The 53,099-nt window shown below is 68.8% G+C and carries 41 protein-coding genes and 1 rRNA gene; 29 read left to right on the top strand and 13 right to left on the bottom strand.

From position 1 onward, the window contains the following. The first annotated feature begins 156 nt into the window (after nucleotides 1–156). From ACWGIC_RS31480 to ACWGIC_RS31440, 9 genes are all read left to right on the top strand, one after another. Nucleotides 157–1,014: an SCO6745 family protein gene (locus ACWGIC_RS31480; RefSeq protein ID WP_452079528.1), complete on the top strand. Its 858-nt coding sequence runs from the start codon at nucleotides 157–159 to the stop codon at nucleotides 1,012–1,014. A gap of 481 nt (nucleotides 1,015–1,495) precedes the next feature. Further along, on the top strand, nucleotides 1,496–1,762 hold the full coding sequence (locus ACWGIC_RS31475; protein WP_037815757.1) for a hypothetical protein: 267 nt from the start codon (nucleotides 1,496–1,498) through the stop codon (nucleotides 1,760–1,762). Between the two features lie 12 nt (nucleotides 1,763–1,774). Beyond that, nucleotides 1,775–2,263, top strand: coding sequence for a hypothetical protein (locus ACWGIC_RS31470; RefSeq protein ID WP_452079527.1), 489 nt, complete (start codon nucleotides 1,775–1,777; stop codon nucleotides 2,261–2,263). Between the two features lie 3 nt (nucleotides 2,264–2,266). Further along, nucleotides 2,267–5,224 (top strand): ATP-binding protein, encoded by a 2,958-nt coding sequence (locus ACWGIC_RS31465; RefSeq protein ID WP_452079526.1) that lies wholly within the window; start codon nucleotides 2,267–2,269, stop codon nucleotides 5,222–5,224. Nucleotides 5,225–5,270: 46 nt separating this feature from the next. Then, on the top strand, nucleotides 5,271–7,346 hold the full coding sequence (locus tag ACWGIC_RS31460; protein WP_452079525.1) for a magnesium transporter: 2,076 nt from the start codon (nucleotides 5,271–5,273) through the stop codon (nucleotides 7,344–7,346). Between the two features lie 3 nt (nucleotides 7,347–7,349). Next, on the top strand, nucleotides 7,350–7,949 hold the full coding sequence (locus ACWGIC_RS31455; protein ID WP_452079524.1) for a hypothetical protein: 600 nt from the start codon (nucleotides 7,350–7,352) through the stop codon (nucleotides 7,947–7,949). Nucleotides 7,950–7,951: 2 nt separating this feature from the next. After that, the gene (locus tag ACWGIC_RS31450) at nucleotides 7,952–8,950 is read left to right on the top strand and encodes a C40 family peptidase (protein WP_452079531.1); all 999 of its coding nucleotides are present in this window, start codon (nucleotides 7,952–7,954) and stop codon (nucleotides 8,948–8,950) included. A 2,251-nt stretch (nucleotides 8,951–11,201) separates the two neighbouring features. Then, a complete protein-coding gene (locus tag ACWGIC_RS31445; RefSeq protein WP_452079523.1) occupies nucleotides 11,202–11,384 on the top strand; it encodes a hypothetical protein in 183 nt (60 codons plus the stop codon). A 24-nt stretch (nucleotides 11,385–11,408) separates the two neighbouring features. Beyond that, on the top strand, nucleotides 11,409–11,606 hold the full coding sequence (locus ACWGIC_RS31440; protein ID WP_037815747.1) for a hypothetical protein: 198 nt from the start codon (nucleotides 11,409–11,411) through the stop codon (nucleotides 11,604–11,606). A gap of 316 nt (nucleotides 11,607–11,922) precedes the next feature. Here the strand turns inward: ACWGIC_RS31440 and ACWGIC_RS31435 are convergent, their stop codons facing one another. Continuing rightward, nucleotides 11,923–12,882: an ATP-binding protein gene (locus ACWGIC_RS31435; RefSeq protein ID WP_452079522.1), complete on the bottom strand. Its 960-nt coding sequence runs from the start codon at nucleotides 12,880–12,882 to the stop codon at nucleotides 11,923–11,925. Between the two features lie 113 nt (nucleotides 12,883–12,995). Here ACWGIC_RS31435 and ACWGIC_RS31430 point away from each other — a divergent pair, with 113 nt between their 5' ends. Together ACWGIC_RS31430 and ACWGIC_RS31425 are read left to right on the top strand one after the other, a co-directional pair. Beyond that, nucleotides 12,996–14,414: an RNB domain-containing ribonuclease gene (locus tag ACWGIC_RS31430; RefSeq protein WP_452079521.1), complete on the top strand. Its 1,419-nt coding sequence runs from the start codon at nucleotides 12,996–12,998 to the stop codon at nucleotides 14,412–14,414. Continuing rightward, nucleotides 14,411–15,175 (top strand): helical backbone metal receptor, encoded by a 765-nt coding sequence (locus tag ACWGIC_RS31425; protein WP_452079520.1) that lies wholly within the window; start codon nucleotides 14,411–14,413, stop codon nucleotides 15,173–15,175. The genes ACWGIC_RS31430 and ACWGIC_RS31425 overlap by 4 nt, the downstream gene beginning before the upstream one ends. Here ACWGIC_RS31425 and ACWGIC_RS31420 read toward each other — a convergent pair. Together ACWGIC_RS31420 and gabT are read right to left on the bottom strand one after the other, a co-directional pair. Continuing rightward, nucleotides 15,156–16,583 (bottom strand): aldehyde dehydrogenase family protein, encoded by a 1,428-nt coding sequence (locus ACWGIC_RS31420; RefSeq protein WP_452079519.1) that lies wholly within the window; start codon nucleotides 16,581–16,583, stop codon nucleotides 15,156–15,158. The two genes, ACWGIC_RS31425 and ACWGIC_RS31420, sit on opposite strands and share 20 nt — an antisense overlap. Then, a complete protein-coding gene (gene gabT, locus ACWGIC_RS31415; RefSeq protein WP_452079518.1) occupies nucleotides 16,580–17,935 on the bottom strand; it encodes a 4-aminobutyrate--2-oxoglutarate transaminase in 1,356 nt (451 codons plus the stop codon). The genes ACWGIC_RS31420 and gabT overlap by 4 nt, the downstream gene beginning before the upstream one ends. Nucleotides 17,936–18,079: 144 nt before the next feature. On the opposite strand from gabT, the gene ACWGIC_RS31410 reads away from it, so the two are divergent. Next, on the top strand, nucleotides 18,080–19,498 hold the full coding sequence (locus ACWGIC_RS31410) for a PucR family transcriptional regulator (RefSeq protein ID WP_452079517.1): 1,419 nt from the start codon (nucleotides 18,080–18,082) through the stop codon (nucleotides 19,496–19,498). Between the two features lie 4 nt (nucleotides 19,499–19,502). Here the strand turns inward: ACWGIC_RS31410 and ACWGIC_RS31405 are convergent, their stop codons facing one another. Together ACWGIC_RS31405 and ACWGIC_RS31400 are read right to left on the bottom strand one after the other, a co-directional pair. Further along, the gene (locus ACWGIC_RS31405) at nucleotides 19,503–20,243 is read right to left on the bottom strand and encodes a cache domain-containing protein (RefSeq protein ID WP_452079516.1); all 741 of its coding nucleotides are present in this window, start codon (nucleotides 20,241–20,243) and stop codon (nucleotides 19,503–19,505) included. A 32-nt stretch (nucleotides 20,244–20,275) separates the two neighbouring features. Continuing rightward, entirely contained in the window at nucleotides 20,276–21,019 is a 744-nt protein-coding gene (locus ACWGIC_RS31400) for a FadR/GntR family transcriptional regulator (RefSeq protein WP_037815737.1), read from the bottom strand. A gap of 113 nt (nucleotides 21,020–21,132) precedes the next feature. Here ACWGIC_RS31400 and ACWGIC_RS31395 point away from each other — a divergent pair, with 113 nt between their 5' ends. From ACWGIC_RS31395 to ACWGIC_RS31370, 6 genes are all read left to right on the top strand, one after another. Further along, entirely contained in the window at nucleotides 21,133–22,548 is a 1,416-nt protein-coding gene (locus tag ACWGIC_RS31395; RefSeq protein ID WP_452079515.1) for a gamma-aminobutyraldehyde dehydrogenase, read from the top strand. 32 nt (nucleotides 22,549–22,580) lie between these two features. After that, on the top strand, nucleotides 22,581–23,657 hold the full coding sequence (locus ACWGIC_RS31390) for an ABC transporter ATP-binding protein (RefSeq protein ID WP_452079514.1): 1,077 nt from the start codon (nucleotides 22,581–22,583) through the stop codon (nucleotides 23,655–23,657). 26 nt (nucleotides 23,658–23,683) lie between these two features. Then, the gene (locus ACWGIC_RS31385; RefSeq protein ID WP_452079513.1) at nucleotides 23,684–24,892 is read left to right on the top strand and encodes an extracellular solute-binding protein; all 1,209 of its coding nucleotides are present in this window, start codon (nucleotides 23,684–23,686) and stop codon (nucleotides 24,890–24,892) included. A gap of 125 nt (nucleotides 24,893–25,017) precedes the next feature. Further along, nucleotides 25,018–25,899: an ABC transporter permease gene (locus ACWGIC_RS31380; protein WP_409183090.1), complete on the top strand. Its 882-nt coding sequence runs from the start codon at nucleotides 25,018–25,020 to the stop codon at nucleotides 25,897–25,899. Between the two features lie 15 nt (nucleotides 25,900–25,914). Then, on the top strand, nucleotides 25,915–26,718 hold the full coding sequence (locus ACWGIC_RS31375; RefSeq protein ID WP_370940174.1) for an ABC transporter permease: 804 nt from the start codon (nucleotides 25,915–25,917) through the stop codon (nucleotides 26,716–26,718). Between the two features lie 105 nt (nucleotides 26,719–26,823). Beyond that, complete coding sequence (locus ACWGIC_RS31370) at nucleotides 26,824–27,492, top strand: alpha/beta fold hydrolase (RefSeq protein WP_452079530.1); 669 nt, start codon at nucleotides 26,824–26,826, stop codon at nucleotides 27,490–27,492. Here the strand turns inward: ACWGIC_RS31370 and pip are convergent. Together pip and ACWGIC_RS31360 are read right to left on the bottom strand one after the other, a co-directional pair. Further along, a complete protein-coding gene (gene pip / locus ACWGIC_RS31365) occupies nucleotides 27,473–28,411 on the bottom strand; it encodes a prolyl aminopeptidase (protein WP_452079512.1) in 939 nt (312 codons plus the stop codon). The genes ACWGIC_RS31370 and pip overlap by 20 nt on opposite strands. 95 nt (nucleotides 28,412–28,506) lie before the next feature. Further along, a complete protein-coding gene (locus ACWGIC_RS31360) occupies nucleotides 28,507–29,481 on the bottom strand; it encodes a hypothetical protein (RefSeq protein ID WP_452079511.1) in 975 nt (324 codons plus the stop codon). Nucleotides 29,482–29,714: 233 nt separating this feature from the next. On the opposite strand from ACWGIC_RS31360, the gene ACWGIC_RS31355 reads away from it, so the two are divergent. Next, nucleotides 29,715–30,662: an undecaprenyl-diphosphate phosphatase gene (locus ACWGIC_RS31355; RefSeq protein ID WP_452079510.1), complete on the top strand. Its 948-nt coding sequence runs from the start codon at nucleotides 29,715–29,717 to the stop codon at nucleotides 30,660–30,662. A gap of 16 nt (nucleotides 30,663–30,678) precedes the next feature. Further along, entirely contained in the window at nucleotides 30,679–31,617 is a 939-nt protein-coding gene (locus ACWGIC_RS31350; RefSeq protein ID WP_452079509.1) for a cytochrome c oxidase assembly protein, read from the top strand. Nucleotides 31,618–31,649: 32 nt separating this feature from the next. Here the strand turns inward: ACWGIC_RS31350 and panB are convergent, their stop codons facing one another. Further along, entirely contained in the window at nucleotides 31,650–32,537 is an 888-nt protein-coding gene (panB, locus tag ACWGIC_RS31345; protein ID WP_452079508.1) for a 3-methyl-2-oxobutanoate hydroxymethyltransferase, read from the bottom strand. Between the two features lie 244 nt (nucleotides 32,538–32,781). On the opposite strand from panB, the gene lysX reads away from it, so the two are divergent. Beyond that, on the top strand, nucleotides 32,782–36,105 hold the full coding sequence (gene lysX / locus ACWGIC_RS31340; RefSeq protein WP_452079507.1) for a bifunctional lysylphosphatidylglycerol synthetase/lysine--tRNA ligase LysX: 3,324 nt from the start codon (nucleotides 32,782–32,784) through the stop codon (nucleotides 36,103–36,105). Between the two features lie 208 nt (nucleotides 36,106–36,313). Here lysX and ACWGIC_RS31335 read toward each other — a convergent pair whose 3' ends face one another. Further along, nucleotides 36,314–36,478 carry a hypothetical protein gene (locus tag ACWGIC_RS31335; RefSeq protein ID WP_452079506.1) on the bottom strand — a complete coding sequence of 55 codons (165 nt, stop codon included), beginning with the start codon at nucleotides 36,476–36,478 and terminating at the stop codon, nucleotides 36,314–36,316. A gap of 292 nt (nucleotides 36,479–36,770) precedes the next feature. Here ACWGIC_RS31335 and ACWGIC_RS31330 point away from each other — a divergent pair, with 292 nt between their 5' ends. Both ACWGIC_RS31330 and ACWGIC_RS31325 read left to right on the top strand, forming a co-directional pair. After that, the gene (locus ACWGIC_RS31330) at nucleotides 36,771–37,364 is read left to right on the top strand and encodes a hypothetical protein (RefSeq protein ID WP_452079505.1); all 594 of its coding nucleotides are present in this window, start codon (nucleotides 36,771–36,773) and stop codon (nucleotides 37,362–37,364) included. A gap of 7 nt (nucleotides 37,365–37,371) precedes the next feature. Further along, entirely contained in the window at nucleotides 37,372–37,953 is a 582-nt protein-coding gene (locus tag ACWGIC_RS31325) for a DinB family protein (protein ID WP_452079504.1), read from the top strand. A gap of 917 nt (nucleotides 37,954–38,870) precedes the next feature. Here ACWGIC_RS31325 and ACWGIC_RS31320 read toward each other — a convergent pair. The 3 genes from ACWGIC_RS31320 to secA2 all read right to left on the bottom strand — a co-directional run bounded on the left by ACWGIC_RS31320 (nucleotide 38,871) and on the right by secA2 (nucleotide 43,871). After that, on the bottom strand, nucleotides 38,871–39,404 hold the full coding sequence (locus ACWGIC_RS31320) for a methylated-DNA--[protein]-cysteine S-methyltransferase (RefSeq protein ID WP_452079503.1): 534 nt from the start codon (nucleotides 39,402–39,404) through the stop codon (nucleotides 38,871–38,873). A gap of 302 nt (nucleotides 39,405–39,706) precedes the next feature. Then, nucleotides 39,707–41,428: an NAD+ synthase gene (locus ACWGIC_RS31315; RefSeq protein ID WP_452079502.1), complete on the bottom strand. Its 1,722-nt coding sequence runs from the start codon at nucleotides 41,426–41,428 to the stop codon at nucleotides 39,707–39,709. Nucleotides 41,429–41,531: 103 nt separating this feature from the next. Beyond that, a complete protein-coding gene (gene secA2 / locus ACWGIC_RS31310) occupies nucleotides 41,532–43,871 on the bottom strand; it encodes an accessory Sec system translocase SecA2 (RefSeq protein WP_452079501.1) in 2,340 nt (779 codons plus the stop codon). Nucleotides 43,872–44,009: 138 nt separating this feature from the next. Here secA2 and ACWGIC_RS31305 point away from each other — a divergent pair, with 138 nt between their 5' ends. Then, the gene (locus ACWGIC_RS31305; protein WP_452079529.1) at nucleotides 44,010–45,593 is read left to right on the top strand and encodes an alpha/beta hydrolase; all 1,584 of its coding nucleotides are present in this window, start codon (nucleotides 44,010–44,012) and stop codon (nucleotides 45,591–45,593) included. Between the two features lie 35 nt (nucleotides 45,594–45,628). Next, on the top strand, nucleotides 45,629–47,005 hold the full coding sequence (locus ACWGIC_RS31300; protein WP_452079500.1) for an alpha/beta hydrolase: 1,377 nt from the start codon (nucleotides 45,629–45,631) through the stop codon (nucleotides 47,003–47,005). On the opposite strand, the gene ACWGIC_RS31295 is transcribed toward ACWGIC_RS31300, so the two are convergent. Beyond that, nucleotides 47,002–47,637, bottom strand: a complete 636-nt coding sequence (locus ACWGIC_RS31295; protein ID WP_452079499.1) for an LppX_LprAFG lipoprotein — start codon at nucleotides 47,635–47,637, stop codon at nucleotides 47,002–47,004. The genes ACWGIC_RS31300 and ACWGIC_RS31295 overlap by 4 nt on opposite strands. A gap of 92 nt (nucleotides 47,638–47,729) precedes the next feature. On the opposite strand from ACWGIC_RS31295, the gene ACWGIC_RS31290 reads away from it, so the two are divergent. The 4 genes from ACWGIC_RS31290 to ACWGIC_RS31275 form a co-directional block, all read left to right on the top strand. Next, entirely contained in the window at nucleotides 47,730–49,019 is a 1,290-nt protein-coding gene (locus tag ACWGIC_RS31290) for an MFS transporter (RefSeq protein WP_452079498.1), read from the top strand. A 64-nt stretch (nucleotides 49,020–49,083) separates the two neighbouring features. Next, the gene (gene glnA / locus ACWGIC_RS31285) at nucleotides 49,084–50,427 is read left to right on the top strand and encodes a type I glutamate--ammonia ligase (RefSeq protein ID WP_344288388.1); all 1,344 of its coding nucleotides are present in this window, start codon (nucleotides 49,084–49,086) and stop codon (nucleotides 50,425–50,427) included. 43 nt (nucleotides 50,428–50,470) lie between these two features. Continuing rightward, nucleotides 50,471–52,057 carry an amidase gene (locus ACWGIC_RS31280; protein WP_452079497.1) on the top strand — a complete coding sequence of 529 codons (1,587 nt, stop codon included), beginning with the start codon at nucleotides 50,471–50,473 and terminating at the stop codon, nucleotides 52,055–52,057. Nucleotides 52,058–52,807: 750 nt separating this feature from the next. Then, nucleotides 52,808–53,099, top strand: a 16S ribosomal RNA gene (locus ACWGIC_RS31275); the annotation flags it as partial.

Genomic DNA, 53,099 nt, shown 5'->3' with positions numbered 1-53,099 from the left:
AGGGCGGCCCGTCCGATGCCTGCGGGTAGGCCGCTGGAGCCTGCCGGCGACGGCAGGCCGAGATGGATGACCGTCGCCCGGTCCGCCGCGAGGCGGCCCGGGAACAGGATCCGGCTTACATGCCAGCTCGTCCGCCCGATCGCTACGATCGGGCGCATGGGTCAAGCCGTCGCTGCCGCTGTCGCTTTCCGGACCACTTTCGACGCTCTGCACGCTCCCGTCTACTTCGCGCCCGAGACTCAGCAGCGGCTCGCCGCCGCCGGGCTCAAACCAGGGTCGATGACCTACTTCGCCAGCCGCGCCGCGGCGATGGGACAGGTCGGACCGGGCACGGTCACCGCCACCTTCTACAGCTTCAGCCCCGGGCTCGTCGGCCACTTCATCCCGCGCGCCTGGACGCTCGCCACCCCGGAGACCGTCCTGGAAGCCCGGCTCGCCGCCGTCGACGAGATCTACCGCCGGCTGTTCGGCGACGAGACGCTCGCGTCCGCGGAGGTCGCCGAGGCTGCCGCGCTCGCCAGGGAAGCCACCGAGGGCTGCCGTCCGGAAGGGCGTCCGCTCTACGCCGCGCACGCGGACCTGGACTGGCCCGAACAGCCACACCTCGCGCTCTGGCACGCGATCACCCTGCTTCGCGAGCACCGCGGAGACGGGCACGTCGCGGTGTTGACCACGAACGGCCTGTCCGGCCTCGAAGCACTGGTCTCGCACAGCGCGACCAGCAACGGAACCCCGCCGGACACCGCCAAGCGCACCCGTGGCTGGAGCGACGAGGAGTGGGACGCGGCCGCGGCGAGGCTGACCGTCGACGGAATCCTCGACGCGGACGGCGCGCTCACCGAGCGCGGGCTGGAACTGCGCGAGCGCATCGAGTCGGCGACGAACGAGGCAGCGGAAGGTCCGTGGCGGCACCTCGGCGAGGAGAAGACGGCTCGGCTGGAGCAGCTGTGCGCACCGCTCAGCCGCCGGGTGATCGAAGCGGGCGCGATCCCGAGCGCGGCGTTCCGGGCCTGATCCGGGAGACGGTCTGAAGCTGCCCGGGATCACGCTTTGTAGTGAACAAATGCGCACATCGGACGTGACGGTGACCGTAATCGCATCGGAGAGTGATCAATTCCGGATTGTTTTCCAATCCGGTTGTCACTCACCGGACTCGCGGCGGAACGCCAATCGGGGCATGCCACACTGGTGCCTGTCCGACACGCCGGTTCGGGGAGCACCCAGAGTGAGCGCCGCACGTTATGCGGAACCGTACCGCCGGAACACTGCGCAATCCGGGTGGCTTTGGTTATTCCGGAGCACCCTTGCCACGATGATGGAGGGCGAGGAATCCTGTCCACCGGACCGCAGTACCCGCCCCTTGACCACAAGTCGACAATCCATCGATACCTACGCAGCGCGCTTTGACCATTACCCCTTGTAACGCCATGATGGTGTTCGTAGCTTCGCCGAAGCCAGAACAGCGCGGCGCCAGCCGTGCACCGGGAGTATCGCGATGACCAGCATGACCGCCCTCGAGACGTTTGTGGCCGAAGGGCTCAGCACCGGCAACGTCCGGACCTGGCTGCTCGACAACATCATCCCGCTCGTGCTCCTCGCGGTGGCTCTGCTCCTGCTGTGGCTCGGCGGCGGCAAGGGCGACAACGCGGGGGTCATGCGGCGGCTCGCCGGCGTGGTCATCGCGCTCGCGATCATCGGACTCGCGGTCAGCGGCGCGGGCGTGAACGTGGGCCAGTGGATCGCCGGCCTGTTCACCGGCTGAGGCGGAGCAGGCGTGCGGATCAGGACCGATGACGAGGTGTACCGGGTCGATGCCGTCTGGCTCGGCCCGCCGAAAGCGACTTTTCCCTGGCGAGCCCGCTACGTGGCCTGGCTCGTCGGCATTCCGGTCTTCCTGGTCGTGCTCACCGTGGAACGGTGGGTCGGCTGGAGTTTCGGGTTTTTCTCCACGGCGTGGGCGTTCGTGGCCACGATCGTGATCACCAGGCTGATCACCGCCAAGATCAGCCACGAGCGCCCGCTGGGCGCGGTGATCGCGATGATGGGCCAGGAATTGCGCGCGCCGAGAGAGCAGACCTCGGGCACGGGCGGCGCGGTGAGCGCCAGCCGGGTCCGGGTGCGGGCGCAGCGCCCGCTGCCGAAGCACAAGAGAAGGCGGCAGTACCAGCACCGCGACCCGCGTCGCGGTGCTGGCACGAGTGCCGGGAAACAGGGAGCACCACGAGCGCGCCGGAGCCGCCCCGCGGCTCGGGCCGGGAGGTAGTCGTTGTTCGGTCGCGGCGGAAGCCGAGGGAAGCGGGAGCAAGACGTCCCTGCCGGCGCGTGGAACGCGCCTCCGCAGGGCCGTGCACCGTCCGGCGGCAAGAAAACCGGCGGCAAAGGCCGCCGGCTGCCCGGTGAGCAGGCGATACCGGCGTACACGCCGTCGATCGCCGCGCGCAGCATCGACGGGCACCTGCTGCGGACCGGGTACGAGGTGTACGCCTGGTACCGGCTCGCGCCGCAGCGCTGGTCGTTCCGTTCCGATTCGCAGCGCCGCGACCTGATCGCGGCCATCGCGGGCCAGTACGCCGAACTGCAGGGCCGCTGGCTGCACCTGCGCGTCACGAACCGGCCGTACCCGATCCGGATGTGGGCCGAGGCGCACGTGCACAACGCGGTCGGCAGGCCGAACGACGTGCCGGGCGCGCTGTCGTTCGACGACTACCTGATCGGCGAGCAGCAGCAGCTCATGGGCCGCTCGATGGCGGAGAAAGAGGTCTACCTGGGCGTCCAGGTGCAGACCCGGCGCATGGTGGACCGCGCGGTGGAACGCGCCGCGCCGGTGCTGCGCCGGATCCTGCCCGAGGCGGTCGACGCCGAACTGGCCGCGCTCGACTCCGAGATCGAGCACCTCGACCAGGTCATCGGCAGCGCCGGGCTGGAGGGCCGTCCGGTGCACGCCGAGGAGATGTCCTGGCTGATGCACCGCTCGTGCTCGCTGGGCCTGCCCGCGCCGCGGAACATGCCCGCGGTGCCCGGTGCGGCGTGGGAGCCCGAGGACCTCGCCAGCTTCACCGACGCGGCTGACTTCCACGCCGACCCGTACGCGCCCACGGTGACCGTGCGCGGCCGCACCGGGTCCAACGCCGGGGTGTCGCGGCATCTCGCGGTGCTCACCGTCGGCCAGATGCACGGCTTGCAGATCCCCGAGGTCGACGACCCGTGGATCCAGCACGCGGACCGGCTGCCCGCGGCGGTCGAGGTGTCCGCGCGGATCTACGTGCGGCGTCCGGAAGAGGTCTCCGGCGAACTGCAGCGGCAGATGAACAAGGTCCGCTCGCAGGTCAAGCACTACACCGACGAGCACGAGCTGGAACCGCCGCAGTCGCTGGCCCGGCAAGCCGGCCGGGTGCTGGAGATCGACGACGAGATGACGTCGGGCTTCACCGCGCTGGCCACGCGCGTGCGGTCGTGGTGGCGGCTCGCGGTGTCCGGCCCGACCGAGCGCGACGCGCTGCGGCTGGCCCAGCAGCTGCTGGACCTGTACAAGCCCAAGATCGCCATCGAGCACCCGGAAGCGCAGTACGCGATGGCCCGGGAGTTCATCCCGGGCGAGCCGCTGGCCTCGGGCGCGTACATGCGCCGCGGTTCGGTGGTGTGGACGGCTTCGGCGGTGCCCACCGCGACCGCGGAGGTCGGCGACCGGCGCGGCATCCTGCTCGGCGAAACGGTCACCGCGACCCGGCGGCCGGTGGCCTGGGACCCGTGGATGGCGCAGGAAATCCGCGACGGCTCGGGCCTCACCGCGATGGTCGCCGGCCTCGGCGGCGGCAAGTCGTTCCTCGGCGGCGGCATCGTCTACAAGACGCTGCGGGCTGGGGCGCACTGGACGATCCTCGACCCGTCCGGCCCGCTGTCGCGGCTGTGCGACCTGCCGGAGATCCGGCCGTACGCGCGGCCGATCAACCTGCTCAACGCCCAGCCGGGCATCCTCAACCCGTACCGCGTGGTCGCCGATCCGCTGATCGAGCACTTCATGGACGAGGAGGACCCGGAACGCTCGTGGCGGCGCGAGAAGGCGCTGGCCGGGGCGACCCGGCGGCGGCTCGTGCTCGACGTGCTCACCGGCGTGCTGCCGTACGAGGTGTCGCGGATGGCGCAGACCCGGATCGTGCTGCTGCGCGCGGTGCGCGCGGTCGGCGGCCGGTTCGACGCCGACCCCGGCCAGGTCATCGACGCGCTGCGGCGGGATTCGAGCGAACACCACGAGCACGCGGTCGTGGTCGCGGACTTCCTCGACGAGATGCGCGAGCGGATGGCGCTGCTGATCCCGGAATCCGACGCGGACCCCTACGCCGAGACCCGCGACGACCGGATGACCGTGCTGACCATGGCGGGCCTGACCCTGCCGAAGGACGGCGTGCCGCGCGAGTACTGGACCGACGCCGAATCGCTCGGCGTGGAAATGCTGAACCTCGCGGCCTGGCTGACCCAGCGGTCGGTGTACGAGAAGCCGAAGGAACTGCGCAAGGGCGTCTGGATCGACGAGGCGTTCTTCCTGTCCGAGGTGCCGACCGGGCGCGTGCTGATGAACCGGTTCGCGCGCGACTCGCGAAAGTGGAACGTCCGGGTGCTGCTGTCGTCGCAGATCCCGGCGGACTTCCTGAAAATCCAGGGTTTCGTGGCGCTGCTGGACTCGGTGTTCGTCGGCCGCCTCGACGACGACGACGCGCAGGCCGACGCGCTGCGGCTGCTGAAGGTGCCGGTCGGCGTCGGCTACGAGCAGGTCGTCGCCGCGCTCGGCCGCCGTCCCGGAGCCCAGCGCGGGCTGGAACGCGACATGGAGCCCCGGCAGTTCATCTTCGGCGACGGAGCAGGCGGCGTGGAACGCATCCGCGTCGACTTCTCCGGCCCGCATCTCGACTCGCTGCGCGCGGTCATGGACACCACCCCGGGTTCGCCCGACGCGCGCAGCAAGCCCGGCAGCGAACTCGTGGTACCCCGCGAGGACGAGGCCAAGCAGTACGTCCCCTCCCCGCCGGAAGACGACGAGCTGGAACACGACTTCGAACTCCAAGCGGAACTCGAGGTCGGTCTTGCCGACGAGCAGCTGCTGGGCTCGCCGGACCCGCTCGCGTCCGAAACCGGCGAGGTGGAGGGTGCAGTGCGCAACGGACGGCAGGAGGACCGGCACGCCCGAGCCGGCGGCAAGGGCGGCGGCACCGGCAGGGATGCCGCATGAACCCCGGTGATCCGGGCCGGCTCGCGCCGGCCGTGAGGAGGCCTGCGTGAACACCGTCTTCACGCTGGCGTTCGTCCTCGCGTTCGCCGCCTGCTGGCACGCGCTGCGCAAACGCGTCAAGGAAGGCCCGAAGCCGGGCGGCCGCCGTCCCAGCCGGCGCGCGGCGCTGCTGGCCGTGGTGGCGGTGATCGGGCTGCAGACGGTGCTGTTCGCGCCCGCGGCGAACGCGGCGGCGTGCGGGGAGTCGCCGAACCCGGAGCGGCCGGGCGCCGGGATGGTCGGCGCGCTCGACCCCGCCGAAGGCCACGGCGAGGCGGGCAGCCCGTACATCGATTACAGCTACGCCGGATTCGTGTGGAACACCTACCAGACGAACTGCACGGCGCTGTCGGCCATCGCCTCGCCCAGCTCCACGATCGACACCTGGGCGGGCAACCAGCTCTTCAACGTCGGCAAGAACATCGTCGGCGCCACCAACTCGCTGCACTACACGGTGCTCGAGGGCGGTCTGCTCAACCCGATTTACAACGCGGTGAAGTCGGGCGCGGAGAAGGTCTACAACAACATCTACGCGCAGCTGTTCGGGCTGGTCGCGCTGATTCTGTCGATCATGCTGTTCCGCAACATCTGGCGCGGAGATCTCGCCGGGGTCAGCAAACGGGCGCTCTACGCGATGGCCGGCGTCTGGCTGGCCGCCTCGTCGCTCGCGATGCTGCGGTATTTCGATCCGATCGACAAAGCGATCGTGCAGACCACCACGAACATCCAGGCCGGGTTCGTGGACGAGACCGAGAACCGGGTCGTGCGGCACATCCTGCCGACCGACCTGCACACCGAAGTGGTCTACAAGAACTGGATGCGCGGGGAGTTCGGGTCGCCGGACGCGCCGCAGGCAAGCCAGTACGGCAGGCCGTTGCTCGACGCCCAAGCCTTCACCTGGGATCAGCTGCGCAACGGGGACGACGCCAAGCAGAACGTCGTCGACGCCAAAAAGGCCTCCTTCAAAGACATTTCCACCAAACTCGGCCCCGCCACCGGCTACTTCACCGGCGAGGCCGGCGGCCGCACCGGCGCCGGGTTCCTCGCACTCGGCCAGAGCCTCGTCTACTCGCTCTTCCAGCTGCTGGCCAAGGCGTCCGTGCTGCTCGCGCAGGTGCTGATCCGCCTGTTCGCGCTCACCGCGCCGCTGATCGGCCTGATCGCGCTGCTGAACCCGGAGATCCTGCGCCGCGTGCTCAAGGTCGCCGGCGGCATCGCGTTCAACCTGGTCGTGCTTTCGGTGCTGGCGGGTGTGCACGCGCTGCTGCTGCAGGCGATTTTCGCCGCGGGCGACGGGCTCAACCTGCTCACCAAGATGGTCCTCGCCGGGCTCATCACGGTGCTGCTCTTCCTGGTCGGACGGCCGGTGCGGCGGCTGTGGCAGATGGTCGAGATGTCGGTCAGCATGGTCGGCGGCGCGGTCCCGTCGCCGGGCGGCGGGCTGTTCTCCCGGTTCCGCCGGAAGAACGAGCAGACGCCGCAGGACCAGTTCTGGCAGAACGTCCGCGACACCGACGACGTCGTCGACGGCGAACAGCGCGGCCCGATCGGCGCGACGGTCGGCGGCGGCCGGTACCGGCCCGAGGCGGCGGTTTTCGCCAGCTCGCAGCGGCTCGACAACGGCTCCCGCGCGGCCCGGCCCGCAGCGGCCTGGTCCGGTGCTCCGTGGCCGGGCGCGGTCGGTCCCGCGCAGTCCGCTGCGGGCGCGCTGCCCGCAGGCGGCGGAGGTTCGCCGGTGTTCGGCCAGTACCACCCGGTCGCCGGTGCGCCCGGCGACTACGTGATGGCAGGCGCGCGGTGGCCGGTCAAGGAAAGCCGCCAGGTCGATACCTCCCCGGTCGCGGACCGGCGGTGGAGCGACGAGCCGGAGCCGGTGGTCGTCCCGTCGCGGATGAGCGCACCCGAGCGCGGGTACTCGGAGCCCGCCCCGGACCAGCCCGGGTTCACCGTGCCGACCCAGGGCATCCGGGCCCAGCCGCGGCGGGTGGATCCCGAGGTCGTGGCCGGGAAACCGGTGTTCGTGCTGTACCGGCCGTCGCGCGGCATCGAGGTCCGCGACACCGACCAGGTCATGGGGCGGTGACCGATGCCGATCCGCACCAACCGCGGCCGGACCGCGGTCTACCGCCGCCTGTGGGGTTTCCCGCTCCGCTCGCCCCGGCATCTCGCGGGCACGCTGGTGTTCCTCGCGCTGGTGATCACCGCGCTGGGCATCGGCCTGCCTAAGGTGCTGGGCAAACCGGCGTCCGCGCACCCGGGAGCGGCTCCGCTGAGCTCGTCGGCAGGCCCGCGCACCGGCGTCGCGGCCCCGGTGCCGAGCACGGAAACCCTGCCGACCCGGCTGTCGCAGCCGCTGGTCACTCCGACGTCGGCGGCCCCGAACCCGGAGGCACTGAACATCGCGAAACAGTGGGCGACCGCGTGGGTGCGCCATCCGGCGGGCATCACGAACGCCGACTGGCTCAACGGGATGCGCGCGCTCACCACCGACGAGTACCTCCCCGTCATGTCCACTGTGGACCCCGCGAACATCCCGGCGACCAAGGTCACCGGCGAGCCGACGGTCGCGCAGTCCTACTCCAGCTCGGTCAAGGTCGTGGTCCCCACCGACGGTCCGAAACTCAGCATCACCGTGGTCAAAACCAGCGCGGGATGGCGAGTGTCGGACTACGACCAGGCGAGCTGACCGTGAAGCTGGCCATCCTCGTCTCGGTGCTGGTCGCCGCCGTATTCGCCACGGTGCTCACCACGAACGTCGTGACGAAGGTCGTGAACGACCAGCAGCAGGCGGCGGCCGGCGGGATCGCGCTGGCCTCGTGCGACGCCGCGATCGGCCCGACCCAGCCCGGGCAGCCGGAGCAGGGCGGGTCGGACGCCGCCGAACTCGACCAGGAGTCGCGCGGCACGGTTTCGCTCATCATCGCGATCGGCAAGCAGCGCAGCCTCGCGCCGCGCGCGTGGCAGGTCGCGATCCAGGCCGGGATGACCGAATCGCGGCTGCACAACGTGAATTACGGTGACCGCGACTCGCTGGGCATCTTCCAGATGCGCCCATCGATGAACTGGGGCACCCCGGAACAGGTCACCGACTCGAACTACGCGATCAACAAGTTCTTCGACGTCCTGCTCGGCGTCCCGGACTGGGAAAACCTGCGCCCCGGCGACGCCGCGCAGCGGGTCGAGCGGTCCGGCTTCCCGGACCGGTACCACCGGTGGGAGGCGATGGCGGCCTCGCTGGTGCAGAACATGGGCCAGATCGCGGACGTGGCAGGCTGCGGGCAGGGCATGGGAGCCGCGCTGCCGCCGAGCCAGGCCGCCGCACAGGCGATCAAGTTCGCGCTCGGCGAGCAGGGCAAGCCCTACATCTGGGGCGCGACCGGCCCGGACTCCTACGACTGTTCCGGCCTGATGCTGCGCGCCTACGAGTCCGCGGGCGTGATCCTGCCGCGCGTTTCGAAGGACCAGTACAAGGCGGGCGCGATGCTGCCGGTGCGGGACGCGCAGCCCGGCGACCTGATTTTCCTCGCCACCGATCCGGCCGACCCGACGACCATCCACCACGTCGCGATGTACCTGGGAGACGGCAAGATCGTCGAGGCCCAGCAGACCGGCGTCCCGGTGCACGTGCGCCCGTTCTCGTTCGACGAGCACGAAGTCGTGCCGCAGGCGGTGCGCCCCGGCGTCTAGCATGGGTGCGGGAGGCACCGGCTCTTGACCCGCGGGTGCCCAGTACCGCGGGTCCGGATTCACCCCGAAGTCGCGGCCTGTCCACGAGCACGTGGCCGCGCGCTGGCAGAGGATGGCACACGTGGCACGGAAATTCGGCAAGCGAGGCAAACCAGGCCAGAGCGAGCCCCAGGACCCGGCGGCGTTGTTCGGCGCACCGCAGCCGCCGCGCCAGTCCGCGCACCCCGCGTCCAGCACCCCGTTGGCGGACCTGCTGAACCAGGGAATGCCCGGCGTGGACGGCGGGTACGTCGTCCTGCCGCGTTCCCTGGCGGAGAGCATGTCGCTGCCGTGGCAGCAGCAGATGGCGGCTTTGCTGGCCCAGTTCCACGGCGAGCACGCACGGTTGTCGTGGCCGGTCTACCGGGTGGTTCCGTCGCGCTATGAGCGCCTGGTCGATCTCGACGAGGAGCAGCTCGCGGAGGCGGGCTACCTGGTGGAGATGGACGCCGAGGGCGAGATGGTCTACCGGGAACGGAGCGGCCGGAAGGTCCAGGACCCGGACCGGACGACTGTGCTGGTGTCCTGCTTGGACCCGATCCCACGTCCGGCCGCGGCTGGTCCCGCGCCGGTGGGGGAGGCGCCGATGGTCGGCCCGCTGGCCGCGCCGGTGCCGATGAACATCGGACCGGCTCCGGTTTGGCGGTCGGTGCCCAATGGGCCTGGCGATAGTGCGGCGGGGGAGGGGGGTGCTGCCTCCGGTGGCGCTGTTCCGCCTGCAGCGCCTGAGGATGGGGGGCGCTCCTCGGCCGGTGCCGCTGCTGCGTCTTTGCCGTCGGAAGAGCCAGTTCCGCGAGAGGTTTCGGAGGCGACTGGGCCGGACGTCGCTGCGGAGGAGGCGGTCCAGACCCAGCCGAGTCCGGAACTGGCTGGCACTGCTGGCCCGGTTGAGAATGCTGCTCAGCCTGCGGCGGAAGAGGTTGCGGAGGCAGGATCGGTCAGTCCCGGTCCTGCTGTGGCAGCGAGTCCCGCGGCCAGTGCGCCGCCTCCGGCTTCGGGACAGCCTGCTGCTCCCCAACAAGCGCCCGTGGGTGGTTCGGTTCCGGCTTCGCATGATGCTCCCGCGGCCAGTGTGCCGCCTTCGGCGTCGGGGCAGCCTGCTGCTCCCCAGCAGGTGCCCGTGAGTAGTTCGGCTCCGCATGACGCTCGGACGACCGATAGCGTGCCGCCTCCGGCGTCGGGGCAGCCTGCTGCTCCCCAACAAGCGCCCGTGGGTGGTTCGGTTCCGGCTTCGCATGATGCTCCCGCGGCCAGCGTGCCGCCTCCGGCTTCGGGGCAGCCTGCTGCTCCTCAGCAGGCGCCCGCGGTTGGTTCGGCCCCGGCTCCGCACGACGTTCCGGCGGTCGATCCGCAGTTGCGTGCGAGGCAGTCGTGGCAGCCGAAGCCGTACGTGCACGAGCCGCGTCAGCCCGCGCGTCCGGCGGAAGCGTTGCCGCCGCAGGGGAATCCGACTGGCGGGGTTCCGGCGAACGGTCGGCATGAGGCTGTCCAGCAGCCGGGTGCCGCGGCTGGGTGGCAGGGGCAGAACCCGGCGTTGGGGCAGACGGTTCAGCAGAGTCAGGTTCCTCAGCCGGGGGCGCAGCACTACGGCCAGGGTTCGCCTCCTGCTCCGCAGTACTCCCCGCCATCGGTGACGGAGTATCCGGCGGCCCCGCCAATGCCTGCCGCACCGCCGTCGGCGGCTCCTGCGCAGCAGACCTCGCCTGTGCCGCAACCTGCGCAACAACCCTTGGCTCAGCCCGGGGCGCAACAGCCGGTGGCTGGCGCGGAGTCGGCGAACCTGCCCGCATCTGGTGTGTCGCAACCGGTTCCGCCGGTGAACCCTCCGGCGCAGCATCAGGCTCCTGCTGTGCCTGGGGCGGAGGCGGCGAATCCGCCCGCGCCCAGTGCATCGCAACCGGTCCCTCCCGCGGCGCAGCACCAGGTTCCGCCCGCGGCCCCTCCCGCACCCAGCGCGCAACCAGCAAACCCCGCGGGCTCCGCGCAACCGCCAGTTCCTCCCGCGCCCAGCACGAATCCTCCCGCCTCAGGGACCCCGTTCCAGCTGCCGCAGCCGAGCGGTCGCCGGCGGACCACCGAGATCGGGCCGGACGGGCGACCGCTTCCGGTCTTCCCGGGGCAGGAGGCCGGTCCGTCCGCGCCACCGCCGCCGTCGCGGACGTACCGGGCCGAGCTTCCGGTCTTCCCTGGCAAGGAACCAGCCGTACCGCCGGTGCCGAACCCGGACTACAGCGCGAACTCCCCGGCGGACGACACGGCGACCCCGCCCCGCGGCATCCCGGTTTCGGACCCGCGCGGGTGGTTCGACGAGCACCCCGACCACGACGACGACGGTCCGGCCGACTTCGGGCCCACCGGGCAGCCCACGGAGGTCCCGTTCCGCTGGCGCAAGTGAGCGGGCAAGTGTCAGGCTGAACCCATGTCTGACGACCCGAACCCGGACCAGGGCTGGTACTACAACACCCGCACCCACGAAGTCGAACACTTGGAGCGCAGCCGAGGAGTCGACCTCCTCGGCCCGTACCCGGACGAGGCCACGGCTCGCCGGGCCCTCGACATCGCCCGCGAACGCACCCGTCAAGCCGACGCCGCCGACCGCTCCTGGGACGGCGACTGACCGCCAGCACTCAATGCAGCCTGGCCGCTGGGAGCGCCTGGCCTCCGAGAGTTGCTGGGGCTGCGGCGAGTTGCCGAGCTTGGCCGGGAGCCGTCGCGCCTGGACGCCCGAATCGGTCGAGCCGGGCTATCCCGGAACGGCCGAGCCGATCCGGGCTGCCGCACTGAGGCATCCGAACCGGCCGAACCAGAGGCGGCCCCGGTCAAGCCAGCACCCCAGCGACCCGAGTCCTCACCAGGCCCAGAAAACAGAAACCGCCGACCGGACAACCTCCGTCCGATCGGCGGCACCACCCCCACCAATCAACCCGCAGCAGTCACCCCGCCACCACGGCCGGATCCAGCACGAACTCCGGATCCACCTGCCCCTCCAGATCCGCCCCCACGCGCCCGTTCCCCCACGCCCGCGCGTTCCGCAGGTGGAACTCCACCCCCTGCCGCTGGTACCGCGCCCAATCCCGCGGTGTCGCGTCCACCTGGTCCTTCATCGCGGCGAGCGTCGCCAGGTTGCGCGGTTCCAGTTCGCCGATCGGGCGGGTCGTCCCGCGCTCGGCGGCGCGGACATGACCGGACGTCGTCATCCAGCCCAGCAGCGCGGAACCGAGCTGTTCGGTCAGGAAATCGACATCGTCGCCGTCGGTGACCTTGTTGCCGACAGCGACCAGGTGAACTCCGAAATCCCGGGCGTGATCCGCGTACTGACGGTAAACACCGACGCTGCGCAGGGTCGGTTCGCACACCAGGAACGTCACGTCGAAGCGCGTGAACAACCCCGAGGCGAACGCGTCGGCCCCGGCGGTCATGTCCATCACGACGTACTCGTCCTCGCCGTCCACCAGGTGGTTCAGCAGCAATTCAGCCGCGCCGACCTTCGAGTGGTAGCAGGCGACGCCCAGGTCTTCCTCGTCGAATAGGCCGGTGACGCCCAGCCGGACGTCGCCGAGCGGGCGGAAGCAGGTGTCGAAGATCGGGTTGTCCTCGAAGGGGCGCACGAGCCGCGAGCCCCGGCCGGGCGGGGTGGTTTTGATCATCGCCTCGGCCGAGGGGATCCGCGGGTTGTCGCCGCGCAGGTAGTCCTTGATCAGCGGCATGTGCTCGCCGAGGGTCGGCCACGCCAGTGCCTGCTCCTCGGTCGCGCCGAGGGCTACCGCCAGGTGCTGGTTGATGTCGGCGTCGATGGCCAGCACCGGATTGCCCGCGCTGGCCAGATACGAGACGAACAGCGACGAGAGCGTGGTTTTCCCGCTGCCGCCCTTGCCGACGAACGCGATCTTCACCGATCCGAACCCTTCTGAAAATGAAGACGGTTATCAATGCCAGGCAGGCTACACCCGACCGGCCCGCGCCCGAACGGGCGATCACCGGCGGTTCGGCGGGATAGTGTTGGAACGTGCCGCCACTCGTGCTGAGGACACCAGCGTCGGGAGGGGACTTCGGTCGTCTCCGGGCGGAGTTCGCGCTGCCGGAGTCGTTCGGGCCGGGGGTGCTCGCGGAGGCCGAGGCGGCGGTGGTCGATCCGCTCGCGTCGGCGGGCGGCCGCGAGGACGCCACCGACCTGCCGTTCGTCACGATCGATCCGCCCGGGTCCAAGGACCTCGACCAGGCGATGGTCATCGAGCGGCGCGACAGCGGGTTTCGGGTGCAGTACGCGATCGCGGACCTGGCGGCGTTCGTCCCGCCGGGCGGGGCGCTCGATCACGAGGCGCGGCGGCGCGGGCAGACGCTGTATCTCCCGGACGGCAACGTTCCGCTGCATCCGCCGGTGCTGTCCGAGGGGGCGGCCAGCCTGCTGCCGGGCGAGGTCCGGCCGGCGGTGCTGTGGACGATCGACGTCGACGAGGGCGGGGAAATCGTCGCCACTCGGGTGCGCAGGGCGCTGGTGCGCTCCACCGAGCAGCTGGACTACGAAGGGGTCCAGTCGTCGCTGGACGCCGGGCGGCCGCATCCGTCGGTGGCGGCGCTGCCGGAGCTCGGTCGGTTGCGGCGCGGTCTGGCGGTGCAGCGCGGGGCGGTCGAGTTGCAGTTGCCGGAGCAGGAAATCAGCGGCGACATCGACGGCGGCTGGATTCTCGCGCGCCGGCCGCGGACGGTCGTGGACGCGTGGAACGCCGAAATCTCGTTGCTGACCGGGATGGCCGCGGCGCGGATCATGCTCGAAGCCGGGATCGGGGTGTTGCGGACGCTTCCGTCCCCGGAGCCGGACGCGGTGGAGTGGCTGCGCCGGTCCGCGGCAGCGGTGGGGCTGGCTTGGCCGGTCGAGCAGACAGTGTCCGAGTTTCTGTCTACTTTGGACCCAGGACAGCCCGCGTCGATGGCGTTGTATGCCGATACCACGCGGCTGTTGCGGGGCGCGGGTTACACGGCGTTTGCTGGCGAATTGCCCGCGGTTACTACGCATGCGGGGATAGGCGGGGCGTACGCGCACGTCACGGCTCCGATTCGGCGGCTCGTTGACCGGTTCGGCACCGAGGTGTGTCTTGCGGTGACGGCTGGGCGCGAGGTGCCGGACTGGGTGCGGGAAGCGCTGTCCGAAGTGCCGGCACATATGTCCGCTTCGGACAGTCTGGCGGCGCGAGTGGAGCGCGCATGTATAGATCAGGTCGAAGCGTGGGTACTCGCTGAGCATGTGGGACACGAGTTCACCGCGGTGGTGTTGCGTGCGGAAGAGACGCGGGCGGAGATCCTGGTCGAGAATCCGCCGGTGATGGCGAAGTGCTCCGGCGAGAAGTTCCCGGAAGGGGAACGGATCGCGGTGCGACTGACCGAAGTGGACGTCGAGCAGCGGAAGGTGTCGTTCGAACGGGTATGAGGAACGCGGAACTGGTCGACGATCTCGGTGAGCCGGTGCCGATCGAGGGGTCGCCGCGGCGGGTGGTGTCACTGGTGCCGTCGCTGACCGAGGCGGTCGAGGTCAGCGTGCCGGGGCGGCTGGTCGGAGCGACGGATTACTGCACGCATCCGGCCGATCTGGACGTGGAACGGGTGGGCGGGTCGAAGTACCCGAAGCTGGACCGGGTGCTGGCGCTGGAACCGGATCTGGTGCTGGCGAATTCCGAGGAGAACCGGCCGGAGGACGTGGAAACCCTGCGGGCCAACGGGGTTCCGGTGTTCGTCATGGCGGCGGCGGAATCCGTGCCCGCCGCGCTGGGCTCGTTGCGGCGGATTTTCGGCCAGGTGTACGGCATCGACGAGCCGGAATGGCTCGACACCGCGGACGAGCTGTGGCGCGAGGTTGAGCCGGTGCGCCACCGGGCGGTGATCCCGGTGTGGCGCAAGCCGTGGATCGTGCTGGGACGCGACACCTTCGCCGGAGACGTGCTGCGCCGGATCGGGATCGAGAACGTCTACTCCGGACACTCCGAGCGGTATCCCCGGCCGTCGCTGGAAGAGCTCCAGAAGACCGGGGCCGACCTGGTCGTACTGCCCGACGAGCCGTACGAGTTCACCCAGGACGACGGCCCCGGCTTCTTCCCGGAGATGCGCCCGTTGCTGGTCTCCGGGCGCTACCTCACGTGGTACGGACCGTCTCTGGTGGACGCCTACGCGGCGCTCAGAGAGTCAGTCCGGTAAGGACGGTCACGCGCTCCTCGGTGAAGTCCGCCATCGCCGCGGCCGGGCCTTCCCGGCCGACGCCGGAGTCCTTCACCCCGCCGTAGGGCATCTGGTCGGCACGGAAGCTCGGCACGTCGCCGACCAGCACGCCGCCCACCTTCAGGCGCGCGGACACGTCGAACGCCGTCGGCAGATCGCGGGTGAAAACGCCGGTTTGCAAACCGAAGCGAGAGGCGTTGATCCGCTCGACGCCGTCGTCCACAGAGGACACCCGGACCAGTGAGACGACCGGACCGAACACCTCGTCCGCCATCACCGAAACGTCCTCGGGAACTTCGGAGAGCACGGTCGGCTCCACCGTCGCACCCGAACGGCCACCACCGGCCAGCAGTTTGGCCCCGGCGACCACCGCATCGGTGACCCAGGACTCGACCCGCGAAGCGGCCGCCTCGTTGACCAGCGGTCCCACGTCAACGCCGTCCTCGCGCGGGTTTCCGGTGCGCAGCGCGGCGACCTGCTCCAGCACCTTCTCCTGCAGTGCGTCGTAGACGTCGGTGTGCGCGTACACGCGCTGCACCGAGATGCACGACTGTCCGGCCTGGTACATGGCGAACGTCGCGATCCGCTGCGCGGTGAAGTCCAGGTCAGTCCAATCCGGACAGACCAGCACCGCGCCGTTGCCGCCGAGTTCGAGCGCGACGTGCTTGCGCGGCACGCTGTCGCGGATCGCCCAGCCGACCGGGACCGAACCGGTGAACGACACGACCGGCAGCCGCGGGTCCTTGACCAGTTCGGCGGTCGCCTCGTTGCCCAGCGGCAGGATCGACCAGCTGCCCGCAGGGAGATCGGTCTCGGCGAGGATTTCGCCGAGCAGCAGCGCGGTCAGCGGCGTCGCCGGGGCGGGCTTGAGCACGATCGGCGCGCCCACCGCGATCGCCGGGGCGACCTTGTGCGCCACCAGGTTCAGCGGGAAGTTGAACGGAGTGATGCCCAGCACCGGACCGCGCGGCACGCGCCGGACGAGCGCGAGCCGTCCGGTGCCGCCGGGGTCCGTGTCGAGCCGCTGCAGTTCGCCGGAGAACCGGCGGGCTTCCTCGGACGCCCAGCGGAACGTCGACACCGCACGGCCGATCTCGCCGCGCGACCACTTCAGCGGCTTGCCCGATTCGGCGGTGATCAGCTGCGCGATCTCCTCCGCCCGTTCGGAAAGCCGTCGCGAGATGTGGTCGAGCGCGCCTGCCCGGACGTGCGCGGGCAGCGTCGCGAATTCGTCGGCGACGTCCGCCGCGGCCTGGACCGCGGACTCCACATCGGACGGTCCGGGCAGGTAGTGCGAGCCGGCCTCGGAACCGTCGAACGAATGCCGGACGACGGTCGTTTCGCTGCTGGTTACCGGCTTTCCGGCCACCCAGAACGGAAAAGTCACTTGCGGGCCTCCGTGCGGATCGCGTACTCGAGGACGGCGAGGCCTTCGTCGAGCAACTCATTGGACAGGGACAGCGGGGGAAGCAGCCGGACGACATTGCCGTACGTGCCGCAGGTCAGCACCACGACGCCCTGCGCGTGGCAGGCGGCGGCGATGCGCTTGGTGAGGTCGGCGTCCGGCTCGTTGGTGCCGGGCTTCACGAACTCGGCAGCCAGCATCGCGCCACGTCCGCGGATGTCGCCGATCACACCGGTTTCCGAGGCCAGCGCCCGAAGTCGCGGCAGCACTAGCTCCTCGATGCGCTTCGCGGAACCGGTCAGCCCGTCGCTCCGCATGGTCTCGATCGCGCCGAGCGCAGCGGCGCACGCGATCGGGTTGCCGCCGTAGGTGCCGCCGAGTCCGCCCGGGCCGACCGCGTCGAGCAGGTCCGCGCGCCCGGTCACCGCGGCGAGCGGCAGCCCGCCCGCGATGCCCTTGGCCGTGCACACCAGGTCGGGAACGACGTCCTCGTGCGCGGACGCGAACCAGTTTCCGGTGCGGCAGAAGCCGGTCTGCACCTCGTCGGCGACGAACACGACGCCGTTCGCCTTGCACCACGAGGAAATCGCGGGCAGGAAGCCGGGCGCGGGCTCGATGAACCCGCCCTCGCCCTGGATCGGTTCGAGCACGACCGCCGCGACCTGGTCGCCGCCGATCTGCTTCTCGATCCGGTCGATCGCCTGCCGCGCGGCCTCCGGGCCGGCCAGCCCGTCGCGGTACGGGTACGAGCCCGGCACGCGATACACCTCGGGCGCGAACGGGCCGAAACCGTGCTTGTAGGGCACCGATTTAGCGGTCATGCCCATGGTCAGGTTGGTGCGGCCGTGATAGGCGTGGTCGAACACCACGACGGCCTGGCGACCGGTGGCGGTACGGGCGATCTTCACCGCGTTCTCGACCGCTTCGGCACCGGAGTTGAACAGCACCGACTTCTTCGCGTGGTCGCCCGGCGTCAGCTCGGCCAGCGCCTCGCACACCTCCACGTAGCCCTCGTACGGGGTCACCATGAAACAGGTGTGGGTGAACAAGGACGCCTGCTCGCGCACCCGGTCGACCACCTCGGGCGCGGAGTGCCCGACGCTCGTCACCGCGATCCCGGAGCCGAAGTCGATCAGCACGTTGCCGTCGGCGTCGGTGAGCAGTCCGCCGCTGGCGGAGGTGATGTAGGCGGGCAGCGTGGACGCGACCCCGGCCGCGACCGCGTTCGCGCGGCGCTCCTGCAGCGCGCGGGAGGCGGGCCCGGGGATCTCGGTCTGCAGCCTGCGCTGCCGGGGTGCCGGAGCCTGCGGCTCGGCGGCGGTGCTGGTGGTCACGGGTGCTCCTGCGTCGCGGTCGTGAGTGCTGATGCCGGTGGGAACCGGCACGAGCTTTCGGTTGGTTCGCCCCTCAGGATGGGGCTTGAACCGCCCGCCGTCAGCTGGCCGTTCTGTCCAATTCGGCAGCTACAATTGGCCGTTATGGCACTCACCCTGCGGGCGCTGGCCGCCGAACCCGCGCTCGGCCTGCGCGTGGTCGCGGGCGAAGCCGGGCTGGACCGTCCGATCGGCTGGGTGCACCCCACCGAGCTGACCGACCCGCAGGTCTTCCTCGAAGGCGGAGAACTGCTGCTCACGACCGGTCTGACGCTCTACAGCGCGACGTATGCCGCGTACGTCCGGCGGCTCGTCGACGCGGATGTCGCCGGGCTCGGTTTCGGGGTCGGGCTGAGCCACGCGAAGGTGCCGGACGCGTTGGTGGCGGTCGCCGACGAAGTCGGGTTGCCGGTGCTGGAGGTACCGAGGAAGACGCCGTTCATCGCGATCACGCGCGCGGTGTCCCGGTCGGTCGCCGCCGACGAGTACGCCGCGACAGTGCGGATCGGCCGAGCCCAGCAGGAGCTGACCCGGACCGCGGTCGGCCGCGGCGGCGCCGGGGGAGTGGTGCGGCGGCTCGCGCGGCTCATCGACGGCTGGGTGGTGCTTTACGACTCCGCCGGACGCGTGCGTGAGGCGTCGTCGGCCAAGGCGCGCAGTGTCGAGCTGGACGTCACCGGCCTTCGCGCGGGCACGCGCGTGGTATCTCACGGCGACGACGAGGTCGTACTACAGACTCTGCACACGCGCGGCGCGTTGGCGGTCGGCACCGCGGAGCCGTTGGACAGTACCGGACAGCACATCGTCAACACGGCTGTCTCACTGCTTTCCCTTGCCCTGGAACAGGATCGAGCGCAGCGGGTTTCGCTGTCCCAGCTGCACACCGGCGTGCTGGAGTTGCTGGCCGCCGGACACCACGAGCTGGCCCGCGAGGTCGTACCGGACCTTCCGGCAGAACCGTGGACGGTGCTGGCGGTAAAGGGGAGCAAGGCTGCCCGGAACACGCTGTACGAACGGCTGGAAACCCTTGCCGGGCAAGTGTTCGCCGCCCATCGCGGGGATAAACTGATCGTGCTGGCGGAGAACGAAGACGTGAGCGCGATCGTCGCGGAGACCGGTGAATTCCACAGTGGACTATCGACGGGGGAGTTCCCGACCGCGCTGAGGCAGGCGGAAGAAGCGGCCGAGGCGGCGCGGACGCAGCGGGTGCCAATGCTGCGGTACGCCGATCACGCCGGAGCCGGACTGCTCGGCCTGGTCGATCATCAAGCCGCGCAAGCGTTTTCCGACCAGCTCCTGGCCCCGGTGCGCGAGTTCGACCGGACCGGCCGCGGCGACCTGGAACGATCGCTGCGCTGCTGGCTCGAACACCACGGGCACTGGGACCTCGCCGCGACGAAGCTCGGCGTGCACCGGCACACCTTGCGCAACCGGGTCACCAAGGCCGCCGAGCTGCTGGGCCGGGACCTCGACGCGCCAGGCGTGCGCGCGGAACTGTGGTTCGCGCTCCAGATCAAGCCCTGACCGCTCAGGTCGTGACCAGCAGCGTGATCGGCGAATCCCCGCACCGCCGCAACGTCATCCCGCCCGGGGCCGTATACGGTTCCGCGCCGGACGCCCACCAGGCAGGCACGTCGATCTCGCGCACCAGCGACCCGGTCGCCTTCCGCACGCTGTTCGACACGATCACCCGCCCCTGAGCGTTGAGCAACGCCGCAGTCCGGCCGAGCGCGCGCAGCCGGCGACTCACCGTGCGCTCGAACTCGCGGACATACACGTCCGCACCAACGACTCCGGCGAATTCCTCACCGCGAGTGACGGGAACGGTAAAGGTGAGCGTGTACTCGTCCGTGCAGAGATAGTCCACGTACGGCCCATTGACATGCCGACGGCCGCTGTCCCGCGGCACCGTGAACCACGATTGCCGCGTGTAGTCAAGAAAATTAGGGCTCTCCGGATCGAGGCTGATGAACAGCTGTTCCGGCGCGTCGTCTTCGGTGCGGCAGGAAGTCCACCATTCGAAGCCGAGTTCCTGATCAGCCAAGACGTTCGGTGCGCTGACGAAGCCCGCACCGACCACCAGGCCGCCGAGCGCCTCGATGATCTCCGGCCGGATCGCGTGCAGCGCTTCGGCGGTGAGGTCGCCGGGTTCGCCGAGCAGCGTTTCGGCGGCGGCCAGAACTGGTTTCAGGCGCGCGAAAATCTCCTCGACGAGGGAGGAAACCTGGGTCACTACCTCTTCGCCGGTCAGCGTGCGGGTGTCGGTCACGATGCTCACCTCGTGATGCGGGTCATCGGAGCTTACGGCGTTTCGAGGGTCAGGTGCAGATCTGCGAGCCGATCAAGCGCGCCGAGAAGGTGCTCTTCGGTCAAGGCGCGCGCCCGATCGCCGTCGGCCGAGGCGATCGCGGAGACGATCGCCTGGTGCTCAGCGTAAGACCCACGGCAGGTTTCCTTGTCGCCGAGGGGCGCCCAGAGCAATACGCCGTGTTCGCTCTGCAGCTGAACTTCCTGGTTGGTGAGCCGAGGGGACTGCGCGGCGGCGGCGACTTCGAGGTGGAAGTGCCGTTCCGCGCGGGTCGCGTCGGGGCCGCTCGCGCCGAGGAGGTCTTCCGCGGTGAGCCGCAGTCGTTCGAGATCTTCGGGGGTGCTGCGTTCCGCGGCGAGTTTCGCCGCCGAGCCCGCGACGGCGAGGTAGTGGTCGCCGAAGTCGCGAAGTTCAGCCATTGAGACCAGTCGCAGGCGCTCGGCCCACGAACTCTGCGCCGGCCAGTCCGGGGTGCGCACGAAACTGCCGCCGCCGCGGCCGCGCCGCGTTTCGACCAGGCCCTGCTGCCGCAGCACCGCGAGCGCCTCGCGCACGGTGACCGTGGAAACCCGGAACTGCGCGGCGAGTTCGGCCTCGCTCGGCAACTGCTCGGCGTCGTCGAGGAGACCGAGCGTGATGGCGTCGAACAACCGCGCCGCGACCGCCTCCGCGCGCCCCACCTGTTCCAGCGGGGCGAACATCGCCAGTCGTGCGCTGTTCGACATCTCCTTGCGCATCGTGGGTCCACCCGTCTCGGCATCCGTTGGAGCCAATCCTGCCCCAGGGCCTTGTCATTTGAAATATGGAGTTATATGTTTCATCCTGCCACGGAGAGTCAGGAGGCGCACGCGTGCTGGAGTTGAAGCACTACATCGGCGGGTCTTTCGTCGACTCGCTGTCCGGAAAGGTCACGGAAATCGTCGACCCGGTCACTGGGCGTGCGTACTGCACCGCGCCGGTCGCCGGCGCCGAGGACGTGGACCGCGCGCTCAAGGTCGCCGCGGAAGCGTTCGAAAGCTGGCGCGAGACCACCCCGGCGCAGCGGCAGCTCGCACTGCTCAAGATCGCTGACGCGCTCGAGGCGCGCGGCGAGGAGATCATCCGCGTCGAAGCGCGGGACACCGGCAAGCCGTTCGCGCTGACCATGGAGGAGGAGCTGCCCGCGGTCATCGACCAGGTGCGCTTCTTCGCCGGTGCCGCGCGCGTGCTCGAAGGCCGTTCGGCAGGCGAGTACATGGAAGGCCACACGTCGTTCATCCGCCGCGAGCCGGTCGGGGTCTGCGCGCAGGTGACGCCCTGGAACTACCCGCTGATGATGGCGATCTGGAAGATCGCGCCTGCGCTCGCCGCGGGCAACACCATCGTGCTGAAGCCGTCCGACACCACGCCCGCCTCCACTCTGCTGCTCGCCGAGATCTGTGGCGAGCACCTGCCCGCCGGAGTGTTCAACGTGATCTGCGGCGACCGCGACACCGGACGTGCGTTGGTAGAGCACGACATTCCGGCGATGGTGTCGATCACCGGCTCGGTGCGAGCGGGTATCGAGGTCGCCGGTTCGGCGGCGCACGACGTCAAGCGCGTGCACCTCGAATTGGGCGGCAAGGCGCCGGTGATCGTGTTCCCGGACGCCGATCTCGAAGCCGCCGCCGAAGCCATTGCCGCGGCCGGGTATTTCAACGCCGGCCAGGACTGCACGGCCGCCACCCGGGTGCTGGTGCACGAGGACGTCCACGACACTTTCGTCAACGCGCTCACCCGTCAGGCCGAAGCGAACAAGACCGGCACGGGCGACGACGTCGCCTACGGCCCGCTCAACAACGCCGCACAGCTGGAAAAGGTGTCCGGCTTCATCGACCGGCTTCCGGAGCACGCGACTGTCCACTGTGGAGGACGGCGTTCCGGCGACGAGGGCTATTTCTACGAGGCCACCGTGGTTTCCGGTCTCCAGCAGGACGACGAGATCATCCAGAACGAGGTCTTCGGCCCGGTGATCACCGTGCAGCGGTTCACTGAGGACGACGAAGCGCTCAAGCACGCCAACGGCGTTCCCTACGGCCTCGCTTCCTCGGTGTGGACCAAGGACCACCAGCGCGCCATGCGGTTCTCGGCGAAACTCGACTTCGGTTGCGTGTGGATCAACACGCACATTCCGCTCGTGGCCGAGATGCCGCACGGCGGGTTCAAGCGGTCCGGCTACGGCAAGGACCTCTCGCTGTACGGCCTCGAGGACTACACCCGCGTCAAGCACGTGATGAGTGCGCTGTAGCCGTCGTGACCAGATCCATGGGAAGGCCCGTCATGCCCCATCAAGCCCCCGCCGAGACGCGGCCGCCGGGAAAGCGGCCGCAGACCGGGCAGCCGGCGATCCGGCTTTCCGGACTGGAAAAGCACTTCGACAAGGTGCGTGCCGTGGACGGGGTCGATCTCGACATCCCGCCCGGCGAGTTCTTCTCGATGCTCGGCCCGTCCGGTTCCGGCAAGACCACTGTGCTGCGGATGATCGCCGGGTTCGAACTGCCCACCGCGGGCACGATCGAACTCGAAGGCAAGGACGTGAGCCAATTGGCTCCGTTCGACCGCGACGTCAACACGGTTTTCCAGGACTACGCGCTCTTTCCGCACATGACGGTGCAGCAGAACGTGGAGTACGGCCTGAAAGTCAAGCGGGTCGCGAAAGCCGAACGCCGCGAGCGCGCGAAGGAAGCGCTGCGCACGGTGCGGCTGGAAGACTTCGGCGATCGCAAACCGTCGCAGATGTCCGGTGGACAGCGGCAACGCGTAGCACTCGCCCGCGCTCTAGTGAATCGCCCGAAAGTGTTGCTTTTGGACGAACCCCTTGGCGCGCTTGACCTCAAGCTCCGCCAGACCATGCAGGTCGAGCTCAAGCAGATCCAGCGCGAGGTCGGCATCACCTTCGTCTTCGTCACCCACGATCAGGACGAGGCGCTCACGATGAGCGACCGGATCGCCGTGTTCAACGCGGGCCGCATCGAACAGGTCGGTACTCCGGTCGAGGTGTACGAACGCCCGGCAAGTGCTTTCGTGGCAGGGTTTGTCGGCACGTCGAACCTGCTCAGCGGGCGTAGCGCGGAGGCGGTGATCGGCAGGCCGGGCGTGTACAGCATCCGGCCGGAGAAGATCCGCATCGACGGCGATCTCGCTTCGCCGGCGGGCCCCGGCGAGACGTCCGCGACCGGTTCGGTGACGGATGTCGTTTATGCCGGGTCGACAGTGCGCTACGCTGTCGCGCTCGATGCCGGGGGCCAATTGTCCGTTGTCCGCCAGAACACCAGCGAGCCGACCGAGTTCGCCGACGGTCGCGTTCGACTGCGCTGGCGCCGCGAACACAGTTTCCGGGTCCCCGAAGCCGGCTAGTTCCTCACGGGAAGGTTTCTCTCGCTATGAAGAACAGGAAGACGCTGCTCGCAGGGCTGTGCGGCGTGAGCCTCCTGCTCGCTGCCTGCGGCACCTCGGGTTCCGACTCCAAAACGGGGTCGGCGCCGGGCGCACAGGGCTTCACGCCGCCGAAGCTGAACGCGCTGACGCAGCTCGGGCAGCCGGAAGGCCAGCTGAACGTGCTCGCGTGGCCCGGTTACGCGGAAAACGGCTCGAACGACCCGAAGGTCAACTGGGTGCAGCCGTTCGAGCAGCAGACCGGCTGCAAGGTCAACGTCAAGCCGTTCGGCACCTCGGACGAGGCCGTGACGCTGATGAAGACCGGGCAGTACGACGTGGTTTCGGCGTCCGGCGACGCCTCGCTGCGGCTGGTCGCCTCGGGCGACGTCGAGCCGGTCAACACCGCGCTCGTGCCGAACTACAACGACATTTACCCGTTCCTCAAGAACAAGTCGTGGAACAGCGTCAACAATGTCGCCTACGGCATCCCGCACGGCTGGGGCGCGAACGTGCTGGCCTACCGCACCGACAAGGTGCAGCCGGAGCCGAAGTCGTGGTCGCCGATGTTCGACGAGAAGTCGCAGTTCAAGGGCAAGATCATCGCCTACGACTCGCCGATCTACATCGCCGACGCCGCGCTGTACCTGATGGCGCACCAGCCCGACCTCGGCATCAAGAACCCGTACGCGCTGGACGACAAGCAGTTCAAGGCGGCGACGGACCTGCTCAAGAAGCAGCGCCCGCTGGTCGAGGAGTACTGGTCGGACTACCTCAAGGAAACGCAGTCGCTCAAGAGCGGCGACGGCGTGATCGGCACGGCCTGGCAGGTGACGGTGAACCTCGCGAAGAGCGAGGGCGCGCCGGTCGCGGCCACGGTGCCGAGCGAGGGCGCGACCGGCTGGTCGGACACCTGGATGGTCGCCGCGAAGTCGCAGCACAAGACGTGTGCGTACAAGTGGATGGACTACATCACGAGCCCGAAGGTGAACGCCCAGGTCGCCGAGTACTTCGGCGAGGCCCCGGCGAACTCCAAGGCCTGTGCGGAGTTCAAGGACAAGTCGCTGTGCGACACCTACCACGCCAACGACGCCGCGTACGCCGCCAAGATCCAGTACTGGACCACGCCGATCCCGCAGTGCCTCGACGGCCGCACGGACGTCAAGTGCAAGGACTACGGCGACTGGACCCGGGCCTGGACTGAGATCAAGGGCTGATCGACCCTCGCGGATGCCGGTACCCACCGCGCCGGCATCCGCGAGTCCGCCGGGGGCCGCGGGCCCTCCCCAATGTTCCCGCGGCCCTCGGCTTTTCTCCCCTCTCCACCGGAAAGTGCTACGACATGACCGCCGTGAGCCCGCCGAGTCACCGCATCTCGGCCTTCTTCCACCGCAAACCCCAGCTGCGCCTCGGCCTCCTGCTCACCGCGCCGATGCTCTGGCTCGGCCTGGCCTACCTCGGCGCGCTCGCCGCCCTCTTCATCACGGCCTTCTGGTCCACCGACGTCTTCACCGGCAAGGTGGTCACCGACTGGTCCTTCGACAACTTTGTCACTCTTTTCAGTGATTCTGTTTATCGCACGATCACGTTCCGCACAGTTGGCATCGCGCTGCTGGTGACCGTGATCGACGCGGTGATCGCGTTCCCGATGGCCTTCGCCATGGCCAAACTCGCGTCGCCGAAAGCGCAGCGGGTGCTGGTGATCATGGTGATGACGCCGCTGTGGGCGAGTTACCTGGTGAAGGCGTACGCGTGGCGGACCCTGTTGTCCGGCAACGGAGTGCTCAACTGGCTGCTGGACCCGCTCGGACTGTCCGGGCCGGGATACGGCGTCACCGCGACCGTGATCACGCTGTCCTACCTTTGGCTCCCGTACATGATCCTGCCGATCTACGCGGGACTCGAACGGCTTCCGGTGTCCCTTGTGGACGCTTCCGGCGACCTCGGCGCGAAATCGTTCCGCACGTTCCGTTCGGTGATCCTGCCGCTGACGTTCCCGGCGATCGTCGCCGGTTCGATCTTCACCTTCTCGCTGTCGCTCGGCGACTACATCGCGGTGAAGATCGTCGGCGGCACCTCGCAGATGCTCGGAAACGTCGTGTACGACAACATCGGCGCGGCCAACAACCTGCCGTTCGCCGCGACCGTCGCGACGGTTCCGGTCGTGATCATGCTCGTCTACCTGGCCGCGGTGCGTCGCACCGGTGCGCTGGACAACCTCTAGGAGACCGCCGTGCGGATGTCGAAACCCGCCCGGGTGCTGTTGTGGACCGCGCTCGGCGCCGGATTCGCGGTGATCTATTTCCCGCTGCTGGTGGTCCTGCTGAACTCGGTGAACGCGGACACTACGTTCGGATGGCCGCCCAAAAGCTTCACTCTGGAATGGTGGGGCCGGGCGATCACCAACGAGGGCGCCCTGCATGCCTTGTGGACCAGTGTCATCGCCGGGCTTTCGGCCACCGCGATCGCTTTGGTGCTCGGCACGATGGCGGCGTTCGCGTTGCAGAAATACCGGTTCTTCGGGCGGAACTCGTTGTCGCTGCTGGTGATTCTGCCGATCGCGCTTCCCGGCATTGTTACTGGTATCGCGTTGAACAACGCGTTCCGGACGATCTTTGGACTCGACCTCGGCCTGATGACGGCGATCGTCGCGCACGCCACGTTCTGCATCGTGGTGGTGTTCAACAACGTTGTCGCGCGGCTGCGCCGGATGGGCGGGAACCTCGAAGAGGCGTCGATGGATCTCGGCGCGGACGGGATGACCACATTCCGGCTGGTGACGTTCCCGATGCTGCGGTCGGCGTTGCTGGCAGGCGGATTGCTGGCGTTCGCGTTGTCGTTCGACGAGATCATCGTGACGACGTTTACGCTCGGCACTGGAATGGAGACGTTGCCGATCTGGATTTACAACAACCTGTTCCGGCCGAACCAAGCTCCGGTGGTCAACGTGGTGGCGGCGGTGCTGATCATCGTGTCGACGGTGCCGGTTTACTTGGCGCAGCGGCTTTCCGGTGGTGACAGCTCCAGCGGCGGCCGGATCTGACTCTCTGTTCTTCGTGCTGAGCCCGCGGTTTCGGCCGCGGGCTCAGTCGTGCGGTAAAGCGGTTGCCGCGCCAGGGGAGCAACGGGCACAGTGCGGTCTGTGGACATGCGTGATCATGGCGGTGACGGCATCCCGGTCGTCTTGTTGCACGGCGGCGGGGGCCGCACGAGGCACGACTGGGACCACCTGGTCCCGCTCCTGCCCGAATTCCGGATCGTCACGTACACCTTCCGGCCAGGGCCCTGGAACTGGCAGCAGGCGTTGACCGATCTCGCCGACGTCATCCAGCATTTCAGCCTCGACCGGCCAGCCGTGGTCGGACATTCGCTCGGCGGCATGCTCGCGGCGTTATGGGCCACGGAACATCCCGAATGCCCGCTCGCGGTCAACCTCGACGGCCACACGAATCCCACCGGCCCGGTGCTGCGCGCCTTCATCGACGAACAGGTCCGGCTGTCCGAAGATCCCGATCTGGGGGCGTTGATCGCGGCGTTCGACGAACTCGACCTGATCGCCACCTACCGGGTCACCCAGTGCCAGTTGCTTGTCGTCTCCTCGATGCGGCCCGAGACCGAGATGATGCTTCCCGAGGACGTCGGCGTCGCGTTCGCGCGGTACCGCAAGGAATTCGGTGAACAGCTCGCCGCCGCGGCCGCCGACACGCCGCTGCTTTCCTTGCACGAGACGGACACCGGGCACGACGTGCACCTCGAAGCAGCGGAGGAAGTCGCCGACCTGATCCGCGCCAGGCTGGTTACCGGAACCGGTCCGTAGCTTCGCGCAGCGCGGGAATCACGCCGGGATCGCTGACCGCGTGCCCGGCGCTCTCGACCAGCTTCAGCTCGGACCCCGGCCACGCGCGGTGGAGCTGATAGGCCGTGATCGGCGGGCAGACCGCGTCGTAACGCCCCTGCACCAACACACCCGGAATCCCGGCGAGACGCCCGGCGTCGCGGATCAGCTGACCTTCTTCCAGCCAAGCGCCGTGCCGGAAGTAGTGCACCGCAAGACGAGCGAACGTCAGCGCGAACTGCGGGTTCGCGTATTGGTTCACAAAGGACTGTTGCGGCAGCAACGCCACTGTCGCGCCTTCCCAGACGCTCCAAGCGATCGCGGCCCGTTCGCGCACCGCACGGTCGGGGGAGTGAAGCAGTTCCGCATACCCGGCGAGCGGGTCTTCCGTATTGTCCAGCGGCTCCAGGAAAGCGTCCCACTCGACGGGGAAGAGATTCGCCGCGCCGCCGCGATAAAGCCAGTCGAGTTCCCGCTGGCGGACGGTGAAAATCCCGCGCAGCACCATTTCGGACACTCGCGACGGGTGGGTTTCCGCGTACGCCAGGGCAAGCGTCGAACCCCACGATCCGCCGAACAGCTGCCAGCGTTCGATGTTCAGCCGTTCACGCAGCAGCTCCATGTCGGACACCAAGTGCCACAACGTGTTCGCTGACAAGTCGTCGCCCGCGTTGGGGGTGCTGCGGCCAGCACCACGCTGGTCGAACAGGATGATCCGGTATGCCTCGGGGTCGAAGTGCCGCCGGGTCATCGGGGCGACGCCGCTTCCCGGCCCGCCGTGCAGCACCACCACCGGTTTCCCTTTCGGGTTCCCGGCCTCCTGGCAGTAGATCCGGTGTCCGTCGCCGACGTCCAGCATTCCGTCGGCGCGCACCGGGATCGGCGGGTAAAGCTCGTCCATGCCCGACACTCTTCCCGAAGGCCCCCGGCTTCGGAAAAGAGGGTGGGGGCCCGCCCCCGCCGCCGGGCTGAGCGGGCCCCCGTCTGTGATCGCGGTCAGCAGCCTGGCGTCGTGGCTACGTTCGCGAAACCCTTCCCGGCGTTCGTCACCTTGTTGCTGGCGCAGACCTTGTTCCCGGTGGCCGCCTTGACCACGTAGAAACCGTAGGCCGACGGCGCCTGCACGTCCGCGGTGTTGTCCGAGAAGGTGTTGTTCTGGCCCCATCCGTCGAGCTGCACGTGGACTTCGAACGACCCGTAGGTCGCGTCGTGCACGAAGACCTTGCTGCCCTTGTTGCCGGTGACCAGGTATCCGTTGCCCTTCACGTCGACCCAGCTGTCGGCGTAGTTCTCGCCGCTCTGCCCGGTGCCGTCGAAGGTGTTGCCGCGCAGTTCGCCGCCGGTGGTGCCTTCCTTGACGTCGATGGACTCCGCGCGCACGTTCGGCCCGATCTTGTTGCCGATCGCCTTGTTGCGGTCGCTGTGATCGGGCTGCCCGTCCGGCCAGTTGCTCTTGGCCGAACCGAAGTAGATGCCCTCGCCGAAACCGCCGTTTTCCTTGCCGGTGTCGGAGATTTCGGAGTTCTGCACGACGTTGTCGCTGCTGCCGTGCTGGAAGTGGATGCCCTCGTTGCCGATGCCGGCCACCTTGAGCCCGTCGACCAGCGTGTGGTTGACGCCCAGCGCCATCACGCCTTTCTGGCCGCCGGTGACGGTGAAGCCGGACAGCGTCCAGTAGCTGCCGGTCAGCTCGATGGTGCGGCCGCCGGACGCCTGCACGACCGCGCTGCGCGGGCCGGTGAGCGTGATGCGTCCGCTCGCGGTGCCGTTGACGGCGGCCTTGAAGTTGCCGGTGTAGGTGGTGTTCGCGGCCAGCTGGATGGTGGTGCCAGGCTTGGCCGAGGCCAGCGCCGTCTTCAGCTCGGCGGAATTCTTGACCGGGACAGTCCCGGCGGACGCCGCGGGTGTGGCGAGTGCGAGCAGTGCTGCGGCTCCGGCGGTTGCTGCCAGAACTCGATCGCGGACGCGCATTCCAACCCTCCTCGTCGAGGCTCGATGACTTCGGATGCGGCGTGCGCTCACGCTAAGACATCGAGAGAACACTGGTCAAGTACATGATTGATGTTCATGGATGTGAACGAAGTGAACGACGGGTGGCCGGAAAGTGTCGCCCGAGACTGTTTCCGCGCGGCTTGCTCGGAGTTAACCCGGCCCTCGGTAGCTTTTCGTTGGAATGCCCGAACTGCGGCGAGAAAGGCTCCTGAATGTCCGCGGTCAGCTATCTCGAGTCCATTGTCGTCGGCGCTTTGCAAGGCGTGTCGGAATTGTTTCCGGTGTCCAGTCTCGGGCACAGCGTCCTGTTGCCCGCGCTCGTCGGCGGGAGCTGGGGACGCGACCTGAGCATCGGAAAGGACTCGCCGTATCTCGCCGTGCTGGTGGCGATGCACGTCGCTACCGCGATCGCGCTGATTCTCTTCTTCCGCCGCGACTGGGTGCGCATCGTCACCGGGCTGTGGACGTCGATCCGCCGTCGCGAGGTGCGCACGGCCGACCAGCGGCTCGCGTGGCTGCTCATCCTCGCCACGATCCCGGTCGGAATCGCCGGGCTGCTGCTGGAAAGCCTGCTGCGCGACGTTCTCGGCAAACCGGTGCCGTCGGCGATCTTCCTCACGCTCAACGGCGGGGTGCTCTACGCCGCGGAGAAGTTCTCCCGCAAGCCCGCGACCCGGGTCTCGCGCGAGGAGGAGACGATCGACTTCAGCGCCGAGGAAACGATGGTGATGCGCGCGGTGACCGTCGACGAGGTGACCGACGTCCGGCTGTCGAAGCTGAGCGTGAAGGAAGCCGTGCTCATCGGTTCGGCGCAGATTTTGGCTCTGCTGCCCGGAATCAGCCGCTCCGGCATCACCATGGTGGCCGGTCTGCGGCGAGGGCTCGACCACGAGGACGCAGCCCGCTTCGCCTGGCTGCTGGCCACTCCGGTGATCCTCGCCGCGGGTGCGCTGAAGATGCCGACGCTCTTCGCGCCGGAGAACAGGCCGTCGCTCGGCCCGGCTCTTGTCGGCAGTGTGGTGGCCTTCGTGGCGTCTTACATTTCTGTCCGTTTTCTGACGAAATACTTTGAAACGCGCACCTTGACCCCCTTCGCCATCTACTGCGCGGTCGCCGGAATTGGCAGTCTGATCTTCTTCGCGGTGTCAGGGGCGGCGTAAGGCGCAATTTCGCCGGGTGCACACTGAACCCATCGAAATCGTGCCTGACCTGCCGCCGCTGAGCGGATCGACGCTGTTGACGGCCTGGACCTTCGACGTCCCGGCCGTCCTCGTCGCGCTCGCGCTCGGCGTCGGGTACGTCGCAGCGGCCCGGCGTCAGGAGTGGGCGGCGGCGCGGACTACGGCCTTCCTCGCGGGGCTGGCCACTCTCCTCCTCGCGACGTGCTCGTTCCTCGGGGCGTACGACACGACGCTGTTCTGGGTCCGCGCTACGCAGAACACCGTCCTGCTGATGGTCACGCCGCTGCTGCTCGCGTTAGGCGCACCAGTGACGCTGCTGATGCGCACCGCGCCGCCCAGGCTCGCCGCGTGGCTGCGTACGCACGGCCGTGGCCGCTTCGCACAGTTCATCACCTTCCCGCTGTGCGTCACCGTGGTGCTGATCGCGCCGTTCCTGCTCATCTACCTCACGCCGCTGTACGAGCTTTCGCTCGACTCAGCGGTCGTCGGCGGCCTCGTGCGCGTAGCGCTAGTACTGGCCGGCTTCCTGTACTTCTACAGCCGCGTGCAGCTCGACCCGACGCCGCGCAACGGCTCACACCTGGTGTCGGTGTGGATTTCGTTCACCGAAGTGGTGTTCGACGGCGCACTCGGGCTCGTACTGTGGCTCGGCCCGCTGCTCGCGCCCGCGCACTACGACGCGGTGCACCGCGACTGGGGACCGGACCGGCGCACCGACCAGATCATCGGCGCGGGCGTGCTGTGGATCGGCGGGGACGTCGCCGGGCTGCCGTTCGTCGGCGCGCTCTTCATCAGGTGGGCGCGCGACGACGAAAAACGGGCGAAACGGCTCGACCGGAAACTGGACGAGGAGGCAGCGGCAGGCGAGGCACCGGCGAAGGGATTGTGGTGGGAGAACGATCCGGAGCTGGCCGAACGGTTCCGCCGCTCGTGAGTGCCGGTTCGCACCGGCACTCACGAGGCAGCTCAGTGGAACGCGTGCTCCGACGCGGGGAACTCGCCGCGCCGGACGTCCTCGGCGAACGCCGCCGCGGCGCCTTGCAGCACCCCGGCGACGTCGGCGTACCGCTTCACGAACCGCGGCGCCTTGCCGCGGCGCAGCCCGGCCATGTCCTGCCAGACCAGCACCTGGGCATCGCAGTCCGGACCGGCTCCGATGCCGACCGTCGGGATCTTCAGCTCGTGCGTGACGCGCTTGGCCGCCTCGGCGGGCACCATCTCCATCACGACCGCGAACGCGCCGGCTTCCTGCAGTGCCAGTGCGTCGGCGAGCAGCTTCTCCGCCGCTTCGCCGCGCCCCTGCACCCGGTAGCCGCCGAGGTTGTGCTCGCTCTGCGGGGTGAAGCCGATGTGGCCCATGACCGGGATCCCGGCCGAGGTGAGCGCCTCGACGTGCGCCGCGAACCGGTGCCCGCCTTCGAGCTTGACCGCGTGCGCGCGGCCCTCCTTCATGAACCGGACGGCCGTGGCCAGCGCCTGCTCCGGGGACAGCTGGTAGGAGCCGAACGGCAGATCGGCCACGACGAGCGCCCGTTTCGCCGCCCGGGTGACCGAGCGGACCAGCGGGAGCAGCTCGTCGACCGTGACCGGCAGCGACGTGTCGTAACCGAACACGTTGTTGGCCGCGGAGTCGCCGACCAGCAGCACGGGGATGCCTGCCTCGTCGAAAAGCTCGGCGGTATACATGTCGTAAGCGGTGAGCATCGGCCACGGTTCGCCGCGGTCCTTCAGCTCGCGCAGATGGTGGATCCGGACTTTTCGCGGCTTGGCCGTGCCGGTGCTCGCGGGGCCGGTTCCGTAAGGGGCGGCCACCTCGCCGGCGGCGCCATCGGGTTGGGCAGACTGGGCAGACATCGTCGTCGACCGTCCTTCCCTCGAGGCCTCGCAGAGGTCCCCGGGTCGTGGAGTCAGTACCGGACACAGCGTGACACGCGCGCCGGAGGGCCCCAAGGTCGTGCGACCAGCTTCACACGGCCGGGTAGCGACAACCGTTTTGCCTCCTGTGACGTCTTGATAGGCATCGGGCCGATATGCGCCCGGTGGTGAGAAAGTCCGGCGCCTCCCTCGACGGAGCGGCTGCGCCGCAAGAAAGGTACCGATGGGAACCCCAGTGAGCGCCCGCCCGCGCGGCCTCGGATGGAAGGCCCGCGCCGGCGGTCTCGTGGCCACTGTCGTGCAGCTGGCAGCGCTTTTCTCGGTCGTGCTGCTGCTCTCCGGGGGGCGGCACGGGCACCTGCTGAACGGCATCGACATGGCGTTCGGCGTGCTGAGCGTGCCGACCAGTTCGAGCCTCGTGATCGTGCTGCTGCTCGTCGTGCTCGGCGCCGCGCTGCGCAGGCGCAAGAAGGCCGCGCTGTACGTGCTCGTGCTGTTCCAGGTCGCTGGCCTGATCACGACGCTGGTCCTGCAGGCGCTGCTGCTGTGGGCTCCCGACCTGCTCACTCTCAACGCCCGGCAGATGCGGCACATCCCGACGCAGGTCGGCGCGCTCGCGGTGGCCGACGTGATCTCGATCCTGCTGATCGTGTTCCTGCTGTCGCTGCGTCCGGCGTTCCCCGCGCGGCTCGCTCCCGGTGCCTGGTGGAACGGGCTTTCCGTGCTGTTCGTCGGGTTCCTCGGGGTGATCGTGCTCGGCTGGGCACTCACCGAGGTATTCCCGGGCAGTCTTGGCGACGCGTGGGAGCGGTTCGCCTGGGTGGTCAACCACGCCACCGGCGAGAACCTGCAGCTGCGCCGGATAGGCGTCGGCGAAGGCCCGCCGTGGATCGACGTAGTCCTCGATCTCGGCGCGACCTTCGTGTCCACGGCCGCGCTGTACACGCTCTTCCGCGGCGTACGCAGCCGTCGCATTCGGACAGACGACGAAGAGCTGCAGTTGCGTCGTCTGCTGGGGGAGTACGGCGAGGACGACTCGCTCGGCTACTTCGCTACGCGTCGCGACAAGAGCGTCATGTTCGCGCCCAGCGGCCGCGCTGCCGTGACGTACCGCGTGCTCGCTGGCACCACTGTGGCGAGCGCGGATCCAATCGGCGACCCAGAAGCGTGGCCGGACGCGGTGCAGGCGTGGCTCCATGAAGCACGTACGTACGGCTGGACGCCGGGCGTGCTTGGCGCGAGCGAGAAGGGCGCGAAGGTGTACGCCGCCGCGGGGCTGCGCGCGCTGCAAATCGGCGACGAAGCGGTCCTCGACGTCCGCGAGTTCTCGCTTACCGGTCCTGAGCGGAAGTCCGTGCGGCAAGCGGTGAAACGGATCCAGCGCGCCGGGTACACCGCGCAGGTCCGGCGGCACAGCGAAATCCCCGAAGACGAGATGGTGGAGCTGCTGACCCGCGCGCAGCAGTGGCGCGTCGACGAGACCGAGCGCGGCTTCTCGATGGCGCTCGGCCGTCTCGGCGACCCGAGCGACGGCCGCAGCGTCATGGTCGAGGCGTACGACGCGCGCGGCGAACTGCGCGGCCTGCTGTCGTTCGTGCCGTGGGGACGGCGGGGTCTCTCGCTGGACCTGATGCGCCGTGACCGGGACGCGGAAAACGGGCTCAACGAGTTCATGGTCGCCGAGGTCGTGGCGGCCGCGCAGCACGTCGGGGCACAGCGCATCTCGTTGAACTTCGCGATGTTCCGCGCGGTGTTCTCCGAAGGCGAGCGCATCGGCGCGGGCCCGGTGCTGCGCGCGTGGCGTGCGGTGCTCAGTGTCGCGTCGCGGTTCTTCCAGCTGGAATCGCTGTACCGGTCGAACGCCAAGTACGGGCCGGGCTGGGAACCGCGGTTCCTCTGCTACTCCTCCGCACGGCGGCTCCCGCGGGTCGGCATCGTCGCGGGCGCGCTGGAGGGCTTCGTGCCCACCGGGCGCGCGCGGTCGCTGCGGCTGGAGAACGTGGGGGAGGATTTCGTCGCGCAGGTCCGGCGGATCGACGAGGAAGCGGCGCAGGTGGTGCCGCGCCCCAAGCGCCGTCCGGAACAGGTCCGCGTGCGAGTGGCCAAAGTGGACAAACTGCGGGAACTCGGGCAGGACCCGTACCCGGTCGGCTTCGCCCGCGAGGACCACCTCGGCGACGTCGTGCAGGCGTTCTCCGGGCTGGAACCCGATTCCCACACTGGAAAACGGGTGCGAGTGGCCGGGCGCGTGCTCGCGCTGCGCACCCTCGGCGGGCTGTGTTTCGCGCGGATCAAGGACTTCTCCGGCGAACTGCAGCTGATGCTCGACGCGAAGGTGCTGGACCTGACCGGCTGGCGCACCGGCGTCGACCTGGGCGACCACGTCGGCGTGAGCGGCGAGGTGATCACGTCCCGCCGCGGCGAGCTGTCCGTGCTGGTGGACGAATGGACCGTCACCGCGAAGTGCCTGCACCCGTTGCCGGACAAGCGAAAGGGCCTCACCGACCCGGAGACGCGAGTCCGCCAGCGCTACCTGGACCTGGCGGTCAACCCGGACTCGGCGAACATGCTGCGCCTGCGCTCGACGGTCGTCCGCGCGGTACGGGAACGTCTGCACCAGGGCGACTTCCTCGAAGTCGAAACTCCGATGCTGCAAACGATCCACGGCGGTGCCAACGCGCGGCCGTTCGTCACGCACATCAACGCTTACGACATGCGGATGTACCTGCGCATCGCCCCGGAGCTGTACCTGAAGCGGCTGTGCGTGGCCGGCGTCGAGCGGGTTTTCGAACTGAACCGGAACTTCCGCAACGAGGGCGTGGACGCGACCCACAACCCGGAATTCACGATGCTGGAGGCGTACCAGGCGTACGCGGACTACAACACCATGCGCCACCTGATGCGCGACCTGATCCAGTACGCCGCCGAAGCCGCGTACGGCGCACAGGTCGTGCGACGCCCAGACGCCGACGGCCGCATCGTCGAACACGACATCTCCGGCGACTGGCCCGTGATCCCCGTGCACAAAGCCGTGTCTGACGCCTTGGGCGAGGAAATCGACTCGCACACGCCTATCGCCACCTTGCGGAAGCTGTGCGCCGCCGCCGGAGTCCCGGCCCCGGAGGAAGCCAGCGCGGGCGACTTGGTCCTGAAGGCGCACGAGCATTTGGTCGAGGGTTCGACGGTGCTGCCGACGTTCTACACCGATTACCCGACCGAGGTTTCCCCGCTGACCCGCCAGCACCGGACAGACCCGCTCCTGGCGGAACGCTGGGACCTGATCGCGTTCGGCTCGGAAGTCGGGACCGCGTACACGGAACTGACTGACCCGCTGGAGCAGCGTCGGCGGCTGGAAGCACAGTCCTTGCGCGCGGCGAGCGGGGACGTCGAGGCGATGGAACTGGACGAGGACTTCCTGCTGGCGCTCGAGCACGGAATGCCGCCGACCGGCGGGCTCGGGCTCGGGGTGGACCGGTTGCTGATGATGCTGAGCGGGACGTCGATTCGGCAGACGGTGCTGTTCCCGTTCGTGCGGCCGCAGGGGTGAGGAGGGTGCTGCGGGTGGGCGGGGGTTATGGATCTTCGGCTGTGGTGAGCTGTCTGTTCTGATCCGCTAGCCCGCAGCTTTGATTGCTCTGGTTCGGCTTGATCTCGCTCGGTCCGAACCTTGCCCACTCCGGTTCGAGCCCTGCCCACTCCTGCTCGCTCGATCCCGCCGACCCGGCTGGCTTCGATCGCGCCTGGCTCGGGCCGGGCTAGGCCCGCACGCGGTCATCGTCGACGCCGAGCAGGCTGATCGGGTCGCGGATCCCGCGAACCGTCAGCCGCGGCATCCGGCCATCGCCCGTCGTGATCCGCCGCTCCACGCCGATCCACCCTGCCCCGCCGATCCGCCCGGCCCGCCGATTCGCCCGGCCCACCGGTGGCCGCCCACCCTGCCCGCCCAGCCCTCCCGGTATCCGCCTGCCTAGAACCTCGCCACCTCCGGCTTCCGGACCAGCCCTCTCCCCGCCTCCGGCCAAGTCCCGTGCCCGGCAACGAGGCGGGTATTGGCCGTTCGCCAACCACGATCGGGTAACCTCCACCAGGGATTCGGTGCGTGAGTTCGTGGTAGCGGATGGTGTCCGGAACCTCCGGTAAGTCACGGGTGTGACACCATCCGGCACTTCGTCGCAGAGATTCGCTTAGGGTGGGCAAGTGCATGCTGCGCGGGTGGCTTTGATAGTCCTGCTCGGACTGGGTTTGGCGGGGTATTCCGCGTGGCTGCTGGAGTTCTTCATGCAGACCGGGGTGTCGCTGACCGACCAGCCGGTCTGGGATCTGTTCTCCGCGCAGCCGGTCTTCCAAGTCGCGACAGCGATCGGCGGCCTGGCCTTTTTCCTCACCGGACCCGCCCTCATGCGACTCGCGCCAGCGCACTGGAGCGGGCGGCTGACGTCGCTTTCGGTGTCGGCGTTCGGGATCGTGCTGATGGTCTACGCGGGGGTCCCGGAGACTGTGGTGACCCCGAACCTGCTGAGCGCGATGGTCGCCGTCGGCGCGCTGAGCCTGATCTTCTGGTGGCCGCCCGGCTGGAGAGCCTGTGCGGTGGGGTGCCTGGTGGTGGTGCTGGTCGCGTGGGCGCTGGTGGTGGCGTCGACGCTGGCGGGGCATCTGGAGGGCGTGTTCACCAGGGTTCAGCTGGTGGTGCACGCGGTGCAGATCGTGATCGGCGGCGCGTTCGTCGTGCAGACCCGGGTTCCGTTCAGCGGCCGGAAATTGTCGGTGGCGGGTGCGATGCTGCGGAGCAACAGACACCGGAAGTGAGGCCACCATGGCTGGCAAAGTCTCCCCGACCCCCGACGAACGCGGCGGTTTGCTCGGTTTCCTGGCACAGCAGCGGCAGGCGATGAAGGTCGCCGCGTACGGCCTGACCGACGACCAGGCGCGCGCCGTGCCCAGCGCGAGCGCCCTGAGCGTAGGCGGCTTGCTGAAGCACGTGTCGTCCACCGAAAGCGGCTGGATCGACCTGGTGCTGAACATCCCGCCGAAGCCGTTCGCCGAAAGCGTCGCGACCTATCAGGAGAACCACCGTCTCGGCCCGGACCAGACGCTGGAGTCGGTCATCGCCGACTACGACCGGGTCGCCGCCCGCACCGAAGAGGTCATCGCCGGGATCGCGGACCTGAACCAGGAAGTCCCGGTCCCGAAGGACGTGCCCTGGTACCCGGACGACGTGTCGGCCTGGTCCGTCCGCTGGGTGCTCCTGCACTTGATCGAGGAAACCGCCCGGCACGCCGGCCACGCCGATATCGTCCGCGAGTCCCTGGACGGAGCCACCGCCATGCCCCTGCAAGCCGCGGCGGAGGGCTGGCCGGAGACGGACTGGCTGAAGCCGTGGAAGCCGGGGGAATGACCCGGATTTTGGGCTGGGTTGATCGCTCGCCTGGTGCTCGGCCACGTCGAGACCGCCCGGGGCACCACAGTTATGTCCCTGCGGCTGTGGCCGGAAGGTCGGCCGGGCACGGACTGGTTGAAGCCGCGGTGAGCGGCGGAACGACCTGACAGTTCGCGCTGGCCTGATCGCTCGCTCGGTTAGCTGCGGCGGCTGAGCCAACCGGACCGGATTGCCCGGTCGGCATTCGGACCGTCGGCCGGGCTGGGGTGCGGGCTCGGTTGGCCGGGCCGGTCGTTGGCGGGTTCGGCTGGATTCGCCCGGCTGGCGAGCGAGGCTAGGCCGGATGAGCCGGTCGATTGGCGCGCAGCGGTGGGCAAACCGGCTAGCGACGGTCAGGTCGGAGGCGGTGGCGGCACTCAGCTGGCTGGTGGTGTGGTCGACTCACACTCAGCTGGCTGCAGCGCGACCAACCCACGCTTAGCTGGCTGGCGGTGCGGCCAATCCACTGGCGGTGCGGCCATTTCGACTGGTTGAGATGGCTGGCTCAGCTGGATTGGCTCAGATCCGACTGGTTGCGGATGTCGGGCTTGTCGTCTGGCTGGCGGTGCAGCTATTCCGGCTGGCTGAAATAGCTAACCCCAGCCAGATTGGCTCAGGCCCGGCTGGTCGCGAACGTCAGGCTCGCCCGCTGGCCGCCAGCGGTTCCTCCTCCCGGGGCCAGCGAGCGATCGCCCGCGACAGGTTTGGGTGCCAGCGCCCTTCGCCCAGCAAGTCGGCGCACTCGGTTGGCAATCCTGCGGCACTGGGGGTGTCGCAGGATTGCCAACCGAGCGCAGCAAAGCCTCACGTCGCTCAAAAGACTGTCGTTCAGAACCCCCGGCACCGCCAGCCCGGACCGGTTTCCGCAGCCGACGCCTCAAATACAGCCGACCCCTTCAGAACAGAGTCGGTTCCTCCGGAAACGCCCCTTCGATCACCAGCATCCGCCGTTTCGTCTCGACCCCGCCAGGTGCCGAAAAGCCGCCGGTGTTCTTGCCCGCTCCCAAAACCCGGTGGCACGGCACGATGATCGGGAACGGATTGTTCCCCATCGCCTGCCCGACAGCCTGCGCGGAGCCCGGCGCACCCAGCTGATGCGCGATATCCCCGTACGTCAGGACTTTCCCCGGCGGAATAGCCCGCGCGACGTCGTACGCGCGCCGGTTGAACTCCGGCACATCCCGGTAGTCCAACGGCACCGCACGCAAGTCGCGACCTTCTCCCGACAGCAGCGCGACGACATCGTCCACCACCGCGCGCAGTTCCTCCGGCACCGGCGATTCCGCCGCGTCGGGGAAGCGGGTCGCGAGATGCGCGCGCGTCCGCTCAGCCGTGCTTCCCGGCAGCGCGGTTCCGATCACCGCACCGTCCCGCCAGGCGAGGCCGCACGCCCCGATCGGGGTGTCGAACACCGTGTACCCAACCGTCATGCCGCCCAGCGTACGACTCGGCACCGACAGAAACTGGCGAGAAAACGACACGACCCTGGAGCCGCGGCGAACCCGGCCGGAGGTCGCAGACACGAGCGGGACCCGGCATGCCGATCACCATCCCGGCGAAAGACAAGCCTCGCCCAGCCGCACTCGAAAACCCAGTCAGCGATAACGGAACCCGCTGCGTTCAGCAACGCAGCCGACCACGCCAAGACAGCCAACCGAACCTCAGCCAACTGAACCTCAGCCAACCGAACCTCAGCCAGCCAGCTCCCGCTCAGCCAAACCGGAATCCCCGGTCAGGACTTCCGTTCCCGCCACCCGTTGGTCATCGGAAGCCGCCGGTCCCGGCCGAAGGCCTTGAACGTGATCTTCGTGCCCGGCGGGTACTGCCGGCGCTTGTATTCCGCCCGGTCGACCATCCGCACCACCCGGTCGATCGTCTCCGGGTCGAAGCCCGCCTCGATCAGATCCGCGTACCCGCGGTCGTTCTCGACGTAGTCGTCCAGAACGTCGTCCAGCAGTTCGTAATCCGGCAGCGAATCCGAGTCCTTCTGGTCCGGCCGCAGCTCCGCCGATGGCGGCTTCGTGATCGAGTTTTCCGGGATCGGCGGCGTTTCCCCTCGTTTGGCCGCTTCCTCGTTCCGCCACCGCGCCAGTTGCCACACGTGCGTCTTGAACAGGTCCTTGATCGGCGCGAACGCCCCGACCGCGTCGCCGTAGATCGTCGAGTAGCCGACGGCCAGTTCGGTCTTGTTGCCGGTCGCGAGCACGAGGTGTCCATCCAAATTGGACAGAGCCATCAGCAGCATCCCGCGCACTCGCGCCTGGATGTTCTCCTCCGCGAGCCCGGTCAGCCGAAGCTGGTTGACATAGACATCGACCATGTCGCCGATCGGCTCGACCCGGTAGTGGGCGCCGATCCGCTCCGCCAGGTCGGAGGCGTCATCCCGGGAGTGCGAGGACGAGTACTTCGACGGCATCGAAACGCCGTACACGTTGTCCCCGCCGAGCGCGTCCGCTGCCAGCGCCGCGCAGACCGCCGAGTCGATTCCGCCGGAGAAGCCGAAGGTAACCGTCGAGAAGCCGTTCTTGTGCACGTAATCGCGCAGTCCGACGACCAGCGCCGACCAGACCTCCGCCTCGTCCGAGAGCGGTTCGCTGATCGTCCGGGCCGAAAGCGGCTCGTACGCGGGCAATGGCGAATCGGTCAGTACCCGCCGGTGCACTTCCAGGCCGTCGAAAGAGCCCGTGGCCGACGCCTCCGCGGCGCGCAGGTCCAAATCCAGCACCAGCAGGTGCTCCACGAACTGCGGCGCCCGGGCAAGAAGCGTCCCGTCCGAGCCGACCACCAGCGAGTCACCGTCGAAAACCAGATCGTCCTGCCCGCCGACCTGGTTCGTGTACACCAGCGGCGCGCCCGCCTCGGCCGCCCGCCTCGCGATCAGCGGCAGCCGCTGCTCGTCCTTCGACCGTTCGTACGGCGACGCGTTCGGCGCGACCACCAGGTCGACCCCGGCCTTGCCGAGCGCGGAGATCGGGCCGCCGTCCTGCCAGATGTCCTCGCAGATCACCATGCCGATGTCGACGCCGTGCAGCCGCAGCACCTCGAGTTCGGTGCCCGGTTTGAAGTACCGGTGCTCGTCGAACACGCCGTAGTTCGGCAGGTGGTGCTTGAACTGCCTGGCCACTACCTCGCCGCGGTAGAGCGCCGCCGCGGCGTCGCGCGGGCCGACCTCGTCGTGGTCGAGGTAGCCGACGTACGCGAGCACTTCACCGCAGCCCGCTTCGTCGAGCCGGCGCGCCAGTTCGGTCACCGAGCGCCGGGACGCGTCGGCGAACGTGCGCCGGAGCGTGAGGTCCTCGACCGGGTAACCGGTCTGGGACATCTCCGGGAACACGACGACGTGCGCGCCCGCCTCGGCGGCCTTGCGGGTCCACTCGACGGTGAGCGCGGTGTTCCCGTCGATGTCGCCGACGGTGGTGTTGACCTGGGCCAGTGCGATGCGCAGTTGCGGCATGCCGCCATTCTGTCCCACCGCACCGACAGAAACTACGCGGAGGTGAGCCAGGGAACGGCGAAGGGCCCCTCACCCGCGGCGAGGGGCCCTCCGAAAGAAGGAATCAGGACTTCTTCATCCGCATCATGCTGCGCACCTTCTTGACCGTCTGCTCGAAGTCCGAGTCGAACGGGTTGTCGTGCACCAGATACGTCCACGTTGTGTTCGCCCGCCGCACACCGACGTCCTCGAGGTCGAGTCCGTTGTCGGTGATCTCGGCTTCCTCGAGCGTCTTCGCCGCCCGCGAGGCGGATTCGGCGATGATCTTGTGGAACTCCGGGATCGCCGCGCGGTGGAATTCGTCCAGCGGCGTCTCGCGGGCCAGCGCGCGCAGGTGGATGCTCTCGCGCACGTCGGTGAGGTAGGCCAGGTGGTCCGACCACAGCTGGTCGAGGTGGAACAGCCGGACCTCGCGGCACACCTGCTCGAGCCGCTCGGAGTCGTCCAGTTTTTCCTTCAGCTCGGCGAATTTCTCCGGCTGCGCCTTCTCCAGCTCCTCGGCCGCGAGCCCGGTGTGCAGCACCTTGTCCCGGTGCTCCAGCAGCTCGGCGCGCTGCCGCTCGATCAGCCGGGTGTAGCGCCAGGTGTTGCGGTGGATCTCCAGGTCGACGCCCTCGGCGACGCGCTGGGCGTGGTTGAGCTGCCGGTGCGCGGCCGGGTCGGTGATCTCGCCGGTCTCGGGGTCCGCGTCGATGCCGTCCGGCAGATCCGGCGCGTTCGACAGCACGAGGTCGTCGTTGAGGCTCGCGAAGAAGATCGCGCTGCCCGGGTCGCCCTGGCGTCCGGACCGGCCGCGCAGCTGCCCGTCGAGGCGGCTCGACGGATACCGCGCGGTGCCGATCACGTGCAGACCGCCCAGCTCGGCGACCTCTTCGCGGGACGCGCCGTCGCTGCCGCCGAGCCGGATGTCGGTACCGCGGCCCGCCATCTGCGTGGACACGGTGACCGCGCCCTTCTTGCCCGCTTCGGCGATGATCGCGGCCTCTTCGGCGTCGTTGCGCGCGTTCAGCACGACGCACGGCAGGTCGACCTTCGCCAGCTTCTCCGCCAGTTCCTCGGACTCGGCGACGTCCTGGGTGCCGACGAGAATCGGCCGCCCGGTCTCGTGCACCGTGCGGATCTCCTCCTCGATCGCGCGCAGTTTCTGCGACGGCGAGGCGAAGACGCGGTCCGGCTGGTCCTCGCGGACGTTCGGGGTGTTCGGCGGGATCACCGCGACCTCGAGCTTGTAGAACTCGCGCAGCTGCTCGGCGACCGCGACGGCGGTGCCGGTCATGCCCGCGACCTCGGGGTAGCGCGCGAGCAGCGCCTGCACCGTGATCGAGTCGAGGATTTCGCCCCGGTCGGTGGCGGTGACCTGCTCCTTCGCCTCGACCGCGGCCTGCAGGCCGTCCGGCCAGCGCTGCAGTTCGGCGACGCGGCCGCGGGCGGCGTTGATCAGCTGCACCTTGCCGTCGCGGACCAGGTAGTCGACGTCCCGGGTGAGCAGCGCGTGCGCGTGCAGGGCGACGTTCACCGCGGCGAGCCGGTCTGAACCGGACTCGTCGTACAGGTCGACCCCGCCGAGCGACTTCTCCACGACCGACGCTCCGGCGCTGGTCAGCCAGGCGTTGCGGCCCTCGGAGTCGGTTTCGTAGTGCAGGCCGAGCCGCAGCCGCCGGACGATCTTGGCGACCTCCTCGTCGGCGTCGTTGTGGTCGATCGAACCGGCCATGACCAGCGGCACGCGCGCCTCGTCGACCAGCACCGAGTCGGCCTCGTCGACGATCGCCACCTCGGGAGCCTTCTGCACCAGGTCGTCGGGGTGCGTGACCAGGCGGTCGCGCAGCACGTCGAAGCCGATTTCGGCGACCGCGCCGTAGGTGACCTCCTTGCCGTAGGCCTCCTTGCGCTCCTCCTTCGAGTGCGCCGGTTCGACCCAGCCGACGGTGACGCCGAGCAGGTCGTACACCGGGCCCATCCACTCCGCGTCGCGGCGGGCGAGGTAGTCGTTGACCGTGACCACGTGCACCCGGCGGCCGCGCAGCGCGTACCCGGCGGCGGCCAGCGCGCCGGCGAGCGTCTTGCCTTCACCGGTCTCCATCTGCACGACGTGGCCGGTGAGCAGGCCCATGGTGCCGAGCAGCTGCACGTCGAAGGCCCGCTCGCCGAGCTTGCGCCGGGCGGCCTCGCGGCCGAGCGCGCAGATCTCGATCAGCTGGCTGTCGGTGAACGAGGCGGCCCCGCCGATGGCGTCCCGCAGCTTGCCCGCGCGCTCGGTGAGCTCGGCGTCGGTGAGCTTCTCCAGCTCCGGTTCGAGCTTTTCGACGGCGGGCAGCAGCGCTTCGTAGCGGGTCAGCTCGACGCTGCCCGGCCGCTGGATGATCCGGCGGAGCCGCTTGCCCACCCGGCTGATCAGTGCCACCCCTGGTCTCCTCGTGTCGATGTGTCTCCGGTCGCACCCGCACTGCCCAACGCGCCGACGGTGCGTTCGAGTTCCGCACCCGGATGGCACGATCAAACCGTGTCCCGTCATCCCAGCGCCAGCCCGAAAGTCCATCCGATAGTCGCGTTAGCGGCTTCCGGCCTGCTCGCGACCACGCTCGTGGCGTGCGCGTCCAAATCCGACCAGGCCGCGCTCGCGCCGACCGTCGAATCGCACGCGCCGGTGGGCCCGGTGCCCGCCGGACTGGCGCGGTTCTACGGCCAGAGCATGACCTGGTCCGCGTGTGCACCCTACGCGACCTCGAGCGACGCGCGGTCCGCGTTCAAAGCGCAGGGACTCGAGTGCGGACGGCTCACGGTGCCGTTGAACTATGACAAACCGGACGGGCAGACGATCACCCTCGGCGTGCTCCGGCACCGCGCGAGCGATTCGGGCCAGAAAATCGGTTCGCTCGTGGTGAACCCGGGCGGACCGGGCGCTTCGGGCATGGTGGCCGCGGCGGGCCTGGTCGACCAGGTGTCGAAGTCCGATCTCGGCGACCGGTTCGACCTCGTCGGCTTCGACCCGAGGGGGATCGGGGCCAGCGAACCGCAGGTCGAATGCCTGACCGGGCCCGAGCGCGACGCCGAGCGTGCCGACGACAGCGAGACCGACGGTTCTCCCGCTGGCGTCGCGAAGCAGGAGGCGGAACAGAAGGAATTCGCCGCGAAGTGCGCACAACGGACGAAGTACGGCGACGACATGCTCGCGCACGTCGGTACGCGCGACGTCGCTAAGGACATGGACGTACTGCGAAGCGTCCTCGGCGACGAGAAGCTCACGTACCTCGGTTACTCGTACGGCACGCGCATTGGGTCCACGTACGCGGAGACCTTCCCGAAGAACGTGCGCGCGCTCGTTCTCGACGGCGCTGTCGACCCGACGCAGAGCCCGGAGGACTCACTCGTCGCACAGGGCCAGGGCTTCGGCGGCGCGTTCAACGAGTTCGCGAAGTGGTGCGCGGAGCGTCAGGACTGCGCGCTCGGCCACGACCCGGCCGCGGCGACGAAGCAGTTCCAAGACCTCACGCGCCGGCTGATCGACTTCCCAGTGCCCGTCGGCGACGGCCGCAAGCTGTCGTATGACGACGCCACCACTGGTGCCATACAGGCCCTCTACCAGCAGAGTCTCTGGGAGTACCTGAACACCGGGCTGAATGAGCTGAAGCTGCAGCGCGGCACCACGCTGGAGAAGCTGGCCGACATCTACAACGAGCGCAACCCGGACGGCAGCTACGGCACCACGCAGGACGCCTTCATCGCGGTCCGTTGCGTCGACGACCCGCGAGTCACCGATCCGAAGCAGATCCTCGAGGCCCAGGAGAAATACGTAAAGGCAGCGCCTTTCCTCGACGACGGCCGCCAAGCCAGTTCCGCCCGCGACGCCTGCGCGTTCTGGCCTGTGCCGAACACGTCGAAGCCGCACGAGCCGAACGTCGAAGGCCTGCCGAAGACCCTGACGATCTCGACCACGAACGACCCGGCGACGCCGTACCAGGCGGGCGTGAATCTCGCGAAGGCGCTCAAGGGCTCGCTGCTCACCTTCGAGGGCACGCAGCACACGGTGTTCCTTCAGGGCAACGCGTGCGTCGACAAGGCGGGGACTGCGTACCTGATCGACGGCACGACGCCTCCGGACGGCACCCGCTGTAAGGGCAACTGACGTTGCGCTGGCCCGCGACAGTCGTGGTGGCGACGATGCTCGCTGCCACGGCTTGCGCGAGCCAGCGTCCGGCGATCGAGTGGGGACCGTGTGCGCCGTACGCGCAGACTGCGTTCGAGAAGGGCCTGTACGCGGATCAGTCGGTCGACTGTGCCCGGCTGACGGTGCCTCTCGACTACACGAACTCCCAGGGCCGGACGGTGTCGATCGGTCTGCTGCGGCATCGGGCCGCCGATCCGACGCGCCGGATCGGGTCTCTCGTGCTCAACCCAGGTGGCCCTGGCAGTTCAGGGATGACTGCGGCGGCCACGCTGGCGCCAACCGCCGGGAAGCTTGCCGAGCAGTTCGACCTGATCGGCTTCGACCCTCGCGGCGTGCATGCGAGTGAGCCGCGGATCAGGTGCCGGTCGGATGCCGAGCAGGACGCTGCTCGCGCATCAGACGTCGGGAGAGCGTCCGCCTGTCTCAAGAAGACCGGCGCGGAGTTCCTCGCGCACGTAGGCACACGAGAGGTCGTACGCGACGTCGACGCGCTTCGTACGGCCCTTGGCGACGCGAAGCTCACGTACCTCGGGTACTCGTACGGCACACAGATCGGTTCGGCGTACGCAGAGGCGTACCCGGACAAAGTGCGGGCGATGGTCCTCGACGGTGCCATCGACCCCGCCCAGGACTTGCCGCAGACACTGATCGCCCAGGCCGCCGGGTTTCAAGACGCCTTCACCCGCTTCGCACAATGGTGTGCGAAGCGGCCTGGGTGCCCGCTAACCGGCGACGCGACTGCAGCTTTTCAGCGAATCGCCCGCGCCCCGGTCCCGGCGCTACCTGACCGCGGGCTGTCTTTCTCGGACGCCGTCACCGCGACAGAAGCCGCGCTCTACTCCCGCGCACAGTGGCCGAATTTGCAGCAGGCACTGGAAGAACTCGCGACCCAGCACCGCGGCACGAAGCTGCTTCAGCTGGCCGATGGCTACTACCAACGCGACCAAAATGGCCACTACAGCGGAGCCTTAGACGCCTACTACGCCGTCCGCTGCGTCGACTACGACCGTCTCCCCAATCGCGCGACTATCGACGCCACGCAACGTCAGATGCTCGCCCGCGCACCGTTCCTGACCGGCAGTTCACCCGACGCGCACGAACTCGACACTTGCTCGGCCTGGCCGGTACCGCCAACCTCGCGGACCCACCATCCGTCCGCACTCGGCTTGCCGAAGACGCTCGTCATCTCGACCACACATGACCCGGCGACGCCATACCGTCAGGGCGTAGCTCTCGCGAAAGACCTCAACGCCGCACTGCTGACTGTCGACGACGTACAGCACGCAGCGTTCCTCAAGGGCAACACCTGCGTCGACAAAGCAGCAACGGCCTACCTGATCACCACCACCGCAAGCGACGGCAACTGCTAAGGCTGCTGGTCCGTCAACAGCACCTCGTACATCACCGGGCTGTCGCGATTCGTCGCTGGCGGCACCTGCAGCCACATCCGCGCGAAGCGGCGTGGCTCGGAGGCCGTGACCCAGACCTTCACATTCACGTCCGAATGGATCTGCGGCACCAGCGTCGTCGCGACAGCCTGGGGCACGGTCCCGCCGACGCGGTAGCCGTCGACGTGCTGGATCGTCTCGCGAATTTCGGTGTTCGGCTGCCGGAGCGAGTCGAGGAGGCGGATCAGGCCGGCGTGCGGGCCGAGGAAACGGTCGACGGTAAAAGGCGTGGGACCGCTCGTTTCGCCACCCTTCGTGTCCTTGGTGGTCGCGGTCTGCCCGGAGACGGTGAACGCGAACGACCGATCGGTGAATTCCGCGCTGCCGCTCGCTTGCCCGCCGTTCCTGAGCGTCGCGTTGCCGACGAGCTTGGTCATCGGCAGGCCGGGCAGCACCCCGTTGACGCCGACCGAGAAGTGCAGGCTGCGGACCTTGGCGAAGTTCGCCTTGGCGGCGGCGAGCAACCCGTCCGCCGCGGGCAACGGGGGCGCCGCGGTGCAACCGCCGACCAGCCCGAGGAGCAGCAGCGCCGGCAGGACACGTCGGCTGAGCATGGGGGAGAGCCTACTTGGCTGGCCCGATCCTTTCGGAGAGTGTCCTTCCGGCCACTTTCGCCGTTTCGGCACACACACCAAACTGACCACTCGTGACCGTTGAGACTCGTCCCGCCCGCCGCCTGCACCGCGCCTGGTTCGTCGCGGCGGCCGCGTTCGTCGCACTCCTCGCCGCTGCCGGCTTCCGAGCCGCGCCGGGCGTACTGATCGATCCGCTGCACGAAGAATTCGGCTGGTCCCGCGCCACGATCGGGTCCGCCGTCTCGGTCAACCTGGTCCTGTACGGCCTCTTCGCGCCCTTCGCCGCAGCGCTGATGGAGCGATTCGGCATCCGCCGAGTGTCAGCTGTCGCGCTGTGCGTCGTCGCTCTCGGCGCGGGCGGCACGGTCTTCATGAGTGCCAGCTGGCAGTTGATCCTCTGCTGGGGCGTGCTCGTCGGCCTCGGCACCGGCTCGATGGCGATGAGCTTCGCCGCCATGGTCGCGACGCGCTGGTTCGTACGTCACCGCGGTGTCGTAACCGGCGTACTTACCGCCGCGGGAGCAACCGGACAGCTGATCTTCCTGCCCCTGATCGCCTCGCTCGCGGTGGACGACGGCTGGCGGACAGCGTCCATGGTCATCGCCATCGCGGCTCTCGCGGTGGTCCCGGTGGTACTGCTGGCCGTACGCGACCACCCCGCCGACATCGGCACTGTCGCGTACGGAGCGCCCGAAGACGCCGAAGTGGCGCGTCCGGCTCCGAAGGTCGGCACTGTCCGCCGAGGGTTGACCGTGCTGTTCCAGGCTGCGCGCACGCGTACGTTCTGGCTGCTCGCCGTCGGGTTCGCCATCTGCGGGGCGACCACGAACGGGTTGGTCAGCACGCACTTCGTCCCCGCCGCGCACGACCACGGCATGCCGCAAACGACCGCGGCTAGCCTGCTCGCACTGGTCGGCGTCTTCGACGTGGTGGGAACGATCGCGTCGGGATGGCTCACCGACCGGGTCGACCCACGGATCCTGCTCGGTGTCTATTACGCGTTGAGGGGAGTTTCGCTCGCCCTGTTGCCGCAGCTGTTCACGGATTCGGTCCAGCCGAGCATGTGGGCGTTCATCCTCTTCTACGGTCTCGACTGGGTGGCGACCGTCCCGCCGACGGTCGCGCTCTGCAGTCGCTCCTTCGGCGAAGCCGGTCCGATCGTCTTCGGCTGGGTTTTCGCCTGCCACCAGCTGGGCGCGGCGTTCGCCGCTTCCGCCGCAGGCGCGGTGCGCGACCACTTCGGCGATTACGCGATCGCGTGGTACGTCGCCGCCGGGCTCGCGGTCGTCGCCTCGGTCGCGTCGCTGTCGATCACCCGATCAAGCAAATCCCGGAAACCCCAGCTCGCGCAGGTGGCGTAAACCCGCCGCCGATGTGGGTGACCCGTGAAACATGGCGTTAACACGTGCTGGTTAGGGTTCGGCCATGGATCGCCAGCAGGAATTCGTGCTCCGCACTTTGGAAGAGCGCGACATCCGTTTCGTCCGCCTGTGGTTCACCGACGTGCTGGGATTTCTGAAGTCCGTCGCGGTCGCGCCCGCCGAACTGGAGGGCGCGTTCAGCGAGGGCATCGGGTTCGACGGCTCGGCCATCGAGGGCTTCGCGCGCGTCTACGAGTCGGACATGGTCGCCAAGCCGGACCCGTCCACGTTCCAGGTGCTGCCGTGGGAGACCCCGGAGGGCGGCCCGTACTCGGCGCGGATGTTCTGCGACATCGCGATGCCCGACGGTTCGCCGTCCTGGGCCGACCCGCGGCACGTGCTGCGCCGCCAGCTGTCGAAGGCCAGCGAAGCCGGGTTCACCTGCTACGTGCACCCGGAGATCGAGTTCTTCCTCCTCGCCAACCTCCCCGACGACGGCAGCGAGCCCGAGCCCGCCGACAACGGCGGCTACTTCGACCAGGCCAGCCACGCCACCGCGACGCACTTCCGCCGGCACGCCATCGAAACCCTCGAGGCGATGGGCATCTCGGTCGAGTTCAGCCATCACGAAGGGGCTCCGGGGCAGCAGGAAATCGACCTTCGCTACGCCGACGCCCTCACCATGGCCGACAACGTGATGACGTTCCGTTACGTCGTCAAGGAGGTCGCGCTGACCCAGGGCGTGCGCGCGACCTTCATGCCGAAGCCGTTCACCGACCAGCCCGGCTCCGGCATGCACACCCACGTGAGCCTGTTCGAAGGCGACCGCAACGCGTTCTACGACGCGGAGGACCCGCACGAGCTGTCCGAGACCGGCAAGGCGTTCGTCGCCGGCGTCCTGCACTACGCCAAGGAAATCTCCGCGGTCACCAATCAGTGGGTCAATTCCTACAAACGGCTGATCAGCGGCAGCGAGGCTCCGACGACGGTGTCGTGGGGGAGGGCGAACCGCTCGGCGCTCGTGCGCGTGCCGATGTACTCGCCGGGCAAGGCGTCGTCGCGGCGCGTGGAGATCCGGACGCTCGATTCGGCGTGCAACCCGTACCTGGCCTACTCGGTGATACTGGCCGCGGGGCTGAAGGGCATCGAAAAGGGCTACGAGCTGCCGCCGCCCGCCGAGGACAACATCTGGCAGCTCTCGGACTCCGAACGCCGCGCCGCCGGCTACTCGCAGTTGCCGCAGAACCTCGGCGAGGCGCTCGCCGAGATGGAGAAGTCGGAGCTGCTGCCGGAAGCGCTCGGCGAGCACGTTTACGACTTCTTCTTGCGCAACAAGCGGGTCGAGTGGGACAACTACCGGAGCGCGGTCACCCCGTACGAGCTCCGGACCCTGTTGCCGATGCTCTGACGAGGCCCCGGGCCGTGCTCCGAGGTTGGGGAGGCATCGGAACATGGGAAAAAGACTGCCCGCCGTACTCGCTGCGCTGGTCGCGGCGGCGGGCTTGGCCACCGCGCCGCCGGCGGTCGCGATGACGGCTGAGCCCGAGATCGACGCGGCCGGGCTGCACTTCGACCTCGACCGCACCGACATTCCCTCGCTGCAGCACCGGATGGCGGCCGGTGAGCTCACCGCGACCCGGCTGACCAGCGCTTACCTCGCCCGGATCCGGGTGCTGGACCCGAAGGTCAACGCCGTCCTCGCGCTCAACCCGGGCGCGCTCGCGCAAGCCGCGGCCAGCGACGTCCGGCACCGGACCGGCCGCACCCGCGGTCCGCTCGACGGGATCCCGGTGCTGGTCAAGGACAACGTCGACACGCACGACCAGCAGACCACCGCCGGTTCGCGCGCGCTGCGGAGCCGTCCGGCCAAGGACGCCACGCTGATCACCCGGCTGCGCGACGCCGGAGCGGTCATCCTCGGCAAGGCGAACCTGTCGGAGTGGGCCAACTTCCGCGCCGCGAAGCCGACTTCCGGCTGGTCCGGCGTCGGCGGGCAGACCAACAACCCGTACGTGCTGGACCACAACCCGTGCGGCTCGTCCGCCGGATCCGCGGCCGGGGTCGCCGCGTCGCTCGCGCAGGTCGCGATCGGCAGCGAGACCGACGGGTCGATCGTGTGCCCGGCCGGGATGACCGCGACCGTCGGCCACAAGCCGAGCCTCGGACTGGTCAGCCGCACCGGCGTCGTGCCGATCTCCGCGGAACAGGACACGGCGGGACCCATCGCGCGCAACGTCGTCGACACCGCGCTGACGCTCTCGGTGCTGCAGGGGCGCGACCCGTCCGACCCGGCCACCCTGCGCTACCCGTCGACCCAGCCGACCGACTACGCGAAACTCCTCCGCCCCGGCGTCCTGCGCGGTGCCCGGATCGGACTGTGGCGGCTGCCGGTGCTCGGCCCGGACACGGACGTCGTGGTCAGCAAGACGAAAGCTTCGCTGGAACGCGCCGGAGCGACGGTCGTCGAGGTGACGCTGCCGTATCAGGACCGGCTCTCGGAGCTGGAGTTCCCGGCGCTGCTGACCGAGTTCCACCGCGACATCGACGCCTACCTCGCCACGCGCCCCACCGGCCCGCGGAACCTCGCGGACCTCATCGCGTACAACCGCTCCGACCCGCTGGAACGCACCTGCTTCGCTGGTCAGGAGCTGTTCGAGCAGGCGCTCGCCGCGCCCGGCCCGAACGACCCGGCCTACTTGAAGAACCGGGCTGAGCTGACCGACCTGTCTCGCCGCTCGCTGGACGAGACCCTCGCGAAGTACGGCCTGGACGCCATCGCGTCGCCGACGAACCCGCCGGCCTGGAAGACGGACTGCAAGGTCGGCGACAACGACGTGATCCCGTCCTCGACCCCGGCCGCCGTCGCGGGCTACCCGGACGTCACCGTCCCGGCCGGTTCGGTCGGACCGCTGCCGGTGGGGATTTCGTTCATGGGCGGGCAGTGGACGGACGGCAAGATGCTCGCGCTGGCCGCGGACTACATGCGGGTCGCGCCGGTTCGGGTTCCGCCTCGATATCTGCCGCGGTTGCCTGGGTAAGGCTTTCGGGGTTGCCCGGTCGGGTGCTCTGGAGAAGGTTTGTCGCAGCCGGTCAGTGCTCTGCACTGACCGGCTTTCTTTTTTCGTCGAGCCCTGACGGTGTTGCGTGGCGGAGCTGGTCGCGGATCGTTCGGGGCTCGGGCAGTCGGCTGACCTGCCGAATTGGCTCGGGCACCCGGTCGGCGGAGGCGTGCTGCGCTCGGGGTTTCGGTCCGGCAGCTCGTTCGGAGGAGGCGGTCTGGCGGAGACCTGGGTCACTCGAGGCCCGTCAGGCGCCCCGCCGAGCGCGGTTCGCGGCGCTTAAACCGGCCCCTCCGGCCTGCTGGCGCGGCTCTGACCAGCGGCGATGCCGTTAAGTGACCCCCCTGTTTTCGGGTGGTTGGAAGGCATGTAATCTTCTCTTCGTCGCCAGGAACACCGGGCCGGCGGGGCCGAAAGCCTCACCGATCAGGAGCCAGGGCCGAGCGGGTTGACACCGCGAAACGGACCAGGTAATGTTCAGCGTCGGCCCACGAGCGGCCGCCGACTCCCTACGACTAGCCTCGTAGGTACCGGCATGCTCGACCAAAAGCTTGAAATAACGCATCGAGCTTGGCCTGGTTGATTCCGGGGCTGGTTCGGGGTGTGTTGCTTGAGAACTCAACAGTGTGCTAGTGAACTAAGCCAGTAGAGCTTAATATGAAACCCCCTCGTCGGGGTTTCCTTTGAGAATGATTGATTGAGAGTAGTCTCGATCAGACTCGTAAAACATTGTTGGAGAGTTTGATCCTGGCTCAGGACGAACGCTGGCGGCGTGCTTAACACATGCAAGTCGAACGCTGAACCGGTTTCGGCCGGGGATGAGTGGCGAACGGGTGAGTAACACGTGGGTAATCTGCCCTGTACTTTGGGATAAGCCTGGGAAACTGGGTCTAATACCGGATACGACCACTGCAGGCATCTGTGGTGGTGGAAAGCTCCGGCGGTATGGGATGTGCCCGCGGCCTATCAGCTTGTTGGTGGGGTAATGGCCTACCAAGGCGACGACGGGTAGCCGGCCTGA

Source organism: Amycolatopsis sp. NPDC054798 (assembly GCF_053611505.1).
The sequence above is the reverse complement of the archived record's forward strand: the minus strand, read 5'-3'. Positions and strand labels throughout refer to the sequence as shown.

Excerpts from the sequence above, each read along its gene's own strand:
- ACWGIC_RS31480 (WP_452079528.1), top strand. The coding sequence starts at position 157 with ATGGGTCAAGCCGTCGCTGCCGCTGTCGCTTTCCGGACCACTTTCGAC.
- ACWGIC_RS31475 (WP_037815757.1), top strand. The coding sequence starts at position 1,496 with ATGACCAGCATGACCGCCCTCGAGACGTTTGTGGCCGAAGGGCTCAGC.
- ACWGIC_RS31455 (WP_452079524.1), top strand. The coding sequence starts at position 7,350 with ATGCCGATCCGCACCAACCGCGGCCGGACCGCGGTCTACCGCCGCCTG.
- ACWGIC_RS31440 (WP_037815747.1), top strand. The coding sequence starts at position 11,409 with ATGTCTGACGACCCGAACCCGGACCAGGGCTGGTACTACAACACCCGC.
- ACWGIC_RS31425 (WP_452079520.1), top strand. The coding sequence starts at position 14,411 with ATGAGGAACGCGGAACTGGTCGACGATCTCGGTGAGCCGGTGCCGATC.
- ACWGIC_RS31410 (WP_452079517.1), top strand. The coding sequence starts at position 18,080 with ATGGCACTCACCCTGCGGGCGCTGGCCGCCGAACCCGCGCTCGGCCTG.
- ACWGIC_RS31400 (WP_037815737.1), bottom strand. The coding sequence starts at position 21,019 with ATGCGCAAGGAGATGTCGAACAGCGCACGACTGGCGATGTTCGCCCCG.
- ACWGIC_RS31390 (WP_452079514.1), top strand. The coding sequence starts at position 22,581 with ATGCCCCATCAAGCCCCCGCCGAGACGCGGCCGCCGGGAAAGCGGCCG.
- ACWGIC_RS31385 (WP_452079513.1), top strand. The coding sequence starts at position 23,684 with ATGAAGAACAGGAAGACGCTGCTCGCAGGGCTGTGCGGCGTGAGCCTC.
- ACWGIC_RS31380 (WP_409183090.1), top strand. The coding sequence starts at position 25,018 with ATGACCGCCGTGAGCCCGCCGAGTCACCGCATCTCGGCCTTCTTCCAC.
- ACWGIC_RS31375 (WP_370940174.1), top strand. The coding sequence starts at position 25,915 with ATGTCGAAACCCGCCCGGGTGCTGTTGTGGACCGCGCTCGGCGCCGGA.
- ACWGIC_RS31370 (WP_452079530.1), top strand. The coding sequence starts at position 26,824 with ATGCGTGATCATGGCGGTGACGGCATCCCGGTCGTCTTGTTGCACGGC.
- pip (WP_452079512.1), bottom strand. The coding sequence starts at position 28,411 with ATGGACGAGCTTTACCCGCCGATCCCGGTGCGCGCCGACGGAATGCTG.
- ACWGIC_RS31360 (WP_452079511.1), bottom strand. The coding sequence starts at position 29,481 with ATGCGCGTCCGCGATCGAGTTCTGGCAGCAACCGCCGGAGCCGCAGCA.
- ACWGIC_RS31355 (WP_452079510.1), top strand. The coding sequence starts at position 29,715 with ATGTCCGCGGTCAGCTATCTCGAGTCCATTGTCGTCGGCGCTTTGCAA.
- panB (WP_452079508.1), bottom strand. The coding sequence starts at position 32,537 with ATGTCTGCCCAGTCTGCCCAACCCGATGGCGCCGCCGGCGAGGTGGCC.
- lysX (WP_452079507.1), top strand. The coding sequence starts at position 32,782 with ATGGGAACCCCAGTGAGCGCCCGCCCGCGCGGCCTCGGATGGAAGGCC.
- ACWGIC_RS31325 (WP_452079504.1), top strand. The coding sequence starts at position 37,372 with ATGGCTGGCAAAGTCTCCCCGACCCCCGACGAACGCGGCGGTTTGCTC.
- ACWGIC_RS31320 (WP_452079503.1), bottom strand. The coding sequence starts at position 39,404 with ATGACGGTTGGGTACACGGTGTTCGACACCCCGATCGGGGCGTGCGGC.
- ACWGIC_RS31315 (WP_452079502.1), bottom strand. The coding sequence starts at position 41,428 with ATGCCGCAACTGCGCATCGCACTGGCCCAGGTCAACACCACCGTCGGC.
- ACWGIC_RS31300 (WP_452079500.1), top strand. The coding sequence starts at position 45,629 with ATGCTCGCTGCCACGGCTTGCGCGAGCCAGCGTCCGGCGATCGAGTGG.
- ACWGIC_RS31295 (WP_452079499.1), bottom strand. The coding sequence starts at position 47,637 with ATGCTCAGCCGACGTGTCCTGCCGGCGCTGCTGCTCCTCGGGCTGGTC.
- glnA (WP_344288388.1), top strand. The coding sequence starts at position 49,084 with ATGGATCGCCAGCAGGAATTCGTGCTCCGCACTTTGGAAGAGCGCGAC.
- ACWGIC_RS31280 (WP_452079497.1), top strand. The coding sequence starts at position 50,471 with ATGGGAAAAAGACTGCCCGCCGTACTCGCTGCGCTGGTCGCGGCGGCG.